At 72.3% G+C, this 57,671-nt stretch carries 41 protein-coding genes, 1 rRNA gene and 1 pseudogene (1 of these 43 running past the window's edge); 21 read left to right on the top strand and 22 right to left on the bottom strand.

Going from position 1 to position 57,671, the window contains the following annotated elements; translation table 11 throughout:
• The first annotated feature begins 273 nt into the window (after positions 1-273).
• The gene (locus tag DK412_RS18660; protein ID WP_109973166.1) at positions 274-1,335 is read left to right on the top strand and encodes an HD domain-containing phosphohydrolase; all 1,062 of its coding nucleotides are present in this window, start codon (positions 274-276) and stop codon (positions 1,333-1,335) included.
• A gap of 14 nt (positions 1,336-1,349) precedes the next feature.
• Here the strand turns inward: DK412_RS18660 and DK412_RS18655 are convergent, their stop codons facing one another.
• On the bottom strand, positions 1,350-4,886 hold the full coding sequence (locus DK412_RS18655; protein ID WP_109973165.1) for an AsmA-like C-terminal region-containing protein: 3,537 nt from the start codon (positions 4,884-4,886) through the stop codon (positions 1,350-1,352).
• A 232-nt stretch (positions 4,887-5,118) separates the two neighbouring features.
• On the opposite strand from DK412_RS18655, the gene DK412_RS18650 reads away from it, so the two are divergent.
• A complete protein-coding gene (locus DK412_RS18650; protein WP_109973164.1) occupies positions 5,119-6,867 on the top strand; it encodes a carbamoyltransferase C-terminal domain-containing protein in 1,749 nt (582 codons plus the stop codon).
• Positions 6,868-6,925: 58 nt separating this feature from the next.
• Here DK412_RS18650 and DK412_RS18645 read toward each other — a convergent pair whose 3' ends face one another.
• From DK412_RS18645 to putA, 3 genes are all read right to left on the bottom strand, one after another.
• Positions 6,926-7,288 (bottom strand): hypothetical protein, encoded by a 363-nt coding sequence (locus DK412_RS18645; RefSeq protein ID WP_109973163.1) that lies wholly within the window; start codon positions 7,286-7,288, stop codon positions 6,926-6,928.
• Positions 7,289-7,611: 323 nt separating this feature from the next.
• Entirely contained in the window at positions 7,612-7,872 is a 261-nt protein-coding gene (locus DK412_RS18640) for a hypothetical protein (RefSeq protein ID WP_109973162.1), read from the bottom strand.
• 582 nt (positions 7,873-8,454) lie between these two features.
• Positions 8,455-11,544, bottom strand: a complete 3,090-nt coding sequence (putA, locus tag DK412_RS18635; RefSeq protein WP_109973161.1) for a bifunctional proline dehydrogenase/L-glutamate gamma-semialdehyde dehydrogenase PutA — start codon at positions 11,542-11,544, stop codon at positions 8,455-8,457.
• A gap of 125 nt (positions 11,545-11,669) precedes the next feature.
• On the opposite strand from putA, the gene DK412_RS18630 reads away from it, so the two are divergent.
• Both DK412_RS18630 and DK412_RS18625 read left to right on the top strand, forming a co-directional pair.
• Entirely contained in the window at positions 11,670-12,134 is a 465-nt protein-coding gene (locus DK412_RS18630; RefSeq protein WP_109973160.1) for an Lrp/AsnC ligand binding domain-containing protein, read from the top strand.
• A gap of 148 nt (positions 12,135-12,282) precedes the next feature.
• A complete protein-coding gene (locus DK412_RS18625) occupies positions 12,283-12,600 on the top strand; it encodes a hypothetical protein (RefSeq protein WP_245447076.1) in 318 nt (105 codons plus the stop codon).
• A 247-nt stretch (positions 12,601-12,847) separates the two neighbouring features.
• Here the strand turns inward: DK412_RS18625 and cysK are convergent, their stop codons facing one another.
• Positions 12,848-13,828 (bottom strand): cysteine synthase A, encoded by a 981-nt coding sequence (cysK, locus tag DK412_RS18620; RefSeq protein WP_109973159.1) that lies wholly within the window; start codon positions 13,826-13,828, stop codon positions 12,848-12,850.
• Positions 13,829-14,143: 315 nt separating this feature from the next.
• On the opposite strand from cysK, the gene DK412_RS18615 reads away from it, so the two are divergent.
• Positions 14,144-15,523 carry an NAD(P)/FAD-dependent oxidoreductase gene (locus DK412_RS18615; protein ID WP_109973158.1) on the top strand — a complete coding sequence of 460 codons (1,380 nt, stop codon included), beginning with the start codon at positions 14,144-14,146 and terminating at the stop codon, positions 15,521-15,523.
• A gap of 243 nt (positions 15,524-15,766) precedes the next feature.
• On the opposite strand, the gene DK412_RS18610 is transcribed toward DK412_RS18615, so the two are convergent.
• Positions 15,767-17,221 (bottom strand): NAD(P)/FAD-dependent oxidoreductase, encoded by a 1,455-nt coding sequence (locus DK412_RS18610; RefSeq protein WP_162596242.1) that lies wholly within the window; start codon positions 17,219-17,221, stop codon positions 15,767-15,769.
• A 24-nt stretch (positions 17,222-17,245) separates the two neighbouring features.
• Between DK412_RS18610 and DK412_RS18605 the strand changes: the two genes are divergently transcribed.
• The 3 genes from DK412_RS18605 to DK412_RS18595 all read left to right on the top strand — a co-directional run bounded on the left by DK412_RS18605 (position 17,246) and on the right by DK412_RS18595 (position 20,174).
• Positions 17,246-17,878 carry a 2-hydroxychromene-2-carboxylate isomerase gene (locus tag DK412_RS18605; RefSeq protein WP_109973156.1) on the top strand — a complete coding sequence of 211 codons (633 nt, stop codon included), beginning with the start codon at positions 17,246-17,248 and terminating at the stop codon, positions 17,876-17,878.
• A gap of 105 nt (positions 17,879-17,983) precedes the next feature.
• Complete coding sequence (locus tag DK412_RS18600; protein ID WP_109973155.1) at positions 17,984-19,399, top strand: M20 family metallopeptidase; 1,416 nt, start codon at positions 17,984-17,986, stop codon at positions 19,397-19,399.
• Between the two features lie 259 nt (positions 19,400-19,658).
• The gene (locus tag DK412_RS18595) at positions 19,659-20,174 is read left to right on the top strand and encodes a hypothetical protein (RefSeq protein WP_162596241.1); all 516 of its coding nucleotides are present in this window, start codon (positions 19,659-19,661) and stop codon (positions 20,172-20,174) included.
• 66 nt (positions 20,175-20,240) lie between these two features.
• Here the strand turns inward: DK412_RS18595 and DK412_RS18590 are convergent, their stop codons facing one another.
• From DK412_RS18590 to DK412_RS18560, 7 genes are all read right to left on the bottom strand, one after another.
• A complete protein-coding gene (locus tag DK412_RS18590; protein WP_109973153.1) occupies positions 20,241-20,507 on the bottom strand; it encodes a GNAT family N-acetyltransferase in 267 nt (88 codons plus the stop codon).
• A 520-nt stretch (positions 20,508-21,027) separates the two neighbouring features.
• Positions 21,028-21,189, bottom strand: coding sequence for a hypothetical protein (locus DK412_RS18585; RefSeq protein WP_245447075.1), 162 nt, complete (start codon positions 21,187-21,189; stop codon positions 21,028-21,030).
• Between the two features lie 44 nt (positions 21,190-21,233).
• Positions 21,234-21,545, bottom strand: a complete 312-nt coding sequence (locus DK412_RS18580; RefSeq protein ID WP_109973151.1) for a DUF1330 domain-containing protein — start codon at positions 21,543-21,545, stop codon at positions 21,234-21,236.
• Positions 21,546-21,576: 31 nt separating this feature from the next.
• On the bottom strand, positions 21,577-22,287 hold the full coding sequence (gene pyrF / locus DK412_RS18575) for an orotidine-5'-phosphate decarboxylase (protein ID WP_109973150.1): 711 nt from the start codon (positions 22,285-22,287) through the stop codon (positions 21,577-21,579).
• 344 nt (positions 22,288-22,631) lie between these two features.
• On the bottom strand, positions 22,632-23,336 hold the full coding sequence (locus DK412_RS18570; protein ID WP_109975359.1) for a uracil-DNA glycosylase family protein: 705 nt from the start codon (positions 23,334-23,336) through the stop codon (positions 22,632-22,634).
• 40 nt (positions 23,337-23,376) lie between these two features.
• Positions 23,377-25,593 (bottom strand): xanthine dehydrogenase family protein molybdopterin-binding subunit, encoded by a 2,217-nt coding sequence (locus DK412_RS18565; protein ID WP_109973149.1) that lies wholly within the window; start codon positions 25,591-25,593, stop codon positions 23,377-23,379.
• A gap of 13 nt (positions 25,594-25,606) precedes the next feature.
• Positions 25,607-26,062 carry a (2Fe-2S)-binding protein gene (locus tag DK412_RS18560; protein WP_109973148.1) on the bottom strand — a complete coding sequence of 152 codons (456 nt, stop codon included), beginning with the start codon at positions 26,060-26,062 and terminating at the stop codon, positions 25,607-25,609.
• A 244-nt stretch (positions 26,063-26,306) separates the two neighbouring features.
• On the opposite strand from DK412_RS18560, the pseudogene DK412_RS18555 reads away from it, so the two are divergent.
• A pseudogene (locus DK412_RS18555) lies at positions 26,307-27,835 on the top strand (HAMP domain-containing sensor histidine kinase).
• A 296-nt stretch (positions 27,836-28,131) separates the two neighbouring features.
• Here DK412_RS18555 and DK412_RS18550 read toward each other — a convergent pair.
• The 3 genes from DK412_RS18550 to DK412_RS18540 all read right to left on the bottom strand — a co-directional run bounded on the left by DK412_RS18550 (position 28,132) and on the right by DK412_RS18540 (position 31,260).
• Positions 28,132-29,367 (bottom strand): histidine kinase dimerization/phosphoacceptor domain -containing protein, encoded by a 1,236-nt coding sequence (locus tag DK412_RS18550; protein WP_109973147.1) that lies wholly within the window; start codon positions 29,365-29,367, stop codon positions 28,132-28,134.
• 132 nt (positions 29,368-29,499) lie between these two features.
• On the bottom strand, positions 29,500-30,360 hold the full coding sequence (locus tag DK412_RS18545) for a phosphoribulokinase (protein ID WP_109973146.1): 861 nt from the start codon (positions 30,358-30,360) through the stop codon (positions 29,500-29,502).
• Positions 30,361-30,366: 6 nt separating this feature from the next.
• Positions 30,367-31,260: a fructose-bisphosphatase gene (locus tag DK412_RS18540; RefSeq protein WP_109973145.1), complete on the bottom strand. Its 894-nt coding sequence runs from the start codon at positions 31,258-31,260 to the stop codon at positions 30,367-30,369.
• 210 nt (positions 31,261-31,470) lie between these two features.
• Here DK412_RS18540 and DK412_RS18535 point away from each other — a divergent pair, with 210 nt between their 5' ends.
• Entirely contained in the window at positions 31,471-32,397 is a 927-nt protein-coding gene (locus tag DK412_RS18535; RefSeq protein ID WP_109975358.1) for a LysR family transcriptional regulator, read from the top strand.
• 290 nt (positions 32,398-32,687) lie between these two features.
• Here the strand turns inward: DK412_RS18535 and DK412_RS18530 are convergent, their stop codons facing one another.
• Both DK412_RS18530 and DK412_RS18525 read right to left on the bottom strand, forming a co-directional pair.
• Positions 32,688-33,821, bottom strand: coding sequence for an HD domain-containing phosphohydrolase (locus DK412_RS18530; protein ID WP_109973144.1), 1,134 nt, complete (start codon positions 33,819-33,821; stop codon positions 32,688-32,690).
• 520 nt (positions 33,822-34,341) lie between these two features.
• Positions 34,342-34,671, bottom strand: a complete 330-nt coding sequence (locus DK412_RS18525; RefSeq protein WP_245447072.1) for a hypothetical protein — start codon at positions 34,669-34,671, stop codon at positions 34,342-34,344.
• Between the two features lie 376 nt (positions 34,672-35,047).
• Here DK412_RS18525 and DK412_RS18520 point away from each other — a divergent pair, with 376 nt between their 5' ends.
• Positions 35,048-35,911 carry a S49 family peptidase gene (locus DK412_RS18520; RefSeq protein ID WP_109973143.1) on the top strand — a complete coding sequence of 288 codons (864 nt, stop codon included), beginning with the start codon at positions 35,048-35,050 and terminating at the stop codon, positions 35,909-35,911.
• Positions 35,912-35,915: 4 nt separating this feature from the next.
• Here DK412_RS18520 and DK412_RS18515 read toward each other — a convergent pair whose 3' ends face one another.
• The 3 genes from DK412_RS18515 to DK412_RS18505 all read right to left on the bottom strand — a co-directional run bounded on the left by DK412_RS18515 (position 35,916) and on the right by DK412_RS18505 (position 39,218).
• Complete coding sequence (locus DK412_RS18515; RefSeq protein ID WP_109973142.1) at positions 35,916-36,284, bottom strand: hypothetical protein; 369 nt, start codon at positions 36,282-36,284, stop codon at positions 35,916-35,918.
• A 70-nt stretch (positions 36,285-36,354) separates the two neighbouring features.
• Positions 36,355-36,996 carry a L,D-transpeptidase gene (locus tag DK412_RS18510; RefSeq protein ID WP_109973141.1) on the bottom strand — a complete coding sequence of 214 codons (642 nt, stop codon included), beginning with the start codon at positions 36,994-36,996 and terminating at the stop codon, positions 36,355-36,357.
• Between the two features lie 119 nt (positions 36,997-37,115).
• Positions 37,116-39,218 carry a prolyl oligopeptidase family serine peptidase gene (locus DK412_RS18505; RefSeq protein ID WP_109973140.1) on the bottom strand — a complete coding sequence of 701 codons (2,103 nt, stop codon included), beginning with the start codon at positions 39,216-39,218 and terminating at the stop codon, positions 37,116-37,118.
• A 283-nt stretch (positions 39,219-39,501) separates the two neighbouring features.
• On the opposite strand from DK412_RS18505, the gene DK412_RS18500 reads away from it, so the two are divergent.
• Positions 39,502-40,653, top strand: coding sequence for a ceramide glucosyltransferase (locus tag DK412_RS18500; protein WP_109973139.1), 1,152 nt, complete (start codon positions 39,502-39,504; stop codon positions 40,651-40,653).
• 533 nt (positions 40,654-41,186) lie between these two features.
• On the opposite strand, the gene DK412_RS18495 is transcribed toward DK412_RS18500, so the two are convergent.
• Positions 41,187-41,525: a PilZ domain-containing protein gene (locus DK412_RS18495; protein ID WP_162596240.1), complete on the bottom strand. Its 339-nt coding sequence runs from the start codon at positions 41,523-41,525 to the stop codon at positions 41,187-41,189.
• A gap of 246 nt (positions 41,526-41,771) precedes the next feature.
• On the opposite strand from DK412_RS18495, the gene DK412_RS18490 reads away from it, so the two are divergent.
• From DK412_RS18490 to DK412_RS18450, 9 genes are all read left to right on the top strand, one after another.
• Positions 41,772-44,522 carry a PAS domain-containing hybrid sensor histidine kinase/response regulator gene (locus DK412_RS18490; RefSeq protein WP_109973137.1) on the top strand — a complete coding sequence of 917 codons (2,751 nt, stop codon included), beginning with the start codon at positions 41,772-41,774 and terminating at the stop codon, positions 44,520-44,522.
• Between the two features lie 515 nt (positions 44,523-45,037).
• Positions 45,038-45,796, top strand: coding sequence for a cellulose biosynthesis protein BcsS (gene bcsS / locus DK412_RS18485; protein WP_162596239.1), 759 nt, complete (start codon positions 45,038-45,040; stop codon positions 45,794-45,796).
• A complete protein-coding gene (gene bcsA / locus DK412_RS18480; RefSeq protein WP_109973135.1) occupies positions 45,797-48,625 on the top strand; it encodes a UDP-forming cellulose synthase catalytic subunit in 2,829 nt (942 codons plus the stop codon).
• Positions 48,626-48,640: 15 nt separating this feature from the next.
• Positions 48,641-50,854 (top strand): cellulose biosynthesis cyclic di-GMP-binding regulatory protein BcsB, encoded by a 2,214-nt coding sequence (locus tag DK412_RS18475; protein ID WP_109973134.1) that lies wholly within the window; start codon positions 48,641-48,643, stop codon positions 50,852-50,854.
• Positions 50,854-51,924, top strand: a complete 1,071-nt coding sequence (locus DK412_RS18470) for a glycosyl hydrolase family 8 (RefSeq protein ID WP_109973133.1) — start codon at positions 50,854-50,856, stop codon at positions 51,922-51,924. Before DK412_RS18475 ends, DK412_RS18470 begins: the two co-directional genes overlap by 1 nt.
• A complete protein-coding gene (locus tag DK412_RS18465) occupies positions 51,909-53,720 on the top strand; it encodes a hypothetical protein (RefSeq protein ID WP_109973132.1) in 1,812 nt (603 codons plus the stop codon). Before DK412_RS18470 ends, DK412_RS18465 begins: the two co-directional genes overlap by 16 nt.
• The gene (gene bcsN, locus DK412_RS18460; RefSeq protein ID WP_109973131.1) at positions 53,717-54,631 is read left to right on the top strand and encodes a cellulose biosynthesis protein BcsN; all 915 of its coding nucleotides are present in this window, start codon (positions 53,717-53,719) and stop codon (positions 54,629-54,631) included. Before DK412_RS18465 ends, bcsN begins: the two co-directional genes overlap by 4 nt.
• Before the next feature lie 37 nt (positions 54,632-54,668).
• Positions 54,669-55,988 (top strand): response regulator, encoded by a 1,320-nt coding sequence (locus DK412_RS18455; RefSeq protein ID WP_109973130.1) that lies wholly within the window; start codon positions 54,669-54,671, stop codon positions 55,986-55,988.
• A 392-nt stretch (positions 55,989-56,380) separates the two neighbouring features.
• Positions 56,381-57,671, top strand: a 16S ribosomal RNA gene (locus tag DK412_RS18450) (it continues 193 nt past the right edge of the window).

Below are 57,671 nucleotides of genomic sequence, written 5' to 3'. Positions count from 1 at the left end.
GGGTCATCCACGGGTCTGGCGCAAGTGTCGTCAGGTTGTGCCGAACAACTTCCGGCGGTACGGTCCGGATGCACTGGAGCTGGCTGCGCAGGCGGGTCCCGACGATGCGAGGAGGGACGTTCGGCCGGTCGCGAACGCGGACGATGGCTGGTTTTGTTTCCTGCCTGTCGTCACTTCACTCCGGCCGGTGCTCTTCTTCGTAAGCATTTATTCGGGACTAGACGCGTATTCGATAGGCGCAGTGGAGGCCGTGCGGCCGCCGGGAGGGACGCGATGCCCGACGAGAGGACCTTCGTCCTCGTGACCGACAGGCCGGACCGCAGCGCCGCGATCAGCGCGGCCCTGCGGGGAATCGGGATCTGCGACGTCGTCGGACCCGAGGAGACGTGGCGGGACCGGCGGGCGCTGGCAGGGGTCATCTCCGACCTGACGCTGTCGCGGCCGGAGGCCGATTATTGCCTGCGCGCCCTCCAACGCCGTTTCGCCAACCGCCACCTGCCGGTGGTCTGCCTCCTGCGCAAGGCGACCCAGGAAGCCCTGCGCCACGCCAAGACCCTCGGGGCGACGGTGTGCATGCCGGCCTACGTGCCGCCCGAGACGATCGTGGCGGCCCTGGCCAACCAGGTCGGGATCATGGCCGGCCAGGCCGAGCAGGCGGTGAGCCAGGGCGTGGTCCGGGCCGGAGAGGCGCTGACCGGCCTGATGGCCGAGACCCGGGCCGGCCAGCCGGTCCGCATCGGCGCCGTCGAGGCCGGGCTCGGCCCGATCCTCACCGCGGTGCAGGAGGGCGGCCTCGCCCGCTGGCTCGACACGGTCTGGACCCATGACGACGCCACCTACCAGCACTGCCTGCTGGTGGCCGGCCTCGCCGCCCAATTCGCCCTGCATCTCGGCTTCCGCTACGAGGACCAGTTCCACTTCGTGCGCGCCGCGCTGATCCACGACGTCGGCAAGGCCCGCATCCCCCTCGAGATCCTCAACAAGCCCGGCCGTCTGGATCCGGACGAGCTGGCGGTGATGCGCACCCACGCGGCGATCGGCCACGAGGTCCTGTGGGCGGGCGGCGAGCGCGACCCGGTCACCCTCGCGGTGGTGCGCCACCATCACGAGATGCTCGACGGCTCGGGCTATCCCGACGGCCTCGTCGGCGGTGAGATCGGCGACATGGTCCGCCTTCTCACCATCTGCGACATCTACGCCGCCCTGACCGAGCGCCGCCCCTACAAGCCGCCGATGCCGATGGCCGACGCGATGGCGATCCTCGCCGCCATGGACGGCAAGCTGGAGGCGCGGCTGGTGGAGTCCTTCGGCGAGGCGATGAAGGCGGCGGTCTGAGCGCCGGCTGCGCGCTATGGGCTGCCGGTCTCCGGCGGCATTCCGCCGCCATGCCGGCGCGCCTCCTCCTCGGCCTTCAGGCGGGCCGCTTCGGCCGCGCGCGCCGCCTCCGCCGCCGCCCTCGCGGCCTCGGCGGCCCTGGCCGCGTCTTCCGCCCGCTGCTTCTCCTCCGCCCGCTGCCTGGCCTGCCGGGCCTCCTCGGCCGCCCGCGCGCGGTCCATCTCCAGGCGGCTGCGGCGGCGGGCGAGCTCGTTGCGGTCGGCCTCGACGGTCTCGATCTTGTCGAGCTCGCGCTGCAGCACCACGGCGGCCAGGACGTTGCCGAGCGGCACGAGGTCGAGCTCCCGCTGCGGCCGGGCCAGCGGGCCGACGAGGGCGAGGCCGAGGGTGGGCGAGGGCGCCGTCCAGCCCCGGGGCGTCGCGGTGGCGGCGAACGTGCCGCGGGCGTCGAGGCGCATGGCCTTCGCGTCGACCTGCACCAGGCCGGTCCAGGTGGCGGGACCGGGATCGAGGGTGAGGCTCCCGGTGCGCAAGGTGCCGCCGACCATCGAGGCCGGCACCGAGACGGGCCCCGCCAGCTCCAGCGGCCCGCGGTCGAACTCCTCCGTCACCACCCGCTCGACCCGGCCGGTGCGCAGCGGATCCTCCTCGGCGAGGAGCCGGGCGAGCGCGCGCTGCACCGCCGCCGGGTCGAGGTCGCGGAGGGTGAGGCCGGCGAGCTCCAGGGTGCCGCTGCCGGCGAGGTTGCCGACCAGGGCGGCCGGGCTGTCCCCCGCCGCACCGAGGCGGAGCCGCAACGACACCTGCCCCCGCAGGGCGTCGCCGCCGGTGAGCGCCGGGAGCGCGGCCGCCGTCAGGCCGCCCTCCGCCGCGAGCGTCGCCTGGGCGCCCTGGCGGGCCAGGGTGGCGCTGCCGGCGAGCCGCCCGCCCGCGAGGCCGGCGGCGAACTCGCGGAAGGTCACGCCGTCGCGCCCGAGCCCGAGGGCGAACCGCGCCCAGTCCGCCCCGAGGCCGCGGCCGAGATCGAGCCGCCGCACCGTCATGGCGATTTGGCCCGTGACGGGCATGGACGGGGCCGGTCCGAAGCGGGTGGCGGACCAGCCGTCGGGTCCTGCCGGCGCCCCGGGATTCAGCACCAGCGCCCCGACGAGCCAGGGCAGGGAGAGCCGTTCGAGCGAGACGCTGCCGGAGACCTCGCCGCCCTGCGGCCGGGTCAGGGTCGCGTCGACCGCCGAGCCGGCGAGGGTGCCGGTCACGACGAGGCGCGGGGCATCGCCGGCGCGGGAAAAGCCGAGGTTCAGCCGGGCCGGCACCGGGCCCGCCAGGGCCGGGCCGGCACCGAGGAGGCCGGCCACCGGCCCCAGGTCGGGCGTCGCGAGGCTGAGCGCACCGTCCTGGAGCGGGCCGGCCGCCGGCAGCACCAGCGGACGGACGGTGGCGATGGCGGCCCCGGCGATCTCGGCGTCGAGCGTCAGGGCGAGCGGCCCCTCCGCCCCGGTCCCGTTCGTCCCAACCCCGTTCGTCTCCTGTCTGCGCCCGGCGAGGTGCAGGCTCGCGGGCATCGTGAGCGCCGCATCGGCCGGCCGGCCGAGCCAGCGGCCGGAGGCCACGCCGTCGAGGCGGGCGTCGAGGTCGTCGAGGCGCCCGGCCCGGGCCGCCAGCGACAGGCCGAGGCGGCCGCCGGCGGCGCTGCCGCGGGCCTGGCCGCGCAGGCGGCCCGGCTCGGACCCGGAATCGCGTTCGAGCGTCACGTCGAGGGCGACCGGGCCGTCGCGCAGGAAGCCCGGCAGCAGCCGCGCCTCGTCGACGAAGGTGCGCGCGACGAGGTCGATCAGCGGCGCGGCCACCGGGGCGCTCACCCGCCCGGTGATGCGCCCGCCGCCATCGGCGCCGATCCGGCCCGAGAGGCTGGCCCGGGCCCCGGCGAGGTCGCGCACCTCCAGGCTGTCGAGGCGGAGCGCCGCGCCCTCGGATTGCAGGCTGGCGGCGATCTCGCCGGTGCGGGGGCCGGTCGGCCCGTAGCGCAGGTCGCGGGCGAGCAGGGTCAGGCCGACATCGTGGTCCTGGAGCGCCGCGATGGCGCCCCGCATCGGGGGCAGCTCCGCCACGTCGAGCCCGTCGGCGATGATCTGGGCATCGAAGCGCGGGCGGGCTTGGTCCGGCCCGGCCGGGCTGTAGCGGGCGCTGCCGGTGATCTTTGCGGTCCCCAAGGCCACCCGCGCGTTGCGCAGCGAGAGCACCGGCAGGGCCGCCGCCACGTCGGCCTCCGCCGAGAGGGGCCGGCCGTCGAGGAGCCCGGCGAGCGGGCCGTGAAGCCCGAGCCGGTCGAGGAGCCGGGCGAGCCGGTCCGAGGCCGGGGCGTCGACCGCGGCGTGGCCCGAGACACCGCCGCTCGGGGTCACGTCGCCGGACAAAGCGAGCGCCATCCCGCCGGCGGCGGTGCCGGCGAGCCGCCGCAGGGTGACGGCGCCGGAGGGCCGCAGGGTGGCGCTCAGGACGGCCCCGCTCCATTCCTCGCGGGCGAGCGTCAGGCTGTCGGCCGCGACGTCGAGCGCCAGGGTGCCGGGCAGGGAGGCGGGCCCCACGCCGCGCCCGAGCAGGGCCTGACCGGTGGCGCTCATCAGGAAGCCGTCGAGGTCGAGGCGGCGGGCCTCCAGGCTCATCGTCGCCCGGGCGGTCGCGAGGTCGAGGCTGCCGCGACCGGTGAAGCGCAGGGGCGCCTCGCCCGGCACCTCGACGCTCAGGGTCTCGAAGGTGGCGAGCCGGCCCTTCGCCTTGAACCCGCCCTGCACCGAGACCGGCAGCGCGGCGCCCGCGGCCTGGGCCGGCGGTCCCACCACCAGGCGGGCGGTGCCGCTCGCTTCCGGCACCCCGCCGCCCTCCGGGCCGGACGCGACGCTGACCCGGGCATCGAGATCGAGCCGGGGCACCATGTCGCCGCCCGCCCCGAGCTTGACCGGGATCGTCCCGTCCGGGGCCGGCGCCCCGGTGGTGAGGCGGAACGGCACCGCCTCGACGCTGCCCTCCGCCCGCCACGGGCCGGCGAGGCGGGGTGCGGAGAGCCGGACGTTCTCGGCATAGACCTGGTCGGTGCGCCCGGTCGCCGCCACCCGGGTGGTGACGAGGAGCTGAGAGACACGCAGGTCTTCCACTGCGAGGTCGCGTCCCTCGCCGGAGAAAGGCGGCGGCAGGAAGCTGCCGGCCTCGGTCATCGGCAGGGTGACCTCGCCGCGGCCCATCCGGGTCTCGGTGAAGCGGATCTCGCCGGCGAGGAGCGGGGTGAGGGCGATCTCGGCCTTGACGAAGCGCGCGTCGAGGCTCGGCCGGTCCCGCCCGGTCGCGAGCCGCAGGTGGTCGATCCGCAGGCGCGGCGAGGGCAGGAGGCGCACCTCGAGGCGGCCGTCGCTGTGCGCCTCGACCCCGAGCGAGCGGCCGAGCGCCGCGTCGACGGTGCTGCGGTAGGATTCCCACGGGATGAAGGGCGGCGCGACCAGGGCCGCGGCGAGGATCAGGATGACGAGGCCCGCCAGGGCGGTCAGGATGTCGCGCACCGTGCTGTCCGTGCCGCCCCGCGAGGAGAGCGCCGCCCCATGTTCGTCCGACGGCCCGACGGGCCGTACCCCGATGACTGCGCTAGCATATCGGCATCGGAAACGCGGGCGAAATCCGGCGGGATCACGCAGCGAGAGCGGCGTCCCGATGCACCCGCGCAACGCTTGTCCCCCGCCTGACAGGGGAGGCCGACACTGTTAGAGCGGCGGCGTGACCAGATCGACGGATCCGATGCGCTACTATCTCGGCCTCGCCACCACCTTCCACGACCCGGCCCTCGCCCTGGTCGGGCCGGACGGCGCGGTGCTCTTCGCCGAGGCGACGGAGCGCTACCTGCAATACAAGCGCGCCCCGAATTGCGAGCCGGATTCGGCGCCCCGCATGGCCGGCCTGCTCAAGGCCCATCTGCCGCCGGGCGCCGAGCTCGTCGTCGCCACCACCTGGGGGCCGGATTTCAGCCGCTACCTCGCCGACCAGGCGGGCACCGGCGCCTTCGGGCTCGACGCGTTGCGCGGGCATTCCCCGGCGCTCAACCGCTCGCTGGTGCCGGAACGGGCCGAGCGCACCTTCATCGCCGAGCTGGCACTCGCACAGGGACGCGCCGGCTACGGCACCCTGCTCGGCCTCGACCGGGCGCATGGCGGCCGCTCGACCATCGCGGGCCTCAAGCGCTATCCCCACCACCTGACGCACGCGGCCTACGGGTTGTGGGGCTCGCCCTTCCGGGACGCGACCTGCCTCGTCGTCGACGGGATGGGCGAGACCGGCGCCTCGGCGATCTACCGGATGGAGGCGGGGCGGCTCGTCGAGGTGAAGCGCCATCGCGGCCGCGAATCGATCGGCTTCTTCTTCGGCCTCGTCACCGATCTCGCCGGGTTCGACCAGACCAAGGGCGAGGAATGGAAGATCATGGGGCTCGCCCCCTACGGCCGCCAGGACCCGGAGCTGATGGCGCTGTTGCGCCGGCTCTACCGGATCGAGGGCGGCCGCCTGCGCTTCTCCGACGCCGCCACCGTGCAGGCGGTGGCGGACGAGATCCGCGCCCGCCGCCCGGCCGATGCCCACGAGGACGGCTGGGCCGACCTCTCGGCCTGCGGACAGGCGATCTTTTCGGAGTTGATGGACGTGCTCGTCGCCGAGGCGTGGCGGCTCAGCCCGCACGAGAACCTCGTCGTCACCGGCGGCTGCGCCCTCAACTCGTCCTATAACGGCCGGCTGCTGCAACGCTGCGGTTACCGGCGCCTCCACGTCCCGTCCGCGCCCGCCGACGACGGCAACGCGCTCGGCGCCGCCTGGCTCGCCTTCCAGGCGGACAACCCGGACTGGACCGGGCCGGGACACCTCGCCACCCCGTATCTCGGCTCGCGCGTCTCGACCGAGCCCCTGGAGCGGATGGTCGGCTGGGAGCCGCGCCTGCGCCATCTCGGCCATGACGGGGTGACCGAGGCCGCGGCCGACATCCTGGCGGCCGGCGGGCTCGTCGGCTGGGTCCAGGGGCGGGCGGAGTTCGGCCCCCGGGCGCTGGGCAACCGCTCGATCCTGGCCGATCCGCGGCCAGCCGACGCCAAGGCGATCCTGAACGGCAAGGTGAAGTACCGCGAGGCGTTCCGGCCCTTCGCGCCCTCGATCCTGGCCGAGGCCGGGCCGGACTGGTTCGAGGATTATCAGGACAGCCCCTACATGGAGCGCACCCTGGTCTGGCGGCCCGAGAGGCGCGATCTGGTGCCGGCGGTGGTGCACGAGGACGGCACCGGCCGCCTCCAGAGCGTGACGGAGGAGCGCAACCCGGCCTACGCCGCCCTGATCCGGGCCTTCGCGGCGCGGACTGGCGTGCCGATCCTGCTCAACACCAGCTTCAACGTGATGGGCAAGCCGATCCTCCACACCGCCGAGGACGCGATCCTGATGTTCGCGACCACCGGCCTCGACGCCGTGGTGATCGAGGACTGGATCCTGGTGAAGGACGGGGTGAAGACGTGAGAAGGGCCGGCCCCGTCCCCGTGTGCCGGCCCCTGATCGTATCCGACGCTTGCGAGGCCTATTCGCAGACCTCGACGCGCTTGTAGGTGAAGGACTCGTCGTCGAGCCACACCTTGCGGCGCTCGAAGTGGCAGATCGGGCCGCGGCGCGGGCGCACGATCACGGTCTCGGGCTCCTCGACGTAGACCCGGCGCGGCGGGGGAACGGCGTAGGCCGGGGGCGGCGGGGGCGGGGGCTGCATGCCGTTCATGATGGCGCCGGCCGCGACGCCGCCGAGCACGCCGGCCGCCGCGCCGCCGATGATCGCCGCGCCGACATTGTCGCGGGCCTGGGCCTGGGGCGCGGCGGTGACGAAGAGGGCGGCGACGAGCGCCGCGCCCGCGCCGAGGCGCGGAAGGCCGTATGAGGTCGGAGCGCGCACGCTGAGGATCTCCCGAAGGTGTTGGCGCGAGAATGCGAGTGACTGCTTAACGAAGTGCCAAGCTTGCCGCCCGGCCACGAAAGTCGAGCGGCACGGCCCGGGGCCGACGAAAGCCTCGCGCCGTCGGGATCGAGGTGTGGTGCCGGTTTGCGGCGATTTCCGGGTACGCCCACGGTTCGGCGGAGGGTGTGTATTTCGGGTGACGGTGCCGCCCCTCGACGCGAAACGGGCCGCCCTGCGGGCGGCCCGTCATCAGCGTTACGTGATGGTCGAGGTGCTGGGGAGCGGCGAGGGCGCCGGTCGGAAGAGTCCGGCGACCGGGCTCAGCAGCGATAGCCGCCAGAGGTCTGGCCGTACTGCTTGACCGGGAAGTTCTGCTGCTTGGCGTTGCCCTCCGACGCCGAGCTCATCGGGCAGGCGCCGTAGAACGGCACGCTGGAGTTGGCGCGTCCACCGATCGAGCCGGTGGTCTCGACGCTGTTGGCCCAGGCCGGGGCGGGAGCGTTCGGGAAGGCCATGGCGGTCGAGAGCGGGGCGGCGCCGAGGACGATAGAGGCGGCGAGGGTGGCGATGCGGGTCCTCATATGATCCAATCTCCGTCTTCTGCCGATCGACCCGGGAGTGATCGGCGTTCCGTTGCGATGATTGGAATATAGACGGCCATGACATGCCGGGACGTGCTTCCACGCACGCAGCGGAAGGGATTAAAGATCCCCTGTCCCAAGGTTCTGGTACACAGTATCAGTTGTTTACCGGCTTCGCCGTCCTTCGCGGACGAAACGAGGCCGCGGCTGTCTGTCCCCGTTGCCGCCGTCGAAGACAGTTCTCGATCTGGCGCGGGTTCTCCCCTCTCCCCGCGGGCGGGGAGAGGGCTGAGCCGCCGTCCAGGGGGCTCGGCAAGCCCGCAGGGCGAGGGTGAGGGGGAGGTGCCGGATGTGGCTCCTCCGGAAGCACCCCCTCACCCTCGCTCCGGCTTCGCCTGCGCTTGCTGCATCCCCTGGACGGGGACGCAGCCCTCTCCCCGCCCGCGGGGAGAGGGGGGTCCCGCGCTCAAAATTTGACTGTAGAATTAGCTGCTTGAGATCTGTTTCTATTTATTCAATGAAACTATGCTATTCCCCAGGGTGAGTGGATCTCTCGCCCGATGTGCAGTCCCGCGGCCGCGCTCACCCCTCCATGGCGATCAGCGCCGCATCACCCCCCGCCGCCGCGGTGTTGACCGTCACGGTCTGCTCGGTGGCGAAGCGGGTGAGGTAGTGCGGTCCGCCGGCCTTCGGGCCGGTGCCGGAGAGGCCGTGGCCGCCGAAGGGCTGCACCCCGACCACCGCGCCGATCATGTTGCGGTTGACGTAGACGTTGCCGGTGGAGAGTCGCGCGACCACCCGCTCCACCGTGGCGTCGATGCGCGAATGCACGCCCAGCGTCAGGCCGTAGCCGCTGGCCTCGATCGCGTCGAGCACCCGGTCGAGATCGGCGGCCTTGTAGCGGGCGACGTGCAGGATCGGCCCGAACACCTCTTCCGTCAGCGCCTCGGGGCCGGCGACCTCGTAGATCTGCGGCGCCACGAAGTGGCCCTCGCCCGGCACCTCGCCGACGTAATGCGCCTTGGTGGCGCGGCGCATCGCGGCGCCGTGGCGGTCGAGGCGCGTGCGGGCCTCGGCGTCGATCACCGGGCCGACATGGGTGGCCGGATCGCGCGGATCGCCGAGGCGCAGTTCCCGGGCGGCGCCCGCCACCATCCCGATCACCTTGTCGGCCACGTCCTCCTGCACCAGGAGCAGGCGCAGGGCCGAGCAGCGCTGGCCGGCGGAGCGGAAGGCGGAGGTCACCACGTCGTCGGCGACCTGCTCGGGGAGCGCCGTGGCGTCGACCAGCATCGCGTTGATGCCGCCGGTCTCGGCGATCAGCGGCACGATCGGCCCGTCCTTGGCGGCGAGCGCCCGGTTGATGTGGCGCGCCACCTCGGTCGAGCCGGTGAAGACGACGCCGGCCACGTCCTTATGCGCCACCAAAGCCGCCCCGACCGCGCCGTCGCCCGGTACGAGGTGGAGGGCGGAAGGAGCGATGCCGGCCCGGTGCAGCAGGCGCACGGCTTCCGCCGCGACGAGCGGGGTCTGCTCGGCGGGCTTGGCCACCACCGCGTTGCCGGCCATGAGTGCCGCGGCGACCTGCCCGACGAAGATCGCGAGCGGGAAGTTCCACGGCGAGATCGCCACGAACACGCCGCGGTTGCGCAAGGTGAGACGGTTGCTCTCGCCGGTCGGGCCCGGGAGGGCTTGGGGGCCGACGAAGAGCTTGCGCCCTTGCGCCGCGTAATAGCGGCAGAAATCCACTGCCTCGCGCAGTTCGGCCACCGCGTCGTCGAGGGTCTTGCCGGCCTCGGCCTGGAGCAGGTGGATCAGCCGGCCGGTCGCGGCCTCCATCGCGTCGGCGGCCCGCTCGAGCGCAGCGGCGCGCTGCTCCGCCGGAACGCGGCCCCAGGCGAGCGCGCCCTTGCGGGCGGCCTGCATCGCGGCGGCCGCAGTCTCGGGCGAGGCCTCCGTCACGGTGCCGACGACCGTGCGGGCGTCGCTCGGGCTCACCACGTCGCGCGGCGTGCCGGCTTGCGCCGCGCCGTCGATCACCGGTGCCGCCTCGGCGGGACCGCGTGCGGCGGACACGCCGTCCGTCAGGCGCTCCAGCGCCGCCCGGTCGCCGAACTCGACGCCGGCGGAGTTGATCCGCTCCGGGGCGAACATCTCGGCGGGGCGGCGGAGCTTGGCGTGCCGGGCGCGGTCCGGGTTGCCGACGCTCTCGGCCGGGCGGCGCAGCAGGGTCTCGACCGGCACCGCCGGGTCGGCGGCCTGCGAGACGAAGGAGGAATTGGCGCCGTTCTCGAGGAGCCTGCGCACGAGGTAGGCCAGGAGGTCGCGGTGGCCGCCGACCGGCGCGTAGGTGCGGCAGGCCGCCCCCGGCACGCTCGCCAGCAGGCGGGCGTAGAGCGCCTCGCCCATGCCGTGCAGGCGCTGGAACTCGTAGGTGCCGGCCTCCGGCCCGGCCCGCTCGACGATCGCCGCGACGGTGAGCGCGTTGTGGGTGGCGAATTGCGGAAAGAGCCGGGGGCGATGGGCAAGCATCCGCTCGGCCGCCGCCAGGTAGCTGAGATCCGTCATGCTCTTGCGGGTGAAGACGGGGTAGTCGGGCAGGCCGCGCTCCTGGGCCCGCTTCACCTCGGTGTCCCAGTACGCGCCCTTGACGAGGCGCACCATCAGCCGCCGGTCGAGGCGGGCGGCGAGGTCGGCGACGTGGTCGATCACCTGGAGGCAGCGCTTCTGGTAGGCCTGGACCGCGAGGCCGAACCCGTCCCAGCCAGCGAGCGCGGGGTCGCCGAGCACCGCCGCGATGACGTCGAGGGAGAGTTCGAGCCGGTCGGCCTCCTCGGCATCGACCGTGAAGTTGAGGTCGTAAGCCTTCGCCGCCTTCGCGAGGTCGAGGAGCACCGGCACCAGCTCGGCCATCACCCGCTCGCGGCCGACCGCCTCGTAGCGCGGATGCAGCGCCGAGAGCTTGACCGAGATGCCCGGGCGGTCGGGCAGCGGCTTGTTGCCGGCGGCCCGGCCGATCGCCTCGATGGCGGCGGCGTAGGACGCCGCGTAGGCCCGTGCGTCCTCGGCGGTGCGGGCGCCCTCGCCGAGCATGTCGAAGGAGTAGCGGTAGAGCCGGCCCTGTCCGCTCGCCGAGCGCTTCAACGCCGCCTCGATCGTCTCGCCGAGGACGAAATGCCCACCCATCACCCGCATCGCCTGGCGGGCGGCCTGGCGCACCGCCGGCAGGCCGAGGCGCTTGGCGAGGCCGGCGAGAATCCCCTCCGGGGTGTCGCCGGGCTGGATGATCCGCGCCGAGAGGCCGAGAGCCCAGGCCGAGGAGCGCACCAGCAGGGCGTCCGAGCGTGTCGCATGCTGCTCGAAGCCGCCGAAGCGCAGCTTGTCCTCGATCAGCCGGTCGGCGGTGGCGGCGTCGGGCACCCGCAGCAGGGCCTCGGCCAGCACCATCAGCGCCAGGCCCTCCTTGGTCGAGAGCGAGTACTCGCGCAGCATCGCCTCGACGCCGCCGAGACCCCCGCTCTCCTGCCGGATGGCGCCGACGAGGTCGCGGGCGAGCGCATCGACCCGAGCCTCGCGCTCCGGCGGCAGGGCGCCCCGCTCCAGGAAGAGGCGGGCGAGGACGGCGTCGTCGGCCGCGTAGGGCGCGTGGAAGACGGGGAGCGGGGCGGGCATCGGGGCAGGTCCGGGCAATGCGCTTATGACGATCCGCAGGATATTCGGCCTTTCGCCGCGCTTCGATGGCGCTTATCGCGAATTTGCCGCAGGATCGGCGGCGAAACCGGGGTTTGGGAGAGAGAATGACGGACGGGCTCGACCGGGTCGACCGGCAGATCCTGAAGATCCTCCAGCGGGAGGGGCGCATCCCGAACGTGGAACTCGCCGAGCGGGTCGGGCTGTCGCCGACCGCCACCGGCGAGCGGCTGCGCCGGCTGCAGAAGGACGGGGTGATCATAGGGTTCGGGGCGCGGCTCGACCCGCAGCGTCTCGGCCTGAGCCTGCTCGTCTTCGTCGAGGTCTCGCTCGACAAGACCACGCCCGACGCCTTCGCGCGCTTCGCCTCCGCGGTACGGCGCGCCCCGGAGGTGCTGGAATGCCACATGGTGGGAGGCGGGTTCGACTACCTGGTCAAGGCCCGGGTCGCCGACATGCCGGCCTACCGGCGCTTCCTCGGCGAGGGGCTTCTGTCGCTGCCGGGGGTCAACAACACCCGCACCTACGCGGTGATGGAGGAGGTGAAGAGCGACGGGGTGCTGCCGCTCTAATCCCGTGTTCCATGCGCCCCGCGCATGATTTCCCTGCGACATAACGGAGCTTTGCAGCAGCTGCGGAGTTGGCAGAGGGAGCAGCTTGTCGCAGTCTCACCTTCACCAAGCCGCCGGAGAGCGGCCTGACGAGAACGGAGGTACGCCGATGGTCAACCCGAACCGCCTCGTGAAATCCGCCTGGATCGCCGCGGAAGTGTCCCGCGACAAGTCCGAGAAGGTCCTGGTGGTGGAGGCCTATATCGCCGTCAGCCCGCTGGAGGGCGGCTTCGATGCCGGCCGTTACGGCCGCCTGGTCGAGGATGTGCGCCGTATCCTGGCCGAGAACCCCGACATCGACCGCGCCTCGATCCTGAGCGTCCACCGCGAGTCGCGCTGCGCGGCCCTTTTTCGCCGGGGCGCCTGCGAGGAGGAGCGGCCTCACGAGGCCCGCCACGAGGAGCGACGGCCCGAATTGGTCGCCTGACCGCCCGCTCGCTCCGCGCCACCGATCGCAAGACTCGCAGGGTCATTCCGGGGCCGCGCAGCGGATCCCGGAATCCAGACACTCAGGGTGTTCAGCCAGAAGCGAAGTGCGCTTCGCTTCATCCTGGACCATCCGCGGTTCTGGACCCCGGGCGCCGCTTTCGCAGCCCCGGGATGACGCGGAGTGTGTGTCATCTGTTGCGCGGATGTTCGAGGCGGAGCCCCGGAAGGCCCCGCACCGGCGCGCCTCAGAGGCCCTCGAACAGCGCCGACGAGATGTAGCGCTCGGCGAAGGAGCAGGCGACCGTCACGATCCGCTTGCCCTTGAACTCCGGCCGGCTCGCGACCTCGAGGGCCGCCGCGACGTTGCCGCCGGTCGAGATGCCGCCGGGGATGCCCTCGATCCGGGCGAGCAGGCGGGCGGTGTCGAAGGCGGTCTGGTTGGAGACCGTCACCACCTCGTCGATCACGCCGCGGTCGAGCACGCCCGGCACGAAGCCGGCGCCGATGCCCTGGATCTTGTGCGGGCCGGGCTGGCCGCCGGACAGGACCGGGGAGTCTTCCGGCTCGACCGCGACGACGCGCAGATGCGGCAGGCGCGGCTTGATGACCTGGCCGACGCCCGTGATGGTGCCGCCGGTGCCGACGCCGGCCACGAAGGCGTCGAGCTGGCCCTGCGTGTCGTTCCAGATCTCCTCCGCGGTGGTCTTGCGGTGGATCTCGGGGTTCGCCGGGTTGTTGAACTGCTGGGGCATGATCGCCCCCGGGATCTCCTTCAGGAGCTCCTCGGCCTTGGCGATCGCACCCTTCATGCCCTGCGGGCCGGGGGTGAGGGCGAGCTCGGCCCCGAGATAGGCCAGCATCTTGCGCCGCTCGAGCGACATCGTCTCGGGCATCACCAGGATCAGCCGGTAGCCGCGGGCCGCGGCCACGAAGGCGAGCGCGATGCCGGTATTGCCGGAGGTCGGCTCGACCAGGGTGCCCCCGGGCTTCAGCACGCCCGAGGCCTCCATGGCGTCGATCATGTTGACGCCGATGCGGTCCTTCACCGAGGCGATCGGGTTGAAGAACTCGAGCTTCAGCAGGATCTCGGCGTCGATCCCGCGCTCCTTGGCGAGGCGGTTGAGGCGCACCAGCGGGGTGTTGCCGATGGTCTCGGTGATCGAGTCGTAGACCCGGCCGTGGCCGATCCGGCGGCCGGATTCCGAGGTGGCGGTGGCGTCGGCCATGGTGTGTCTCTCCCTTGAGGGCGCGTCGTCCGCCGCACGGGTAGCGGAAATCCGGACTGCCGTCGAGGTATGCCGATTTATACAGTTTTTGACTGTGAAATAGGCGTCCACCCGGTGTGCCGGGCCTGCCGGAAGGGTGCCGGTGCGGCACCGCCATGGAGCCGTGCCTGAGGGGTTCCGCGGCCCTCGCCAGCATCGTAACCTTGGGTCAGACTGTCGCTTCGGCAAGCCTCGATCGGACGAGTTCCGCGTGGGTAGAGCCCACCGGGACGAACCACCGATCCGGCCGCCCGACACCACCCGAGGGAGAGCCGCATGTCCGAGACCCTGCACCGCACCCCTCTCGAGACCGCACCCCTGGACGGGGTGCCGCGGGCGCCGCTCGCCGCTTCCGGGCCGCACCGGGTGGTAATCGTCGGCGGCGGCTTCGGTGGCCTCACCACGGCCCGGGGCCTCGGCGGCGCCGAGGGCATCGCCGTCACCCTGATCGACCGGCGCAACCACCACCTGTTCCAGCCGCTGCTGTACCAGGTCGCCACCGCGGTGATCGCGCCGGGCGAGATCGCCGAGCCGATCCGGGCGATCCTGCGCTGGGACCGCAATGTCAGCGTGCTGATGGGCGAGGTCGAGGGCGTCGACACCGAGGCGCGCGCGGTGCTTCTCCGCGACGGCACCCGCATTCCCTACGACACGCTGGTCCTCGCGACGGGCGCCACCCACAGCTATTTCGGCCACCCGGAATGGGAGCGCTACGCCCCGGGCCTGAAGACCCTCGACGATGCCCGCCGCATCCGCGCCCGGGTGCTCCTCGCCTTCGAGGCGGCGGAGCGCGAGGACGACCCGACCGCCCGCGAGCGGCTGATGACCTTCGCGGTGATCGGCGGCGGGCCGACCGGGGTCGAGATGGCAGGTGCCATCGCGGGCCTCGCCCACCACGCCCTGTCGAAGGATTTCCGCCGCATCGACCCGAAGCAGGCCCGGATCCTCCTGATCGAGGCCGCGCCCCGGGTGCTCGGCACCTTCACCGAAGACCTGTCGGCCTATGCGCGCCGCTCGCTGGAACGCCTCGGCGTCACGGTGCTGACCGAGCACGCGGTCGAGGACGTCTCGGAGGAGGGGGTCACGGTCGCCGGCAAGCTGATCCCGGCGGCCACGATCGTCTGGGGTGCCGGCGTGCGCGCCTCGCCGGCGGGGGAGTGGCTCGGGGTCGAGACGACGCGCACGGGCCACGTGCCGGTCGGGCCCGACCTCGCGGTCATCGGGCGCCTGGGCATCTACGCCCTCGGCGACGTCGCCATGGCGAAAGCCGAGGACGGCAAGCCCCTGCCGGGCCTCGCCCAGGTGGCCGACCAGCAGGGCCGCTATCTCGGCAAAGTTCTGCGCGACCGCATCCTGCACGGCACGATGCCGAAGCCCTTCCGCTTCCGCAGCCGCGGCAACCTGGCGATCATCGGGCACAATTCCGGGGTGGTGCAGTGGGATCACCTCAAGCTGAAGGGCTTCCTCGCCTGGGTGGTGTGGGGCGTGGCCCACGTCTACCTGCTGGTCGGCTTCCACAACCGCCTCGTCGTCACCTTGCGCTGGCTGTGGGCCTATTTGAGCTTCCAGCGCGGGGCCCGGCTGATCTCCGAGCGCGACGAGGCCGTCATGGCGCTGATCCGCGGCACCCCACCGGGGCGGATTCCGCCGCCCTGAACGGGCGTGCGGAGCAGGGCGGCACAGCAGGATTCGCAAGCGTGCCGCTTGTCGTGAGCCGCAGCCCCTTTTCCCGGACGACTGGAGCGTCAGCGGAAGGAGATCCGGGATCCAGCGCAAAAAGTCGCGAAGCGTCCGCTTGCTTGAAACGGTGCAGAAAACAGAGCCGCTTCGCGGCACTTCATCTCCTGGATCCCGGATCTCCTTCCGCTTCGCTGCAGTCGTCCGGGAAAGGGCGGCTGCTTAACTCCGCTCCCCCCGCGCGACGAAGAACGGCGTCGGCTCCAGTTCCGCATCCTCGTGCGCCACCATGCGGGGGAAATGCGCGTCGGCCTGCGAGACGAAGAGGTCGCGCACCAGCGCTTGCGCCAGCCGCGTCGCCGCGATGCCGAGGCCCGGGATGTCGCCGGCGAGCGCACCGTGGCTGAGGGTGACGCCCCAGTTGAAGACGTGCAGCAACCCGAGATCCGGCAACTGACCGGGCACCCGCTCCAGCATCTGCATGCCGTCGCCGAGATAGGGGAAGCGCGCGGCCTCCGGGTTCGCCGCGGCCTCCGCCGGGGAGACCCGCTCGCCCCAGGTCAGCACCGCATCGCGAAACGCCTCCAGCTCCGGCCGCCGGGTCAGGTCGATGTCGAAGCCGACCGCCACCACGGCGGCGTCGACCGGATAGCGGCCCTTCGCGGTCTCGATCTCAAGGCCGTCCGGCCGCTCCGCGATCCCGCTCCAGCCCTCGCCGAACCGCACTGAAAAATTCGGGTGGCGGGTGCAGCGCAGGACCGATTCGTGCGGAGGCGGCGTGCCCTCGCTCATCATGTAGGCGGTGAAGGCCCAGCGCCGCGCGTCGTCGAGGGCGGCGTAGCCGCGCAGGAAGCCCGGGAAGGCGGCCCATTTCGACTTGTTGACCTGTGGAAAGCGCGAGCGGCGCACGAACAGCGTCACCTCCGCCGCGCCGGCCTCGAGCGCCGTGGCGGCGTTGTCGATCGCCGAGGCCGAGGCGCCGAGCACCGCGACCCGGCCGCCGCGGAAACGCGAGAAGTCGATCGGGTCGGAGGAATGGAACAGGCGCCCCTCGGCCCCCGCCGCGAAGGGCGGCATCCGCCGCCCGCCCGAGCCGTCGCGGCCGCAGGCCAGCACCACCTTGCGGGCGTAGACCGTCTCGGGGCCGGCAGGTCCCTCGATCGCCGCCCCGATCAGCCCGCCGGCCGGCCACAGCCGAGCCAGCCGCGTGTCGTTCTCCACCGGCACGCCGACGGTGTCGCGCACGAACAGCAGGTAGCGCAGCCAGTCGAGGCGCGGGATCTTGTAGAGGTCGCGCCAGCCCTCTTCCCCGGCTTGCGCCTCCCACCAGGCCCGGAAGGTGAGGGAGGGGATGCCGAGATCCGGTCCCGTGAGGTGCTTGGGCGAGCGCAGGGTCTCCATCCGGGCGAAGGTGCCCCATGGCCCCTCCGCGCCGCGGGGCGCCTGGTCGATCACCCGGATATTCGACACGCCCTCGCGCAGGAGCGCGAAGGCCGCGGTCTGGCCGCACATGCCGGCGCCGACCACCAGCACGTCGAGGGCCGGGCGCCCGTCCGGGCCCTCGACCGGCAGGGTCCAGGGGGCCGGCGGGTGGTTCAGGCGGGCGAGATCGCGCCGCACCTCGGCGGCCAGAGCCGTCAGGCCCTTCACGGCCGCGCTCTCCTGGTGGATATCCATGCCCATCTCGTCTGGAGGTCCCCGATGGTCGAACTGTCCTGCTTCTACAGCCTGTCCTCGCCCTGGTCCTATCTCGGCGGGCCCAAGCTCCAGGACATCGTGCGCCGCCACCGCGCCCGGCTGGTGCTGAAGCCCTTCGACTTCCAGGAGGTGGTGCCGAAGACCGGCGGCGTGCCGATCCGGACCCGGCCGCAACCGCGACGCGATTACCATGCCGTCGAGCTCGCCCGCTGGAGCGAGTATCTCGGCCTGCCGCTGAACGTCACGCCGCGATACTACCCGATGCAGAACCCGGCGCCGAACTGGAACAAGCATGCCGGCTGGACCGTCATCGCCGCCCAACAAGCCGGGCTCGACGCCTTCCCGCTCTCGCACGCGATCCTGCGGGCGCTCTGGGCCGAGGAGCGCGACATCTCGGATGCCGAGGTGCGCCGCGCCATCGCCGACGAGAACGGCTACGACGGCGCCGCCCTGGTGGCGGCGGAGCAGAGCGAGCCGGTCCAGGCCGAGTACCGCCGCTTCGGCGAGGAGGCGGAACGGCTCGGGGTGTTCGGTTCGCCGACCATCGTGCTCGACGGCGAGTTGTTCTGGGGCCAGGACCGGCTCGATTTCGTCGACCGGGCCCTCGCGAAGCGCCAAGCCCGAGCCGAGGTCTAACCCGGCGCAAGCCTGAGCTGAGCCGGACGCATGGCACTTAGGCTCCATCGTGCGACAAGGGGCGGGGGCCTAAGCGCGAACAAGGCCCCGGATGTGCGAGGAACCATGCACAACAGCGAGGCGATCTGGCGGCACGTCGAGGAGCATGCGGCGGCGTTCGTCGCCCTCTCCGACCGGGTGTGGGAGATGCCGGAGCTCAACTTCCAGGAGGTGCGCTCGGCCGCCGAGCACACCGCGATGCTCCGCGCCCAGGGCTTCCGGGTGACCGAAGGCACCGGCGGCATCCCGACCGCCATGATGGGCGAGGCGGGGGAGGGCGGCCCGGTCATCGCGATCCTGGGCGAGTACGACGCCCTGCCGGGCCTGAGCCAGGAGGCGGGTGTCGCCGCCCACCGTCCCCGTCCCGGCGAGGGCGCCGGCCATGGCTGCGGCCACAACCTGCTGGGCGCGGGCGCGCTGCTCGCCGCCACCGCGGTCAAGGACTGGCTCGCAGCGCAAGGTCTTCCGGGGCGCGTGCGCTACTATGGCTGCCCGGCGGAAGAAGGCGGGGCGGCCAAGACCTTCATGGTGCGCGACGGCGTCTTCTCCGACGTCGACGTGGCGATCACCTGGCATCCGGGCCCGTTCGTGGCGATCTGGGAGCCGGTCTCGCTGGCGATCCAGCTTCTCGACTTCACCTTCGCCGGCAAGGCCTCGCATGCGGCGGCAGCCCCCCATCTCGGCCGCTCGGCCCTCGACGCGGTCGAGCTGATGAATGTCGGCGTCAACTACCTGCGCGAGCACATGCCGAGCGACGCGCGGGTGCATTACGCCTATCTGGATGCCGGCGGCATCGCCCCGAACGTCGTCCAGGCCGGCGCCACCGTGCGCTACCTCGTGCGCGCCGCCGACCTGCCGAGCCTCCTCGACCTCGCGGCCCGGGTGGAGAAGATCGCGCAGGGCGCCGCCCTGATGACCGAGACCACGGTCACGAGCCGGGTGGTGAGTGCGATGTCGAACCTCTTGGCGAACCCACCGCTGGAGCAGGCGCTGCACGCCAACCTGATGCGCCTCGGGCCCCCGCCCTTCGACGCCGAGGACCGCGCCTTCGCGGAAGAGATCCGGGCGACGCTGACAGCTGAGGACATCGTCTCGGCCCATCGCCGCTTCGGCGTGCCGGTCACCGACGCGCCGCTCTGCGACACGATCGTGCCCCTCGGCGCGGTGGGAGAGCGGATGATGGGCTCGACCGATGTCGGCGACGTGAGCTGGGCGGTCCCGACGGTGCAGGCTCGCGGCGCCACCTACGCCATCGGCACGCCGGGCCATTCCTGGCAGATGACCGCCCAGGGCAAGACCCCGGCGGCGCACAAGGGCATGGTCCACGTCGCCAAGGCGATGGCCGGCACCGCCGTGGATGTGCTGCGCGATCCAGACCTGCTCGCCCGCGCCAAGGCCGACCATGCGGAGCGGCTCGCCCGCACGCCGTATGTCAGCCCGCTGCCGGCGGGGCTCGCGCCGCCGCTCGACATGGTGGGGTGAGGCTTGGCGGGAAGTGCCTTGGCGGGGAGTGCCTTGGCGGGGAGTGACTGGGCGGAAGTGACTTGGCGGGAGGTCGCTCGGCGGAGAGAGGACGCCCGCCCCTTCCCTTGGTGCACCGGGCCGCAGGATCGCGGGCCCGGCGGCTGCACCCGCCGATGCCCGGAATTTTGCTGATTGCATCAAATTCTACGGATTCGCATCACCGTGAGACCAGATCTCCTCTCGTACTGATGTCCCTGATGGACGCGACCGCCCCCACTTGGCGGCAACCGGCTCGAAGGCTGCGTCGCTCGTCGGAACGGAGCAGGTCATGATTGTCACGGGCTCGTCCCTCCTCGGGCAGCTTCTTGCGAACTGGACATCGCCGGGTCTCGTACCCGCCAAAGCCGCCCCCGCCCCGGCCGAGGCGTCGATCCCGACCCAGCCTCGGCCGACGCTAGCGTCCGTGGCGGTGTCGCTATCGACACTCGATGCGCTGTTCGCGTTGCGAATATCGTCGCGAGGCGCCAGCGCAGCCGAGGCGACGAGCGACGCCGGGGCTCCTGAGGCCATTCCCGCGCGGCCGGTCGCCCCGTCCTCGGACTACGCCACAGGTTCGCAACGGAACGTCAAGACACTGATGGGCGGCCAGACCGTCGTGGATCCCGACCTGGTGCGTGAGATCACGGCGGCCCTCGAAAGCCAGAAGAGCCGGAGTGGCGGCGCAAGCCTCACGGTCGTGACCCATCGCTCGACCGGCTCGCTGGACACTTCGTATCCCGCCGGAATACCCTGAGGCATGATCCCGACGGTCATTCCCAATGACCGTCGGGATCACATCTCCACAACGGTCGATGGTTCGTCAGCCCACCAAGTCGCTATTCTCGCGGTGGCGCCGCAGCCATGCCGCTGCATAGCCGCAGAGCGGGCGGATGCGTGCGCCCTCCGCCCGGGCGGCCTCGGCCACGCCCTGCATCAGCCGGTCGGCGGTGCCGGTGCCCCGCAGGGCCGGGGGTGCGTAGACGTAGGAGATGACGAGGGTGCCGGACTGGCGGCGGTAATCGGCGTAGGCGACCTCGCCGTGCACCTCGAGTTCGAACCGGCTCCGCTCCGGGTTGTCGCGCATCATGGGCTCGTCCGGTGTTTCGGGCTGTGAGGGGAAAGGGGGAGGGGCTGGGGTGGTTCCACCCGTGGGCTGCGAGCGCCCTTTCGGCCTCCGCTTCTTCAGCATTCACAAGTAAAGCGCGTCCCCTTCTGCAGGCGATCCCGGGCTTGCCAGAGATCCTTGCCCGGTATCGCTCAAGGTGTGGGAGAGGGGCCGTGGGGATCGAAGATCCCGCGTGAGGGTGGCTCGGGTTCCGCAACGACCCTGAAGCGTCGAGCTGAGCAGCGAGTCGGTCGGAGCCTAAGTGTCTCTCACAAAACTCCCGATCGCCGTTGTCGCTGGCTGTGGCGGCGTCGGCGCCGCGGGAGTTTTGTGAGGTGCACTAAATCAGCACCGTCTCCACCCTGCGCGATCTTCGATCGCCCTTAACCCCTCTCCCACACCTTGCGGCGAGACCGGGCAAGGATCTCTGGCAAGCCCGGCATCGCCTGGAGAGGGGATCCCGCGTCATTCCTGTACCGACGCGCGCCACACGAGAGCTGCCTCACCCCTCCGGCACCAGCCGCCCAGCGGCTGTCAGGCACAGGCAGACCGCTCCGAGCACGAACTCCCAGCGGCGGATGTCGCCGCCGATCGACGCCACCACCGCCTGCCCGATCAGGAAGACCCCGACGAGGGGCGGCACGACCGTGAGGGCGAGGCGCAAGGATCTGCGCCAGCCCCAACCTGAGGATTCGCCCGCCGCCACTCTCAGGCCTCGCCCGGCTGCGGCCCGTCATAGCCCTCGATCACGATGAGATCGATCTCGGCGCCGCCCTCCTGCTTGGCGCGGGCGGCCTGGTACTCGGGCGAGTTCCAGCAGGCGAGGGCCTGATCGTAGCTCGGGAACTCGATCACCACGTTGCGGGCGCGGCTCGATCCGCTCACCGCCTCGAAGCTCCCGCCGCGCACCAGGAAGCGTCCGCCGAATTGGGCGAAAGCGACGCCGTTGGCCGCGACGTAGTTCTTGTAGGCCTCCGGGTTCGAGACGTCGACGCGGCCGATCCAGTATCCCTTCGCCATTGAAGTCCTCCCGTTGTTGTCAGCGCCCGATCTAGAGCGCGGCGGCCATCTCGTCGACGATGCGGCGGGCGACGTCGCGCGGGTCGGCGGCGCCGGTGATCGGCCGGCCGACGACGATGTGGTCGACGCCGGCGCGCATCGCCTCGGCGGGGGTCACGACGCGCTTCTGGTCGCCGATCGCGGCGCCGGCCGGCCGGATGCCCGGCGTGACGATCAGCCGGCCGGGCCCGAGGATCTCCCGCACCTGCGGCGCCTCCGCCGCCGAGCAGACGATGCCGTCGATGCCGATCGCCTTGGCGGCGGCGGCCCGCACCGCGACGAGGTCGGCGACCGTCAGCGCGTAGCCGGCCTCGCGCGCATCCGCGTCGTCGTAGGAGGTGAGCACCGTCACGCCGAGGATCTTCAGGCCGCTTCCCGCCCGGTCGCGCCCGCCGGCCGCCGCCCGCATGGTCTGCGGGTAGGCGTGCACGGTGAGGAAGGTGGCGCCGATCCCGGCGAGCGACTGCACGCCCTCCTCGACGGTGTTGCCGATGTCGTGGAGCTTGAGGTCGAGGAAGACCTTGTGGCCGCCCCGCACCAGCCGCTCGGCGAGGTTGAGGCCGCCGGCATAGCCGAGGCGGTAGCCGATCTTGTAGAAGCTCGCGGCGTCGCCGATCCGCGCGATCAGGCGCTCGGCCTCGTCGGTGCTCGCCATGTCGAGGGCGACGATCAGGCGGTCGCGGGGGCTGATGGGCTCGGGCACGGGACCTCCAGAAATGTCGTCGGGCGCACCCATCACGGAGTGCGTCCGCGGAATCAAGCCCAGGCCATGACGTCGGATCGCTAGCGGCGTCAGCCGGTGCCGGCCTCTTCATCGTCATCGCGAGCCGGCTTGAGATTTTCCCACCCTTTCCCGGACGACTGGAACGAAGTGGAAGGAGATCCGGGATCCAGCCGTAAGACTCGCCGCGAAGCGGCTCTGAATGTTGCACCGTTGCAGATCCACGGACGCTTCGCGACTTCCTGTGCTGGATCCCGGATCTCCTTCCGCTTCGCTACAGTCGTCCGGGAAAGGGGCGAGATTTAATCAGAGACCGGACCGGCCAATCAGCGCGACGGCTCCCGTCTCACCTCCTCCGCCAAGCGCGCCACCTCCGCCCGCAAGACCGGCAACAGCTCCGCCTCGAACCACGGATGCTTCTTGAGCCACGGCGTGTTGCGCCAGGACGGGTGGGGCAGCGGCAGCAGGCGGGGGCGCTGAGACCCCGAAACAATCTCGCGCCAGCGGGCCACCGTGCCGGTGAGGCCGCCGGGCTGGCGGCCGAGATGCCAGGCTTGCGCGTACTGGCCGATCAGGAGGATCAGCTCCAGGTCGGGCAGGCCGGCGAGGAGCGGCGCGCGCCAGGTCTCGGCGCATTCGCGCCGCGGCGGCAGGTCGCCGCCCTTGGTGTCGTGGCCCGGGAAGCAGGCGCCCATCGGCACGATCGCGATCAGGTCGGGGTCGTAGAAGGCCGGCTCGTCGAGGCCGAGCCACGCGCGCAGGCGCTTGCCCGACGGGTCCTGGAACGGCACCCCGCTCTGGAACGCCCTGTTGCCCGGCGCCTGGCTGGCGATGCAGATCCGGGCGCGGGACGTGCCCTGGACGATCGGCCGCGGCTCGACCGGGAGCGGCGGCCCGTGGCGCGGCGCGTCGCGGCAGAGTCGGCAGGCGCGCACCCGCTCGGCCGTCCCGGCGAAGTCGGGTGCGGATGAAAAAAGGGTGCGGCTCTCGCCGCACCCTGAAGTCGTCTCGGGTCCAAAACTGGAAGTCATGCCCTTCATATAGGGCAGGGGTTAAGGGTGTGGTGCGCGATCACACGCCGCGGAGCGCCGTGAGGTCGAGGGGGAGCGAGCGCAGGCGCTGGCCGGTGGCGGCGAAGACCGCGTTCGCGATCGCCGGAGCCAGCACCGGCACGCCGGGCTCGCCGATGCCGGTCGGGGCGGCGGCCGAGGGCACGATGTGGACCTCGACCTTCGGCATCTCGCTCATCCGGGTCGGCTCGTAGGCGTCGAAGTTCTTCTCCTGCACCTCGCCGTCCTTGAAGGTGATCTTGTTGCGCAGGACCGCCGAGAGGGCGAAGCCGACCGCGCCCTCGACCTGGGCCCGGATGACGTCCGGGTTCACCGCCACGCCGACATCCACCGCCGCGACGATGCGGTTCACCTTCACCTTGCCGGCCTCCGCCGTCACGTCGGCCACCATCGCCACGTAGGAGCCGAAGGATTCGTGCGCGGCGACGCCGTAGCCGCGGCCGGGCTTCGCCTCGCGGGCGCTCCAGCCCGCCTTCTCGGCGGCCAGCGTCAGCGCGGCGGAGAGGCGCGGCGCCTGTTTCAGGAGGCCGAGGCGGTAGGCCACCGGGTCCTGGCCGGCGGCGTGGGCGAGCTCGTCGATGAATACCTCCATCGCCTGCGCGGTGTGCGAGTGCCCGACCGAGCGCCACCACAGGACCGGCACGCCCTCGCGGGCGTTGTGGACCTCGAACCGGTAGGCCGGCAGGGCGTAGGGGGTGTCGGACGCGCCCTCGACGGTGGTGGCGTCGACGCCGTCCTTGACCATCATAGCCTCGAGGGGCGTGCCGATGATGATCGACTTGCCGACGATGCGGTGCTCCCAGCCGGTGATCGCCCCCTTGGCGTCGAGGCCGGCGCGGATGCGGTGATAGGCGGCCGGGCGATAGTAGCCGCCGGTGATGTCGTCCTCGCGGGTCCAGACCAGGTGGATCGGGGCCTTCTCGCCGGTGGCCTTCAGGATCGCGGCGGCCTCGGCGATGTAGTCGGCCGAGGCCGTGGCGCGCCGGCCGAAGGAGCCGCCGGCCCACAGGGTGGTGATGCGGATCTTGTCGGCGGTGGTGCCGAGGATGCCGGCGGCCACCGCCTGCTCGATGGTCTGGAACTGCGAGCCGGCATAGATCTCGTAGCCGCCGTCGGCCGCGCGCTCGATCGTGGCGTTGAGCGGCTCCATCGGGGCGTGCGCGAGGTAGGGGAAGCTGAACTCCGCCTCCAGCACCTTGGCCGCGCCCTTGATGGCGCCGGCGGCGTCGCCCCGCTGCGAGGCGAGGAGACCGGGCTTCTCGGCCATCGCCTTGTAGGCGGCGGCTTGCGACTCGGTGGATTGCCGCTCGGCGCCGGCATCGTCCCAGGTGATTTTGAGGGCCTCGCGGCCCCTCATCGCCGACCAGGTGTCCTTCGCCACCACGGCGACGCCGCTCGGGATCCGCACCACCTGGACGACGCCCGGCACCGCCTTGGCGGCGCTGTCATCCACCGATTTCAGCGTCGCGCCGAAGCGCGGGGCGCGGGCGACGAGGGCCGTGAGCTGGCCCGGCCGGCGCACGTCGAGGGCGTATTGCGCGCTGCCGTCGGTCTTCGCCTTCGAATCGAGCCGCGGCAGCCTGGTGCCGATCAGCCGGAAGGCGGACGGATCCTTGAGGGTCGGATTCTCGGGGACCGGCTGCACGGCCGCCTTGGCGGCGAAGGCGCCGAAGCGGGCCTCCTTGCCGCTGGCGTGGCGCAGCACGCCCTTCTCGATTCCGATCTCGCCGGCCGGCACCTTCCACTCTTGCGCCGCGGCCGCGACCAGCATCGCGCGGGCGGCGGCGCCGGCCTTGCGCAGCTGGATCCAGGAATTCGCCACCGCGGTCGAGCCGCCGGTGCCCTGGATCGGCCCGAAGGCGAGGTTGTTGTAGAGGCTGGCATCGGCCGGAGCGAAGACCGCGCGCATCTGCGCCCAGTCGGCGTCGAGCTCCTCGGCCACGATGGTGGCCAGGCCCGTCGTGTTGCCCTGGCCCATGTCGAGGTGCTTGATCACCACCGTCACGGTGTCGTCGGCGGCGATGCGCACGAAGGCGTTGGGCTTCGCCGGGGCCTTCGACAGGTCGGGGCCGCCATTGGCCCGCGCGCCCTTCGGGTCGAGGTGGAGCCCGATCACCAGGGCACCGCCGGCGGCGGCAGTGCCACGCAGGAAGGCGCGGCGGGAAGGAACGGATGACTCGACGGCGCTGTCGTGCGTCTTGAGGCTGTGGTTCAGCATGGCGGCGTCCCGGTCAGGCGAGGGAGCGGGCGGCGTCGTGGATCGCCGCGCGGATGCGCTGGTAGGTGCCGCAGCGGCAGACGTTGCCGTCCATGGCGGCGTCGATGTCGGCGTCGCTCGGCGTCTTGTTCTCCGAGAGGAGGCCGATCGCCGACATCATCTGGCCCGACTGGCAGTAGCCGCACTGCACCACGTCGAGGCTGCGCCAGGCGGTGCGGACCGCCTCGGCCACCGGGCCGGAAATGCCCTCGATGGTGGTGATCTTCCCCTCGCCGACATCGCCGAGGCGGGTCTGGCACGAGCGCACCGGCTGCCCGTCGATGTGGACCGTGCAGGCGCCGCACTGCGCGATGCCGCAGCCGTACTTCGTGCCGGTGAGGTTGAGGTGGTCGCGGATCGCCCAGAGGAGCGGCATCTCGGGATCGGCCTCGACCTCGTAGGTCCGGCCGTTGAGGGTGAGCTTCGTCATCGTGCGCTTCCGACGAGAGGCTGGAACGGTTCCAGGGCTTCTTGTGTGCGGCTGCTCCTGGACCCTCGGCAAGCGGGACCGATGTGCGCCAGCGCACCCCTCCGCGCGTGTCGCAGCGGCAGGGCGGGACGGGCGATCCGTCGCATTCGTGGGGTTCCGGCAGGAGGACCTTAACGAAGTTCGGTCAGCCTCTCCCGGACCGGCCGACGGTCCCACGCGGCGAGGAGCGGCAGACCCGATCGCGATGTCCGAAGTCACGGCGGAAATGGTCCAGCGCGGGCGCGGCCCGACGGCGGAGGAGGCGGCCCGGCGGCGCAAGGTCGCGCGGGACGTGCGCTCCGCCCGCGAGCGGCTGACCTCGTCGATCGGGCTCGAGCGGGCCTTCGATTACGAGTTGCTGCGCGTCTACGCCCAGTACCGCATCGGCGCCTTCCTGCCGCTGGTGGTGCTGGCCTGCTGCATCGCCGCCGCCGCGATGTTCTGGGCGCCGGTGCTCCTCAGCGGCACCTGGTGCGCCGGCGTCCTGGCGGTGATCGCCGGCAACACCGCGCTCGCCCGCTCCTTCCTGCGCCAGGATCCGGACGCGCTGTCGCTGCCGGCCTCGCGTCGGCGGGTGATCGTCGGCGAGGTGGTCCAGAGCGTCGCCTGGGCGCTGCTCGTGCTGATGCTGCTCCAGGTCGAGGCGGCGAACGCCCGCACCTTCGTGATGTTCGTCCTCGTCATCGTGGCCGCCGTGACCACGATGCTCGCCGCCACGGTGCCGCTCGGCGCCTATGCGGGCCTCCTGCCGCTCAGCGCCGCCACCGCGGCGCTCCTGTGCCTGTCGCGGGAGGCGGAATCGGTCCTGCTCGTCGGCATGGCGGTCTGCGCGCAGCTGTTCTTCCTGTTCCTGTCGAATCACCTGCACGCCTCGACGGTCTCGGCGCTGCAATCGCGGGCCGAGAAGGACGCGATCTTCGGCGAACTGGAGCAGGCCAAGGCCAATTCCGACGAAGCGCGCCGGCGCGCCGAGGAGGCCAACCTCGCCAAATCCCGCTTCCTCGCCACCATGAGCCACGAGCTGCGCACGCCGCTCAACGCCATCCTGGGCTTCTCGGAGGTGATGAAGAACGAGGTGTTCGGCCCGCATTCCTCGGGCTCCTACCGAGAGTACTCGACCGACATCCACGACAGCGGCCTGCACCTGCTCAACCTCATCAACGAGATCCTCGACCTCTCGCGCATCGAGGCCGGGCGCTACGAGCTCAACGAGGAGGCCCTCCAGCTCGCCTACGTGGTCGAGGAGAGCCGGCACATGATGGGCTTGCGCGCGCGGGCCAAGAACCAGACCTTCCACGAGCTCATCGACCCCACCTTGCCGCGGCTCTGGGCCGACGAGCGGGCGTTGCGCCAGATCGTGCTCAACGTCCTGTCGAACGCGATCAAGTTCACGCCGCCGGGGGCGAGATCACCATCAAGGTCGGCTGGACCTCGTCGGGCGGGCAATATGTCAGCGTGAAGGATACTGGACCCGGCATCCCCGAGGACGAGATCCCGACGGTGATGTCGTCCTTCGGCCGCGGCTCGCTGGCGATCAAGACCGCCGAGCAGGGGTCGGGCCTGGGGTTGCCCATCGTGAAGGGTCTCGTCGACCTGCATGGCGGCGGCTTCCAGCTGAAGTCGCGCCCGCGCGAGGGCACCGAGGTCATCGTCACCTTCCCGGCGACCCGGGTGATGGACGCGCTGCCGGCGCTGGCGGAGGAGACGCCGGCGCGGCCGGTTCGGGCGGCGTGAGGGACGGCAGTTTCTCCTGGCACGGCCGTCGTGACATCAGCCGACGGCAATCGTAACGCTCCCCTTTCCCGGACGACTGCAGCGAAGCGGAAGGAGATCCGGGATCCAGCAGAAAAAGTCGCGAAGCGCTTGCTTGTCTGCAACGTTGCAGCATTCGGAGCCGCTTCGCGGCACGTCCTCTGCTGGATCCCGGATCTCCTTCCACTTCGCTGCAGTCGTCCGGGAAAGGGAAGCGGCTCGCGAAAGACAATCCGCAACGGTCATCGCTCCGTTCATGAGCGCCGCGCCGAACACCCTCACCCCAGCGGAATATCCAGCACGAACTGCGCCCCCGGCTTGCCCTCCGCGGTGCTCAGGCGTCCGTCGAGCTGGCGGATCAGGCTGGCGATGATCTTGAGGCCCAGGGAGCGCTGGCGCATCGACACGTCGAAGCCCGGCGGCAGGCCGACGCCCTCGTCGCGGACCGAGAGGCGCAGGCCCTCGTCGCGGACCGAGAGGCTGACTCGCACCGGCCCGGTGCCGTGCGGATAGGCGTGCTTGACCGCGTTGGTCACCAGTTCGTTGACGACGAGGCCGATCGGGATCGCCTGGTCGGCGCTGATCACCTTCGAATCGGCCTCGCAGACGAGGTCGTGGCCCGGCGCCTCTTCCCGGAGCTTCGTCACCAGCTCGCGCAGGAAGTCGGCCAGTTCGACCATGCCGAGCTGGTGGATGCCGCGCCAGAGGTGGTCATGCACCTCGGCCACGGTGGCGATGCGCGCGCCCGCATCCTCGAGGGCGTGGCGCACCTCCTCGGACTGAGCGTCCCGCGCCTGGAGCCGCAGCAGGCCCGCCACCACGCCGAGGCTGTTCTTGACCCGGTGGCTCATCTCCCGGGTGAGCTGCACCTGGTGGTCGAGGGCGTCGCGCAGGCGCGCATCGCCCTGATGGCGCTCGACCGCGATGCCGATCAGGCCGGCGAAGCCCGCGAGGAATTCCTGGTCGGCGCGGTCGAAGCCGTGGCCCTCGGTGCCCCAGGCCTCGAGCACGCCATAGGCGCGCCGGCTCTCGTCGCCGAGCGCGATCGGCACGTTGACCGCGTGGCAGGGGCCGGCGGGCGCCGGTCCCTCCGACCGGTGCAGCGCCTTCGGCATTAGGCCTTCCGGTACATGGAAGCGTGCGCCGTTATGCTCGGCCCCCGGGCGGATCCCGTTGGCGAGCACGCCGGCACCGGTGCGAAAGGCGTAGGCCGCCGGCGTCGCCTCGTCCCCGGCCGCGAAATCCGTCCCGACCCGGTCGTCGCCGAGACCCGTGCAGGCCCGGATCACGAAGGCGTGATCGCTGGCGCGGTATTCCAGGACCTGGCAGCATGCAGCGCCCAGGGCCTCGGCGCAGAGCTCGCTCGCCCGCCCCAGCAGCGCGTCGAGGTCGCGGGTCTGCAGCGCCATCCGGGCGAAGGCGCCCATCAGCGCCTGCTGCCGCAGCCGGTACGGCAGTTCCGCCCGGCCGTTCCCGGCCTCGTGCGCCTCACGGATCGACCCGTCACTCGCCATCCACCGGGACTCTCGCAAACTCGGGGTGCCTTCCCCTTCGGGGGCCTCGCCCCCGAGGTGCCTTCCCGCAGGTACGTCGACTGGCCGGACTCTTACGCCATCCTGCCCCGAGCACAAGCCGAGCCGATGGGCCTAGAGCAGACGGCGCCGGCGCTCGACCAGGCGCAGGATCATCGGGGTCAGGATCAGCTGCATCGCGAGGTCGAGCTTGCCGCCGGGGATCACCACCGAGTTCGCCCGCGACATGAAGCTGCCGGCGATCATCGAGATCAGGTAGGGGAAATCGATGCCGCGGGGATCGCGGAAGCGGATCACCACCATCGACTCGTCGGCGGTCGGGATCCAGCGGGCGACGAACGGGTTCGAGGTATCGACCGTCGGGATGCGCTGGAAATTGATGTCGGTGTTGGTGAATTGCGGGCAGATGGTGGTGACGTAGTCGGGCATCCGGCGCAGGATCACGTCGGTCACCGCCTCGGTCGAGTAGCCGCGGGCGGCCTTGTCGCGGTGGAGCTTCTGGATCCATTCCAGGTTGATCACCGGCACCACGCCGATCCTGAGATCGGCTTGACCCGCGATGTCGATCCGCTCGGTGGTCAGCGCCCCGTGCAGGCCCTCGTAGAACAGCAGGTCCGACCCCTCCGGAAAATCCTCCCAGGGCGTGAAGGTGCCGGGCTCGGCGTGGAAGCGCGCGGCATCCTCGGCATCGTGCACGTAGTGCCGGGTGCGGCCGCGGCCCGAGGCGGCGTAGTCGCGAAACACCGCCTCCAGCTCGGAGAGCAGGTTCGCCCGCTCGCCGAAATGGCTCAGGGTCGGCTCCCGCGCCTCCGCCTCGCGCATCGCCGCCCGGTCGAGGGCGTGGAAGGCGTCGCCCTCGATGAACACCGCCGCCACGCCCTCGCGGCGAAAAATCTGCTCGAAGGTGTTGCGCACCGAGGTGGTGCCGGAGCCCGACGACCCGGTCACCGACACGATGGGATGGAGCGCCGACACCGCGGGTCAGGCCCGCAGCAGCCCGCGCGGGGCGAAGAGCGGCGAGCCGCCGGCGTCGCGGTCCGCCTCGAGGCGGCGGGCGAGGTCCGCCACCGCCCGGGCCGGCCCGATCGCCAGCGGCGTCGTCCGGTCGAGGCCGCCGGCGGCGAGGTCGAGGATCGCGCGCCCGCGCTCGTCGGTGGCCGCCCCGCCGGCAGCCTCGACCGCGAGCGCGATCGGCGCCGCCTCGTGAACGAGCCGGAGCCCTGCCTCCGCGCCAAGATCCGCCACGCGAAGATCCGCAGGGCGCAGATGCAGGCCGCCGCGGGTCAGCACCCGCTGGGCGCAGGCCGCGAGCGAGGCGAGGGGGGCGGTCCGGGCCCCTTGCGCGCCCCGCGCCGCCTCGCCGCCGATGGCCTCCGGCGGCACGCGGAGCACGGCCGGCGGCCGGAAGGTGCCGCTCCGCGGATCGAGGACCCGCGTCGTCGTCGCGGCGCCGTCGGTCAGGGTCAGGAGGGTGCGCGGGCCGTAGACGACGAAGCCCGCGGCGACCTGGGTCCGGCCCGGGGCCAGGAACGCCGCCTCGGGATCCGGCCCGGCCGGCCGCAGGGAGAACAGCGTTCCGGCCGGCATCCCACCCTCGAGGTCGTCCGCCCCCTCGAGAGCTGAGAGGGCGAGGACGTAGGCGGCGCCGGCGAGGCGCGGCTCCGGCCGCTCCGCGTCGCGCCAGGCGAGGGCGGCGATCTCGGCCCCGCGCAGGGCCTCGGCGAAGATCCGCCGGGCGGCGGCCCGCGGATCCCCGGGAAGCGTCGCGATCAGCGCGGCGGTCGCCGCCGCCGCCGCCGCGAGGGCGGCGAGCACCGGCCCGGCGGCCGGCTGGCGCCGCGGCGGCGGCATGTCGGTGCGGGCGCTCAGAAGCATGTGCGACTCCGGAAGATGCCCCAGATGGAACGGATGCCCCAGATGGACCTGCCCGTGGTCTCGGTCGCAGCTTAGGCGCGGGCCCGGATTGCGTCATCCTGTCCCGAAGTACGGGATGCGCCGGGGCGGGCCGCGATGTCGGATCGGACTCTCACCTCACACTCCAAGGGCCGGGACACGGGGCCGAGGAACCGGATGGCGCAGGACCGGATACGCAACCTCTCGCTCAAGCAGCTCCACGCCGTCGCGGCGATCGCGCGGCTCGGCACCATGACGCGCGCGGCGCAGGAGCTGAACGTGACCCCGGCGGCCCTGACCGCGCGGATCAAGGGGCTCGAGGACGAGATCGGCCTGCTCCTGTTCGACCGCACCCATGCGGGGCTGAAGCCGACCGATGCCGGCCGCGAGCTGCTCTGGGCGATCGACAGCATCGGCACCGTGCTGGAGACCTGCACCGAGCGGCTGAGGGCCCTGCGCGGCGGCCAGGGCGGACGGGTCTCGCTCGGCGTGGTCTCGACCGCGAAGTACTTCGCGCCGCGGATCGTCGGCGGCTTCGCCCGCGCCCATCCGGGGATCGAGATCGACCTCGTGGTCGGCAACCGCGGCGCCACCGTCGAGGCCCTGCGCGACTACCGGGTCGACCTCGCCCTGATGGGCCGCGCGCCCCGGGACTTCCCGATCACCGCCGAGACCGTCGGACCCCATCCCCTGGTGGTGATCGCCGCACCCGACCACCGCTTCGCCGGGCGGCGCGGCCTGACCCGGGCGGAACTGGCCGAGGAGCCGTTCCTGGTGCGCGAATACGGCTCGGGCACCCGCACGGTGTTCGAGGAGTTCATGGCCGGCCTCCTGATCCGCCGCGCCCGCATCGGCATCGACAGCGGCTCGAACGAGACCATCAAGCAGACCGTGATGGCGGGTCTCGGGGTCGCGCTGATCTCGGGCCACACGGTGGCGGCGGAGGTGGCCGACGGCCGGCTCGTGCTCCTCGACGTCGAGGGCCTGCCGATCCGCCGCGACTGGTTCTCGGTGCGCCGGGCCGACAAGGTGCTGAGTCCCGCCGGCCAGGCGTTCTGGGATTTTCTGGTCGAGGAGGGCGCCGCCTGGCTGCCGGAGCTGCCGGTTCCGGCCGGCTAGAACAGAATCTTATCGCGCTGCGGCACACGGTTCGCCACTGTCATCGATATGCGCTGCATGAGCGATCCAGGCTCCCCCTTTCCCGGACGATCGAAGCGAAGCGAAAGGAGATCCGGGATCCAGGGGAGAAGCGCCGCGAAGCGGCTCCGAATGCTGCACCGTTGCAGACACAAGGACGCGTCGCGACTTTTTGCGCTGGATCCCGGATCTCCTTCCGCTGACGCTTCCGGCGTCCGGGAAAAGGTGGCGAGGCTGTGTGCGACCGTACCGGAGCGAGGCGTTGCGGAGGGTCAGGCCGCCTCATCCGCGCGCGGCGCGACCTCGACCGGCACCTCCCGGGGGAGGGACGGCACCCGGGCCCAGGGCTCGATCCGGAACGGGACGTCGCGCAGATGCGCAGAGGCACCGGCGCCGACCGCCACGATGTCGTCCCAGCGCGACAGGAAGGCGGCGACGCAGGCCGGATCGAAGTGGTGGCCGCTCTCCGCCGCGATGCAAGCCCGCGCTTCGGACAGCGGCATCGCCGCCTTGTAGGGGCGCTCGGTGGTCAGCGCGTCGAACACGTCGGCGACGGCGACGATCCGGGCGGCGAGGGGAATCGCCTCGCCGGACAGGCCGTTCGGATAGCCGCCGCCGTCCCAGCGCTCGTGGTGGGATTCGGCGATCTCCGACGCGAGTCCGATCAACTCGCAGTTGCTGCCGCCCAGGATGCGCTTGCCGATCGCCGCATGGGTGCGGATCAGGGCGAATTCCTCCTCGTCGAGGCGGCCGGGCTTGAGCAGCACGCCATCGGGGATCGCGACCTTGCCGACGTCGTGGAGCGGGGCCGCGAGATAGACGCGGCGGCAGAAATCCGCGTCGAGCCCGAGGGCCTCGGCCATGATCTGGCTGTAGCGGGCGACGCGCCAGGTGTGGTCGCCGGTGTCGTTGTCCCGGTACTCCACCGCCAGCGAGAGGCGGAAGATGATCTCGGCCTCGCGCTCGCGCAGGGTGCGCACCGCCGTCTCGACCTCGCCGGCGAGCCAGGAGGCCTGGTCGTCGAGGCGGCGCACGGCGGTGGCCAGCCGCACCAGATTGCGCAGCCGGACCTGGAGCTCGACGCGGCCGGTGCGCTTGTCGAGGAAGTCGGTGGCGCCCGCATCCAGGGCGGCGAGGCGCACTGCGTCGCTCACCTCGCTGGTGATCATCACGATCGGCACCTGGGCGTAGTGCGCGATGCCCCGCAACTGCCGGATGACGTCGATGCCGTCCATCTCGGGCATGTTGTAATCGACGAGCACGAGGTCGAAGGCGCGCATGCGCGCCTCGTCGAGTGCCAGCAGCGGATTCCGGAAGATGGAGGTGACGGCCTGCCGGTCCTGCTCCAGCAGCCGCTTCATCTGAGCCAGCACCGCCTGGCTGTCGTCGATGACGAGTACGTCCATCTGCCATCCCCCGCGGCGCACGACCACCGGCCTTGGGCCGGGTCCCGCGGCATGGGAAGCCGGACGGCTTCCCGCATTCGAAGCCAGGGTTCGATCCCTGGCTCGGGAGAGGATGGGGTTTCCGAGCTTAACTGAGAGTAAATAATCGATCGGGAGTCGAGGATTCAGGCTGGAGGCCGCGATCTCACGGCTATCGGGTTCCCGGGCCTTGATCTAACGGTGATCTACGCACCGTCCTGATGGATCGCAGGCGGCAGAGCCGGAGGCCGGTCACGGCCGAAAACGATCCCGGCTTCCGCAACCGATATCGGGAATACTCCGCGCCGGATCGACAGGATTGTCTTCGGAGTATCGACAGCACCGGAGAGTGTCGTCGAGACGAACGCCCGAGTCTGCATTCCGATGTCGGGGGATACGGCCGGATCTGTTCGAGCGGCGGCTGCCGCGCCGTCGATCGTCGCGGGCCGCAACCGGCGGGGTGCGGAGCGGCCGGACGGCCGCTCGCGCGGGAGCCTGGCGCTCAGAAGAAAAAGCGCGGGCCGTAGACCCGGCGATACGGCCGGTAATAGGGCCGGTAGTACCGGCGGTAGTACGGGCGATAGGCGCGCCGGTAGTACGGACGGTAATAGTAGCGGCGATAGGGCCGGTAGCCGTAATACCGGCGGTAGGGCCGGTAGCGGTAGTAGCGGCGGTAATAGTAGGCCTTGTCGACCAGCGGCGCGGCGGCGCTGGCCTCGGCCGCGAGGGCGCCGGCGCTCGGCAGGGCGGCGGCGGAGCTGCGGCTGGTGCCGAGCCCGAGCCCGGCGACGAGCAGGGTCAGGACCAGGCTGATCCATCGAAGGGCACGCATGGTGTCGGTCTCCCTCGGGCGGCGCGGCGCTCAAGGCCGGCGCCCCGGCTGTAGGGTAACAACGAGGCTCGGTTCCCGCCCCGTACGGAAGGGCGGGACGCCCGCCGGAGGTCCGAGGGGCGGTGGGGGTCATCTAGACGCCCCCGGCCCCGCTTCAATCGACGGTGGCGAAAAACTTGCGGTGAACTTGATCCGTCGGGCAGGTCTTGTTCCGGCAGGTCTTGTTCGAGGATGCCTGGCTCGCGCAGGTCTTGTTCGAGCAGTTCCTTGCAGGCAGGTCTCGCGGCGCGGTCCCGGCCTGCGGCCCCTGGCTCGCTTGCCGGGAGGTGGCGCGCCGCCTACCTGTCGGATCCGTCATCGGAGACCCCGCCCCGCCATGCCGTTCCGGCCTCTCGCCGCCCTGCGCGCCCTCCTGCCCGAACGATGGGCCCGCCGTCACCCGGTGGTGCCGGTCGTGCGCCTGAGCGGCGCCATCGGGGCGGTCTCGCCCCTGCGGGCCGGGCTCTCCCTCGGCGCCTGCGCCCCGGCCCTCGAGCGGGCCTTCGGCATGAAGGGGATCCGGGCGGTGGCGCTCGTCATCAACTCCCCCGGCGGCTCGGCGGCGCAGTCGCACCTGATCTTCCGCCGCATCCGGGCGCTCGCCGCCGAGGCCGGGGTGCCGGTCCTCGCCTTCGTGGAGGACGTCGCGGCCTCCGGCGGCTACATGATCGCCTGCGCGGGCGACGAGATCTTCTGCGATCCGTCCTCCCTCGTCGGCTCGATCGGGGTGGTCTCGGCGGGGTTCGGCTTCACCGGGCTGATCGAGCGCCTCGGCGTCGAGCGCCGGGTCCACACCGCCGGCAAGGCCAAGGCGATGCTCGACCCGTTCCGGCCCGAGAACCCGGACGACGTCGCGCGCCTCAAGGACATCCAGGCCGACGTGCAGGCGATGTTCACCGACCTCGTCCGCAGCCGCCGGCCCACCCTCAAGGGCGATCCCGACGAGCTGTTCTCCGGCGCGGTCTGGACCGGCCGCCAGGGCCTGGCGCTCGGCCTCGTCGACGGCCACGGCGACGTCCGCTCGGTGCTGCGCGCCCGGTTCGGCGACACGGTGAAGCTGCCGGTCGTGGAGCAGGCCCGCGGCGGCCTGCCGTCGCGGCTCTTGCGCCGGCGCGAGCCGGGGGCGGTCGGCCTCGCGGCGATCGAAGGAGCGCTCGCCGCCCTCGACGAGCGCGCGGCCTTCTCGCGCTACGGGTTGTAGGGCGTTACGGCTCGCGCAGGCTCGCCGGCAGCTGCGTCAGGCACAGGATCTGGTCCTGGCGCTCGTAGGTCTCGCGCTCGCGGATCGCCCGCTCGACCTCCTCGGTGCCGGCGGTGGAGTAGCGCAGGCCGAACGGGATCGAGCCGTCCTTGGGGTAGGTGGCGAGCTTGCGCCGGGTCTCGGCCCGGCAATAGGCGGCCCAGTCCTGCGACAGACCGAGCCGGCGGGCGTACTCCGCCACCGCGACGCCGACCCGCCTCTGCGCCTCCCGCTCGCTGCGGGCGAGCGCCCGGTCGTCGAGGCCGTTGATCAGCCCGCTGACCACGAAGCTGAGGGCGACCGCGATCGACATCAGGACGAACAGGCTGCGCATTCCGGGGCCTGCTCCCTCGCGGCGTGGGGCCTAGGTGTCGCGCGGATCCCGTTCGGCAAGCCAGTCGGGATCAGTACGACGGGCCGTAGGAATAGTACGTCGCGCCGTAGGGCGACGGGTAGGTCGCGCCGACAGGCTGCCAGCCGTCGTTGCCCCACGGATCGGAGGCGCGGCGGCGCGACACGCGGGTGGTCTGCGTGAAGCCGTCCTCGTCGAGGCGCTCCCGACGCACCCTCGCCTCCCGGCGCGGGGACGTGCGGCCGGCGAGGACGGTCTCGTCGCCGCCGATCACCACCCGGGTGTTGCCCATCCCCTCGGCCTTGACGAGTGCGTAGAGCGTTGCGGCCTTGCCCGGCGCCAGGCGCACGCAGCCGTGGGAGGCGGGGGTGCCGAGGCGACTGGTGTGATTGCTGCCGTGGATGGCGTGGCCGCGGCCGGTGAAGAAGATCGCGTGCGGCATCGGCGCGTCGTCCCACTCGCGCGAGCGGTAATCGACCACCATGCGCGAGGGTGAGAAGGCGCCCCGCGGCGTGCTGTAGCCTTCCATGCCGGTCGAGACCGGCCAGTCGTAGAGCGTCTGCCCGTCGCGGGTCACCGTCATCCGCTGGGTGGTCTTGTCGACCCGGATCAGGATTCCGGCCCGCGCCTCGGTAGCCCCGACACCGGCCCCTGCCACGCAGAGGGTGACGAGGAGAGCTGCTGCGGCGCGCATCGTGAAGAATCCCTTATCCGGCGGAAGGCGGAGGCGATATGCCACGCTTGGGCACCGGAATGACGTGCGCGCCGCGTTGGAGTTCCCGGATCTTCCCGGGATTTACTGCGCAGAAACCATTATGTGCCGGCCACTTCCGGCTCCCAGCCGATCGCCCGGCGCAGGAAGGCGGCGCCGAGCGCCGCGAAGGCGGCGGTCTCCGCGCTGGTCTTGCCGTGCGAATGGCCGCCGGCCTCGGGCTCGTAGAAGCGGGCGGGGTAGCCGAGCGACTGGAGCTTCGCCGCCATCTTGCGGGCGTGACCCGGATGCACCCGGTCGTCGCGCCGCGTCGTGGCGATCAGGATCGGCGGGTAGGCCTTGCCGGCTTCCGCGACGTGGTAGGCCGAGATGTGCTGCAGGAAGGCCCAGTCCGCCGGGTCGTCGGGGTCGCCGTACTCGGCGATCCAGCTCGCGCCGGCCAGAAGCTTGGTGTAGCGCCGCATGTCGATCAGCGGCACGGTGCAGAACAGCGCGCCGAAGCGCTCGGGGTAGCGCGTCAGCATGTTGGCGATGAGGAGCCCGCCGTTGGAGCCGCCCTCGGCCGCGATGCGGCCGGGCCGAGTCACGCCGCGGCGCACCAAGTCGGCGGCCACCGCCGCGAAATCGTCGTGGGTGAGCGCCTTGCCTTCGCGCCGGCCGGCCTCGTGCCAGCGGGTGCCGAACTCGCCGCCGCCGCGGATATTGGCCACGACCCGCGTGCCGCCCTTGGCGAGCCAGAGCCGGCCGAGCACCGCCGAGTAGCCCGCGAGGTTCGTGACCTGGAAGCCGCCGTAGCCAGAGAGGTGCACCGGCGCCTCGCCGGACTCCCCCGGCGGGCCGGCCTGGACGTAGGGGATGCGCTCGCCGTCGCTCGACACCGCCTCGTGCCGGGTCACCACCAGGCCGTCGGCCTCGAACAGGGCAGGGGCCTGCTTCAGGAGCGTCGGGGCGGCGAGGTCGGGGCGGGTGGTCAGCAGGGTCGAGGGCGTGACGGGGTCGTTGGCCGCCACCATCAGGTCGCCGTTCGATTCCTCCTCCTCGCCGTCCATCGACCACACGCTGACGACGCCGAGTTCCGGCAGGCCGGCGACGCGGCTCTCGGCCCAGCCGCCCGCCGCGGGGGTGAAGACCGGAAACACGGCCTTCAGGTCGTCGAGGACCGAGATCACCAGGTGCCCGCCGGTCCAGAAGAAGCCCTGCAGCGCCCGGCGCGGGCCGGGGGTGAACAGAACCTGGAAATGCCTGTCCCCATCAAGAAACGCGTCGAGCCCGATGCCGAGGACGCTGTCGGCCGGGTGGGTCGTGCCGCCCACCGCCCACGGCGTGCGGGTGCGGATGGCGAGGTGGCCGCGATGCCAGTGCGCGTCGGCATCGGTCGGGATGTCGAGGCGGGTCTTCGGCCCGGTGCGGTCGCCGAGGTCGATCGTGCCGTCGAAGAAGCCGGTGCGCTCGGCGAAGACGAGTCGCTCCGGCTTCGCTTCCCGGTCCGGATAGCCGTAGGCGACCATGCTGGTCGGGCCGGCGGAAAAAATCACCGGGGCGCTCAGCGGGTCGGTGCCCCGCCGCCACAGCCGCACGGTGCGGGCATAGCCCGCCTGCGTCGCGTGCTCGGGGCCGCCCAGCGGGCTCGCCAGCAGCAGCGTGTCGGGATCGAGCCAGACCGGGATGCTCTTGGCCTCGGGCAGCGTGAAGCCGTCCTGCACGAAGCGGCGCCCGGTCAAGTCGAACTCGCGCACCACGGTCGCGTCGCCGCCGCCGCGGGAGAGCTGGATCAGCGCCCGCGCGTGGCTCTCCGGCAGGCTCGCGGCGCCGCTCCATACCCAGTCCTCGCCCTCGTCGCGGGCGAGGGCGTCGAGGTCGAGGAGCACGTCCCAGGCCGGCTCGGGCTTGGCGTATTCGCCTTCCGTCGTGCGCCGCCACAGGCCGCGGGGATGCTCGGCATCCTGCCACAGGTTGTAGAGGAGGCCGCCGCGCCGGGTGACGCCCGGGATCTTGTCCGGCCGGTCGAGGGCGGCCTTCAGGCCGTCGCGGTCGGCGGCGTAGCGGCCATCCGCGAGGCCTGCGAGCGTGTCGGCGTTCTGCGCCTCGACCCAGGCGAGTGCCCGCTCCCCGTCGATCTCCTCGAGCCAGAGATGCGGATCGTCGTCGGGAGCCTGGAGGGTCGGGCGGGGATCGGGGGTCAGCGAAGTGGAGGGCGGAGACATGCCTGGCTCGCTCGTCGGTGGGCGGTTTCGCGAAAAATCTAGAGCATTTTCGGACGAAGTGGATACCGGTTCGTCGAAGAAAATGCGGCAAAATCAAAAACTTAGAGCGCCGAACGATCACAGCGTGATCGGGCGGTCTCCAAGCGGGCCGGAGGCCGGGTCCAGGGTGGTGCGGGGCGGGGACACCGGAGCCCCGGCGTGCGGCACCGTCATACGGTTGCAACAGCCCGTCTGTTTGAGGGGAAGACAGGGCGCGGGTCGGCACCGGCCCGGGAGGACCCGCATGACCGGTACCGGCATCGCCGCCATCATCTGCCTCGCCCTCACGGTGATCAACCTCGCGAGCCTCGCGATCGCCCTGCGCCGCCTCGGCCGGGCCGATCCGGACCGGGCCGGGACCGTGGACGTCCCCGTCACGGTGGTGCGGCCGGTCTGCGGCCTGGAGACCTACAGCGAGGAGACGCTGGGCTCGGGGTTCCGCCTCGCCTACCCGCGCTACGAGCTGATCTTCTGCGTCGCCCGGGCGACCGACCCGATCGTGCCCTTGGTCGAGCGGCTGATCGCCGCTCACCCCGGCGTGCCGGCGCGGCTGATCGTCGGCGACGAGCGGGTGAGCGACAACCCGAAGCTCAACAACTGCATCCGCGGCTGGGACGAGGCGCGCCACGACTGGATCGTCCTGGCCGATTCGAACGTGCTGATGCCGGCCGACTACATCCAGCGCCTGCGCGCCGCCTGGCGCCCCGATACCGGCCTCGTCTGCTCGACGCCGGTCGGCACCCGGCCCGGCAGCTTCTGGGCCGAGGTCGAGTGCGCCTTCCTCAACACCCTGCAGGCGCGCTGGCAATATGTCGGCGAGGCGCTCGGCCTCGGCTTCGCGCAGGGCAAGAGCATGCTCTGGTACCGTCCCCTGCTCGAAGCGCGGGGCGGCATCCGGGCGCTCGGCGCCGAGATCGCCGAGGACGCCGCCGCCACCAAGCTGGTGCGGGCGATGGGCCGCAAGGTCCACCTCGTCGCCGCGCCCTTCGCCCAGCCCCTCGGGCCGCGCCGCGCCGGCGAGGTGTGGTCGCGCCAGCTGCGCTGGGCCCGCCTGCGCCGCGTCACTTTCCCGCTCTTCTTCGCCCCCGAGATCGGCACCGGCGCGGTGATCCCGATGCTCGCGGCCTTTCCCGCGGCGGGCGGGGGCCTGTCCGGCGTCGCGGCGATGCTCGGCACGGCGGCGGCCTGGTACGGCGCCGAGTGGCGGCTCGCCGCCCGCAACGGCTGGCCGCGCTCCTGGCGCTGGCCGCTCGCCTGCCTCGCCCGCGACCTGTTGTTCGTCCCGATCTGGCTCGCCGCCTGGGTCGCGCGCGACATCGTCTGGCGCGGCAACGCCATGGACATCCGCACCAAGCCGGCGCGCCTCGGTGCCGACGCCCCGGCGACGGCTCCATGACCGGACGGTTCCATAACGCTTGACGATCGCCCCGGACGGGATCACGCTCCCGTCCGGCTCTCCCGCCCGAGGCGGGGAGGGCGAAACCGATGGAGGGGGGCATGACGCCACCCATGAGACGGGCCGCGACGATCGCCCTGGCAGCACTTCGGGCCGGGACGTAGCGGCAGATCCCGCGGATGACGGGGCGGAGGCGGCCCCATGGGGCGGTGAAGCCGCGCGACGCGCGCCTTCCGGTGACCGATGAGCCCCGACCTCGGCCGCTTCCGTTCTGCTTTATACATGACGAGCCCGTTCGGTGGGCTCCCAGAGATGTCATACCCGCCGAGTCATTCCGGGGCCGCGCAGCGGAGCCCGGAATCCAGAACCGCAGATGGTTCAGGATCAAGCGGACAGCTCATCGGCCCATTCTGATCGACCTGAGGTTCTGGATTCCGGGCTCCGCTTTCGCGGCCCCGGAATGACCCTGAGGCCTTCAGTCCCGTTGCGGGTCTCCCAAAAAGCGATCTCCCGTTGCCGATGACAGTGCTTGCTCACGCCTCCGGCACCATCCAGATCCGGGTCAGTCGCGCCAGATGCACCAGGGCGTTCTCGAAGCGCTCGGGCGTGTCCTCGACCCGCGCGTGGATGCCGAGCGGGCTCAGGCTGACGACGCGGGCCTCGACCTCGCCGATCGTCGCCGCCGCGACCTGGATCGGGGTGCCGGGAGCCAGCTCGGCCGTCGCCACCGGGGCCAGAAGCAGGCCGCCGCGGCTCAGGTTCAGGATCTCGGTGCGGTAGCTCCGACCGCCATGCCGCAGGCGCGCCGACAGGGTGACGGGAAAGCGCCGGTCGCGCCGCCGCTCGCTGCCGAATTGCGTGTCGGCTGCCATCGCCGCCGACGCTGGGGAAGACGAACCGATCTGTGGCGTGTGGGACGTAGGGTTCATGCCGGTTCTGGTCGCAGAGACAGGTTAAGTCTCGTTTAATGAATTCATGGTTAACTATCTTCTGACAAGTTTTCGCTCTTTCACCGAGACCGCTCCCGCCATGACGATGGGACCCGAGGCAGGCCCGCACCCGGTGGTTTTCCGGGCGCGGAGGACGGCGCGCGGCGCGACGCACTGGGGCATCGCGGCGTGAGCCGTGGCACGGATCATGACGGGTGCGCCGCCGGCTGGCGCGCCGTCTTTGCGCGCCTGTTCGGCCGTGGGGCGGCGGGGCGGCTCGTCGACGGCTGCCCGGACCTCGTCGCCGAGATCGACGGTGCGGGCCGGCTCGTCCGCGCCTCGCCGGCGAGCCGGGCGCTGACGGGCCGCGCCCCCGACACCCTCGCCGGCCTTCCCCTGGCCGATTGGGTCCACCCCGAGGACCGCGCCGGCGTGGCGGCCCTGCTCGCCGGCGGCGGCGGCGCCCTGTTGCACCGCCTGTCCCACGCCGACGGGCGCTGGATCTGGGTCGAGACCCGCCTGTCGTCCGGGGGGCCTCCCTTCGTCGCGGCGATCCGCGACGCGGCCGCGCGCCAGGACACGGAGGCGTCGCTCCGCGCGAGCCGGGCGCATTACCGCGCGCTCGCCGACACGCTGCCCCAGCTCGTCTGGATGGAGCGCACCGATACCGGCGAGACCGTCTACGCCAATCCGGCCTTCGAGCGCTATTTCGGCGCGATCGGGCCGGGCCGAGCGGCGCGGCAGGAGCGCTACCACCCGGACGACCGGGCGCGGATCGCCGCGGCTTTGGTGCAAGGGGCTCTCGCACAGGACGGCAGCGGCGAGGGGAAAGGCCGCCTGCGCGACCGCGACGGCGCCTATCGCTGGCACCAGCTCTCCTTCCAGCCCCTGCGCAAGGACGACGCGCTCCTCGGCTGGCTCGGCTCGGCCCTCGACATCGACGACATCCTGGCCGCCCGCAAGGCGCTGGAGGAGACCGGCGACCTCCTGCGCCTCGCCCAGGACGCCGCCGGCGCGGGCCTGTTCGACCTCGACCTCGTCACCCGCGAGGTGACCCTGGCGCCCGAGAGCGCGCGGCTGCACGGGCTTCCCGCCGACCGGCCGGCGGTGATCGGGCTCGGCGCCTGGCTGCGGCGGCTGGTGCCGCCGGACCGCAAGCCGGCCCTCGCCGCCTACCGCGGCGCGGTGGCGGGCGGGGGCACCTTCGACATCGCCTTCCGGGTCCAGGTGCCCGGCGGCCAGCGCTGGATCCAGGCGATCGGCCGGCTCTGCCGCGACCGGGACGGCCGCGCCCTGCGGGTGACCGGCCTCAACCTCGACATCTCGGCCCGCAAGGACGCCGAGGCCGGGCTCGTCGCCGCCAAGGCGGCCGCCGAGGCGGCGAAGGCCGCCGCCGAGCGGGCGAACGCCGCCAAGACCGATTTCCTCTCGGCGATGAGCCACGAGATCCGCACGCCGCTCAACGCGGTGATCGGCTTCACCGACCTCCTGGCGCAGGCCGAGGGCCTCGCGCCGGAGCAGCGCCGCCATGCCGGCCTCGCCCGCGCCTCCGCCGGGGGACTGCTGACCCTCGTCAACGACATCCTCGACTTCTCCTCGGTCGAGGCCGGGGCGGTGGCGCTGAGGCCCGAGCCGTTCGCGATCGAGGCCCTGGCGGAGGGTTGCCTCGGGATGGTCGGCGCGGCGGCGGCCGAGAAGAGCCTCGCGGTGACGAGCACCATCGACGCGAGCCTGCCGCGCCACCTCCTCGGCGACGAGGCCCGGCTGCGCCAGATCCTCCTCAACCTCCTCAACAACGCGGTGAAGTTCACCCCCCGCGGCAGCGTCGCCCTCTCCCTGCGCCACGAGGGCAGCGGTGGGTCCGGGGAGCGGATCCGCTTCTCCGTTTCCGACACCGGCATCGGCATCGCGCCCGAGAAGCAGGGCCGGCTGTTCGAGCGCTTCTCGCAGGTCGACAGCTCAATCCGCCGCGATTACGGCGGCACCGGCCTCGGGCTCGCCATCAGCCGCCGCCTCGTCGAGGCGATGGGCGGCGAGATCGGGCTGATCTCGGCGTCCGGCCGCGGTGCGACCTTCTGGTTCACCCTGACACTGCCCCGGGCGGAGGACCGCGCGCCGCCGGAGACCCGCGCCGCCGCGTCGCCCGGCCGCGCCGGCCGCCTCCTCCTCGTCGAGGATATCGAGGTGAACCGCGAGCTCGCCTGCCTGATGCTGCGCAAGGCCGGCCACAGCGTCGACGTCGCCACCGACGGGTTCCAGGCGGTGCGGGCCGCCGAGGCCGGAACCTACGACCTCGTGCTCATGGACGTGCAGATGCCGGGCCTCGACGGCACCATGGCGACGCGGCTGATCCGCTGCCTGCCCGGGGCGGCCGGGCGGGTGCCGGTGGTCGCCATGACCGCCAACGTGCTGCCGGACCAGGTCCAGTCGTTCCGCGCGGCCGGGATGGACGACCATCTCGGCAAGCCCTTCACCCCGGCCGAGCTCACCGCGCTCCTCGCCCGCTGGCTCGACCGCGCCCCCGGCCCGGACGCCGGGACTCCGGAGGACGAGCCCGCCCTCGACCGGGCGCTCTACGACGGCGTCTGCGCCACCCTGCCGCCCGAGGCGGTGCGCCGCCTCCTCGGCCATCTCGCCGAGCAGGTCACCGGGGCGCTCGCCGGGGAGGGGGCGGATGCCGAGGGGCGCGGGCGGCTGCGCTTCGAGGCGCACGGCCTCGTCTCGGCAGCGGGCATGCTCGGCTTCGCGGCCCTCTCCCGGGCCTGCGCCGAGTTCGAATCCTGCACTGAGGACGCGGTTGCCCGCGATCCCGCCGCCTTCGCGATGGCGCTCGCCCGGGCCCGCGTCCGCTGCACGGCGGCGGCGTTCGAGACCCGCCGCCTGATCGCCGGCCTGGAGGCGGGGCCGTCGGCGTCGGCCGGTCTCGGCCGGACGGCTTAAGGCGCGTCCGGGGGAGGGGGTTGCTGCGCTGGTTCCTGGGTCTGGAGCCTCCGACCGGGTCTCATCGGATCCACTCGGCCGTTGACGCAAGGGTCATGAAGTCGAGCGCTCCCCCCTCTTCCGTGTGGGAGAGGGGTCGGGGGTGAAGGGCGGCAATGGTGCCGCAATGATCCTGAACTGTCGTGCTGGCAGCACGACACCTAAAGCCTGACTCAGGACCGTAGCACCCTCACCCCTACCCCTCTCCCATACGGGAGAGGGGATCCGGCGATTTTTCCGGATGAGGCGAAGGGAGGCGGAAGCCGCCCGTGCAGGCCCTTTCGCCTATCCCGGCGCACTTGTGGACGCCCTGCGACGGCCGGCTTGACGCTCCCCGGGGGATTATCCTTTTCCACCCGAAATCATCCTGAAGGATGTAAGACTTAATCGCACGGGATGCCGCCCGTCCCGGCAAGGTCCGCTTAATGATGCGGGCGCGATCTTGGCCCCGTTGCAGGGTCAGGTGGCGTTTCGACATGCACCGCAATCTCACCCGCGTCGTAGTCCGGCGCGGCCCGTCCTCGCGCGTCCTGTCCGGATGCGCCCTCGCTCTCACGGCGGCCTGCGGCCGGCCGGCGCTCGCGGCCGACTGGTATACCGGCGCCGAGGCGCCGGGCGCGCAGGAGGCCTGGATCGTCTCGGTCGACACCTCGGCGACCGTGAGCTCGCAAGGCTCGCAATTCGCCGGCGCCACCGCGACCGCCGCGCCCTCCGGCTCCCTCCTCGCCAGCGGCCTGCGCCTGCGGGCGGACACGGTGATCGGCTCGTACCGGTCCGGCACCGGGCTTGGGCAGCAGGCGGAGGTCGCGGCGCTCGTCGGCTACGGCTGGGTCTGGCCGGAGGCGGTGCTGTCGGCCTTCGTCGGCCTCAACCTGCGCCGCAACGAGGTGCCGGGGCTGGATACGGGCGCCCGCAATGCCGGCGGCTTCAAGGCGGCGGTCGACCTCTACGCCCGGCCGACCCCCGGCACGATGGTGCACGCCACCGGCACCTATTCCAGTACCTTCAACGCCTATTACGGCCGGCTGCGCGGCGGCGTCGCGGTGATGGGGGGCTTCCTCGGGCCCGAGGCCGCGCTGCTCGGCGACGACGATTACCGGCAGTGGCGGATCGGCGCCCATTGGAGCGGCTTCCAGTTCGGCGCGCTGCAGGTCGGAGTCGCCGCCGGCTACCTGCATGACCAGACCCGCAAGGGTGGCCTCTACACCACCGTCGACATGCGGGCGGGCTTCTAGATGGCCGCCGCTCTCCGCTGGACGGCCTGGGCCGTCTCGGCCCTCCTCACCGTCGGGCTCCTCGTCCAGCCGGTCGGCCCGGATGCGCAGATCGGGCTCTGCGCCGCCGCTTGCGCCGGCATGGCCGCCCTGTGGCTGCTGGCGCCGCGGCGCGGCCTGCCCCGGCTCGCCTTCCTGGCGCTCGGCTCCCTGGTGGTGATCCGCTACGTCTACTGGCGCCTCACCGACACGCTGCCCTCCCTCGACGATCCGGTCGGCCTCGGCTTCGGCCTGATGCTGCTCGGCGCCGAGCTCTACTGCGTGCTGATCCTGGCGGTGAGCCTCGTCGTCAACGCCGATCCCCTGGTGCGTGCGCCCGTCGCGCTGCCGGCGGAGGCGGAGCTGCCCGCCGTCGACGTGCTGATCCCGAGCTACAACGAGCCGACGGAGCTCCTCGCCGTCACCCTCGCGGCGGCGCTCAACCTCGATTATCCGGCCGACAAGCTGACCGTCTGGCTCCTCGACGACGGCGGCACCGACCAGAAATGCGCCGACCCGAACCCCGGCAAGGCCGAAGCCGCCAAGGTCCGGAGGGCCGAGTTGCAGGCGCTCTGCCGCGAGCTCGGCGCCCGCTACCTGACGCGCGCCCGCAACGAGCACGCCAAGGCCGGCAACCTCAACAACGGGCTGTCCGCCTCGCGCGCCGAGATCGTGCTGGTGCTCGATGCCGACCACGCGCCCTTCCGCTCGTTCCTCGCCGAGACCGTCGGGCTGTTCGCGCAGGACCCGAACCTGTTCCTGGTCCAGACCCCGCACGTCTTCCTCAATCCCGATCCGGTCGAGCGGAACCTGCGCACCTTCGCCCGCATGCCGTCCGAGAACGAGATGTTCTACGGCGTGACCCAGACCGGGCTCGACAAGTGGAACGGCTCGTTCTTCTGCGGCTCGGCGGCGCTCCTGCGCCGGCAGGCCCTCGATACGGTCGGAGGGTTCTCCGGCATCACCATCACGGAGGATTGCGAGACCGCCCTCGACCTGCACGGCAGGGGCTGGACCAGCGCCTATGTCGGCCAACCCTTGATCGCCGGGCTCCAGCCCGGGAGCCTGGCCGACTTCATCGTCCAGCGCGGCCGCTGGTGCCAGGGCATGATCCAGATCCTGATGCTCAAGAACCCGCTGACGAAGCGGGGCCTGAGGCCGATCCAGAAGCTCGCCTACCTGTCGAGCATGACGTTCTGGTTCTTCCCGCTGCCGCGGCTGATCTTCATGCTCGCGCCTCTCCTGCACATCTTCTTCGACGTCAAGATCTTCGTCTCGTCGCTCGACGAGGCCCTGGCCTACACGGCGACTTACATCGTCGCCAACCTGATGATCCAGAACTACCTCTACGGCCACGTGCGCTGGCCGTTCGTGTCCGAGCTCTACGAGTACGTCCAGGGCGTCTTCCTGGTCCGCTCGATCGTCGCGGTGATCGCCTCGCCCCGGCGCCCGGGCTTCTCGGTCACCGCCAAGGGGGTGGGCCTCGACCATGACCACCTCTCGGCCCTGGCCTGGCCGTTCTTCGCGATCTTCCTCGCGCTGGCGGCCGGCTGCGGCATGGCGGCGTGGCGCTACCTCTACGAGCCCGGCGTCACCAGCCTGATGCTCGTCGTCGGCCTGTGGTGCGGGTTCAATCTTGTCATCGCCGGCGTGGGCCTCGGCGTCGTGGCCGAGCGGCGCCAGGACGAGCGCAGCCCGAGCCTGCCGGTCGGCCGGCCGGCCCTGGCGGTGATCGGGTCCGAGCAGGTGCCGGTCGTCGTCGAGCGGATGAGCACGGACGCCGCGACCCTGCGCCGGAGCGACGGCGCGCCCTGGCCGACGACGCCAGGGGACGGGCTCCAGGGCGGCGTCCTCCAGGCCGCTGCCGGACCGCCCCTGCGCTTCTCGGTGCGCGCGGCGCCGACGCCGGATCGGCGCGTCGTCGCCTTCGCGGCCCTCGCGCCCGCCGAGTACCGCACTCTGGCCGGGCTGATGTACGGCGATGCCGGCGCCCTGCGCGCCTTCCTGAACGCGCGCCGGCGCCACCGCGACCTACTCACCGGCACCTTGCGCTTCCTCGCCTGGGGCGTCGCCGAGCCGGTGCGGGCGGTGTCGTATCTCGGCAAGCCGGCACCGGTTCAGTCTGCACCGGCTCCGTCGGCGCCCGCGGCGCCGGCAGCGCAGCGAGCGGTCGCCGCGGGCGCCGATGTCGCGTCCGATAGGGTCCCGGATGTCGCAGTGCCACTGCTCGCCCCCGTCGCCGCGCCGGTCCCGCAGATGATCCTCGCAGACGAGATCGCCAGTGAGCGCTCGAGCCCCGTGCCCGCTCCGGTCGCCGCGATGCCCCTGCCGGCGATCCACGCCGCGGCGCGCCCGGTAGAGATCCCCGCCGTGGTTCGGCCCGAGGGGCGTCCTGCCACCGGGAATCCGGTCGTCGCCCACCCCGCCGCCCGACCGGCCCCGGCGGCCGCCCCGGTCGCGGCGGAGCGTCTCCCGGGCGATCTTCCTTCGGCGGCCGCTTGCCTGGACGAGACTTGCCTGGACGAGACTTGCCTGGACGAGACTTGCCTGGACGAGACTTGCCTGGACGAGGCCGTCTGGCGAAAAGCCATCGCCGATCTCCTCGCCGCCGTGCCCGATCCCGGCGGAGCCCCGCGCCCCGACGCGGGTGCGCTCGACGCGACCGTCTGGGCCGCGAGCATCCGGGCCCTCGCCGGCGCGGCTCCGGTTCCGATCGCGCCGCCGCACCTCGACGCCGCCCCGGCCGCGCCCGCCCGCGACGGCCTCGCGGCCTTGCGCGACGCGGTCGCGGCCTCCCGCAACGCCGCCTGAGAGGAGCCATTCCGGATGCGCCGCCTCCTCGTCTGCACCCTCGTCCCGGCCTTCGGCGCTGCTTTATGCAGCGCGCCCGCCCCGGCCCAGACCTTCTCGGGCTTCGGGCCGACCCCCACCATGGTGCTGCCGGGCGCGCCTCTCCCGGCCCCGGCCCTCTCGCCCCCGCCCGCCGCGACGGGCCCGGCCCTGCGCCGGCTCCCCGCCGTCGCGGGCCCCTTGCGGCTCTGGGGCGAGACCGGCACCGTGACCTGGCCGCTCTTCGTCACCGCCGCCGAGGCGCGGGCGGGCGGCGTGTTCCAGCTCGGCTACCTGTCGGCGGTCTCGGTCCTGCCGGAGGCCTCGACCCTGCGCGTCGGCCTCAACGGCGCCGAGATCGGCCGCGCGGCGATCGACGGCGTCCACGGCCTCAGGCGCGAGAGCGTGACGATCCCGCCGGGCGCCCTGCGCCCCGGCTTCAACGCCGTGACAGTGGCGGTCGACCAGCGCCACCGCGTCGATTGCACGGTCGCGGCGACCTACGAGCTCTGGACCCAGATCGATCCCGACACGACCGGCCTCGTCGCGGCGGGAGAGGGCGTCGCCGACCTCGCCGATCTCGCGGCGATCCGGCCGGGGCCGGAGGGCGCCGTGCCGATCCGCCTGATCCAGACCGGCGAGCGCCTGTCGGAGCGCCGCGTCGAGGGGTTGCTCGCCGGTGCCCAGGCCCTGGCGCTGGCCGGCCGGTTCGCCCAGCCGCTCGTCTCCTTCGCCCCTGCACCCGAATCCGGCGACGGCCTCGCCCTGGCGGTGGCGCCTGCGGCCGAGCTCGCCCGCAGCCTCGACATCGCGTCCCTCGGCCCCGTCACCGGCCCGCGCCTCGCCCTGCTGCCGGGCCGGCCCGATCGCCGTCCTGTCGTCGTCGTCACCGGGCCCGGCGAGGCGGAGGTGGCGGCGGCGCTCGCGCAGCTCGGCGCGCTGGCCGCGGCCGCACCGCAGGGCACGCCGGAGGGACTCGCCGCCCTGCGCGACCGGGACGGCCGGCGGATCGCCGGCGGCGAGAGCCTGACCCTGGCCGATCTCGGCCTGCTCGACGCGGTGATCGGCGGGCGGACGCATCGGCTCACCCTCGATCTGGCGCTGCCGCACGACTTCCTGGCGGCCGACTATGCCAAGATCGCCCTCGATCTCGACGCGACCTACCCGGCCGGTCTCGCGCCCGGCGCGCAGGTCAGCGTGTCGATCAACGGCGAGGCGGCGGGCAGCGTCCCCCTTGGCAAGGCCGGCGGCGAGACCCTGAGCCGGCGCACGGTCTTCCTGCCCCTGCGGCTGCTGCGCCCCGGGCTCAACCGGATCACCCTGCTCGCCGAGCTGCCGAGGCTCGACGACCGCGCCTGCGCGGCCCCGGCCGGCGAGCGCCTGACCCTGCGCGCCAGCACCCGCCTGACCATTCCCGATCTCGCCCGGATCGCCCGCCAGCCGGAGCTGGCCGCCACCGCGGCGGCGAGCTTCCCGTACCGGGCGGAGGGCCGCGCCCCGACCCTGTCCGTGCCCGCCCCCGACCGCGACACGATGGCGGCTGCCGCCACCCTGACGACGCGCCTCGGCGTAGCGGCGGGCCGGCCGATCCCCTTCGCCGTCGCGGCCGGGCGCAGCGGCGTGGTCGGCCCGACCCTGGTGGTGGCGGCCCTGCGCAGCCTCGACGCCCCGCTCCTGAAGGCCGCCGGCCTCAACCCGCAAGCCCTGCGCGACGCCTGGGTGAAGCGCGATGACTCCGCCGGCTCCCCGGTGGCCGAGCCGAGTTCGGCGATCCGCCGCCGGCTCCTGCGCCGCGGCGGCATCCCCGGCTGCCGCGGCCCCGCGACCCCGGCGCCGGGCCTGCCGGAAGCGGCCCTCGTCCTCGCCCAGGGCGTGACCGGACCGGCGCCGGACGACGTCTTGACGCTCGTCACCGCCCCGACCCCTGGCACCTTGAGCGAGGCGACCGCCTGCCTCGTCCAGCCGTCGGTCTGGAGCCGGCCCCGCGGCGGCGTCACCCTGCTCGCCGCCGACGGCACGGTGGCCGCGCGGGATCCCGAGACCGGCCGCTATGTCGCCACCGCCCCGGCCTCGTTCGGCAACCTGCGCCGCATTGCCGCCGGCTGGCTCTCCCTCAACCGCGAGGTCTACGCCCTGATGGCGCTCGCCTGCGCCGGGCTGCTGGCCGCCTCGACCCACCAGCTGGTGCGCAATCTCGGCAGGAAAACCTGATGACGACCCTCACCGGAGCCGTCGCGATCCTCCTCGCGCTCGTCACTGCCTGCACCGTTGCCGCGGCCGAGACCCCGCCGCTCGCCGATCACGACGGCTGGCGCGCCTACAAGGCCCGCTTCGTCACCGAGGCCGGCCGGGTCGTCGATACCGGCAACGGCGGCATCAGCCACAGCGAGGGCCAGGGCTACGGCATGCTGCTCGCCGCGCTCGCCGGCGACCGCGCGACCTTCGAGCGGATCTGGACCTGGACCCGCGCCAACCTGATGGTGCGCGACGACCAGCTCCTCGCCTGGCGCTGGGAGCCCGACCGGCGCCCCGCCATCGCCGACATGAACGACGCCGCCGACGGCGACCTCCTGGTCGCCTGGGCGCTGGCCGAGGCGGTGGCACTCTGGAACGATCCCTCGCACCGGGTCGCCGGCCGGCGCATCGCGGTCGAGCTCGGCCGCAAGCTGATCCTGCCGCGGGCCGCCCACGGGCCGCTGCTGCTGCCCGGCGTCTCCGGCTTCTCCGCCGAGGACCGGCCCGACGGCCCGGTGGTGAACCTGTCCTACTGGATCTTTCCGGCCTTCGACCGGATGCCGCTCCTCGCCCCGGAATTCGACTGGGCCGGGCTCGACCGCAGCGGCCACCGGCTGATCCGCGCCGCCCGGTTCGGGCCTGCGCGCCTGCCGAGCGAGTGGGTCTCCCTCGCCGAGGCCGCGCCGAAGCCCGCCGACGGCTTCGCGCCCGACTTCGCCTATAACGGCCTGCGCATCCCGCTCTACCTCGCCATGGCGGGCACGACGGATGCCGAGCTCTACGCGCCATTCCTGAGCCTCTGGCCGCGGGCGGAGGCCGGCAACCTCCCCCTCGTCGATACGGTGAGCGGCAAGGTCACCGCCCGCCTGACCGAGGCCGGCTACGGGGCAATACCGGCGCTCGTCGCCTGCGCCGCCCGCGGCACGCCGTTCCCGCCCGCCCTCGCCCGGATGCGGGCCGAGACCGAGCACTATTACCCGGCGACGCTGCAGCTCCTGGCCCTGGCGACTCTCAAGACGAGGTATCCCGCATGCGCCCCGCGCTGATCGTCGCCTTCGCCCTCGCCGGGGCGACACCGGTCGCGGCGGCCGAGACGCGGCCCGACGAGACGGCTTTGCGCTACTACGTCGCCCAACGCCAGCCCGAGCGGGTCGCCGCCGAGGCCGAGCGCCTGGCGCGCCGCTTCCCGGGCTGGACGCCCCCCGCCGACCTCTGGACCGCCGCGCCGGGTGCAGAGGACGAGGAGGGATTCTGGGACCTCCTGAATGCCGGCCGCCTCGACGCGCTGCGCAAGGCACTGGCCGAGCGCGCCAGGACCGAGCCGGGCTGGACGCCGTCGGGCGCGCTCGCCGGCGCCCTCGCGCGCCGGCAGCTGCGCGAGGAGGTGAGGGGGCTCGCCAAGGCCGGCCGCTGGTCCGACCTCGCCGCCCTCGCCGACCAGCGCCGGCCCGAGATCGAGGCCGGCGGGGCGGAGGTGGCCTGGAGCGCGGCGGAAGCGCTCGCCCGCACCGACCGGGCGGCGGAGGCGATCGCGCTGTTTGCCCAGGCCCTCGCCACCCCGGGCGCGAGTGCCGACGACCGCCGGGCCGGTCTCCTGCGGGCGCTGCCGCTGCTGCCGATGGCCGAGATCGACCGGCTCGGCGCACAAATCCCGGCCGACGACCTCGTGCCGATCCGCATCGACCTGATCCGCGCCCGCCTGAGCGCGGTCCTGCACGACGAGGCCGGCCAGGCGGTGGCGCCCGCCGACCTAGCCGCCTTCCAGGCCTATGCCGAGGCGGCACCCGATCCCGACCAGCCGGCGCTGGTCGCCTGGTACGCGTTCAAGCGCAGCGACCTGCCGGAGGCCCTGTCCTGGTTCAAGCGCGCCATCGCGCGGGGCGGCGACGCGATGGTGGCGCACGGCCTCGCCCTCACCCTGCTGCGCCTCGGCCTGCGCCGGGAGGCGGAGGACGTAGCTTACGCCTGGCGCGAGCCGCTGGTGAACAATGCGCTCCTGTTCATCGACATCCTGGAACGAGACCTGACCCAGGCGACGCCCCCGGCGATCGAGCCCGCGCGCCTGCGGCGCTACGCCGAAGTGACGGCCATGACCGCCTCGGGTGAGGGCGCGCAGGCGCTCGCCTGGTACGCCTATAATACCTGCCAGTTCGACGCCGCGCTCGCCTGGTTCCGCCGCGCCGTGGCGTGGTTCCCGAAGGAGGCCACCGTCTACGGCTACGCCCTCGCCCTCCAGCGAGCGGGCCAGCAGCGCGCCTTCGTGGATCTCGTCAACCGCTACGACGGGCTGTTTCCGCGGGTGGTCGGCCTGCTCTTCTCCGCCCGCTCCGAGCGGCCCTCGCCCTGCGACGCGCCCGCGTCCCGCCCGGCGGAGCCGGTTGTCCGCGGCATGTATCTCGACCTCGGAGGCCGGCCCGACGCGGTGAGGGCGGAGAGAGGTGGCCGTGTGCCCCAGCCCGACGCCCTCGATGCGCCGGCCGCCCCGCTCGTGCGCCGCAGCGATTTTCCCGTGGCGGTGACGCCGGAGAACGACCTGCGCGCCGCGCCGACCGGCAATCCGCTCGCCCTCTTCGTCCCGGTGCCGTCCCGCGCTGCCGGACGCCTGCCCACCACCGCGCGGCGCGTCCCCGGCGTCGGGCTGATGCCCTACGAGCGCTACGGCTTCTCGCTCCTGCCCGCCTGGACCGGCGCGACCGGTCCGAGCGTCCCGAGCGCCGCCGAGCGCCCCGCTCCCCTCGGCAGCCTGTGGTCGGCGATGCAGGCGGTCCCTGCCGATCCGCCCGCGTCGCGCGACGTCGTCGCCACCGGCGCCATCCTCAGCCTCGGGAAGCCCCTGCCGTGATCCGCTCCCTCGCCCTCGCCGCCGCACTCGCTCTGGGCGCCTGCACCGCGCAGGAGCGCGCCGCCGCCCCGCCTTTCGCCAGCCTCGACGCCGCGTTGCCGCCCGCCACGGTCCAGCGGCGCTCCACCCCGGTCGTCGTCACCCCGGTCGTCGTCCTGCCGGCCTGGATCGGGCGGCCGGTCGCCTTGCGCGAGCGCGACGGCGCCGGCGGGTTCGAGCAGGCGATCACGCTGCGCCCGCCCGGGGCCCGCAATGGGCACGACGACCTGATCCTGGCTTCCTCGCCGAAGGAGGGCGGGCTCGACGCGATGCTCGGCGGCAAGCCGACCGAAGCCGGCATCCGCGCCGAGCTCGCCGCCGCCTTCCCGGGCATGGCGATGCAGGTCGTCACCCGCCCGTCGGCCAACGCTTACGGCCCCTACGGCCTCGCCATCGGGCGAACCGGCGCGACGCGCTGCCTCTACGCCTGGCAATGGATTCCCGAGGCCCCGTTGCTCGCCGGCGGCGCGCCGGTGCCCCTGTCCTTGCGCCTGCGGCTGTGCCGGGACGACGTCACCGTCGAGGCGATGGCGGCGGCCGTGACGCAGCTGCGTCTGGTGCCGCGCTTCTCCGGCGAGCCGGTCGCGACGCTGGTCCGCGTCGCGTCGCGCTCGGTGCTTCCACCCGCGGGACGTGTCCATCACCTCCGCCCGGCGCCGGTCGCCACCACGCCGGCCCCGGCGCCGTCCGGACCGCGCTACCTCGGCGAGGCGGCCGAGCGTCTCCCGGCCGCGACCGGCTCGAGCGGCGGCGCGATGCGCAGCGTCCTCGCAGGCGCCACCGACGCGCCGTCTCCGGCCCTCGCGAGCCTGCCTCCCGAGGCGGCGATCCTGCCGCCCGAGGCCACGCGCGGTCCGGTGCCACGCCCGTGACAGACTTTTCCCCGAACGCACCCGAGCGGAGTCCCCGATGAGCCTGCGCCTTCTCGTGGTCGAGGACGATCCCGGCTTCCAGGATCTCGTTCGCGCCCTGTGCGAGCGCCGCGGCGACAGCGTCGACGTGGCCTCGGACGGCTTCCTCGGCCTGCGCCTCTTGAGCGAGCGCCGCCACGACGTGGTGATGATCGACTATCACCTGCCCGAGATGGACGGCTACGCCCTCGCCCGGCTGATGCGCGAGATCTCCCGCCCGGAGGACCAGGTCCGGTTGATCGGCGTGACGGCCGACCGGCACGGCCTCGCCTCGCGCCGGGGCGCCGATGCGCGGTTCGACGCCATCCTGGTCAAGCCCCTCGACCCGGAGGCGCTCTACGCCGCCCTCGACCGGCTGACCCGCGTCGAGGCCCCGCCCCCTGAGACCGGCGCCGACGCGGTCTGGCGCCGCTTCGGCCTCGCCGGCCGGCCCCGCGCCCTGATCTGCCCGACCCCGGGCGCCGCCGAGGCGGCGGCCTTCGCCCAGGCCTTCGTGCCGGTGACGCGGGCCGCCGAGGCCGATCTGATCCTCCTGAGCGGCGAGACCGGGCTCCCGGACCTGCGCGCCGCCCGGGCCGCGACGCCGACCCGGCCGGTGCCGAGCGTCGACCTCACCGGTCGCCTCGCAGGAGCCTGCGACGTGACGTTCCGGGTTGGCGATCCCGCCTCCTGGGCGGCTTTGGCCGAGGCCTGCACCGGCTTCGCGGCTCGGCGCGCCGGCCTTGCATCGCATGAGGGGCCAGCCGACCCCGTCCTCCATCTTCTGGCGCTGCTTCACGTCTCCGCCCGCGACTTGCCGCTGGCAGGCGGGGAGGGCGGGCTCGCCTACGAGACCGGCCTGTCGCCCGCATCCCTCATGGCCGCGGTGCTGACGCTCACCGAGGCGGGGGCGCTCGCCTGCGTGGCGACCGGCACCGGAGTGAGCGTGCGCCTGACCGAGACCGGAACCGCGGCTGCCACCGTCGGCCCGCTCCCGGGCGGGCCCCGCCGCGCACCGGATCCCGCGCGCCCGCCGGTGCTCGACGCGCGCAGGACCGCGGAGCTGACGCGCCTGATCGGCGAGGCCGAACTCGGCCGCCTGCGAGACCGGTTGATGGGACAGCTCGCCACCGCCTTCGCGCCGCAGGCGGACCTGCCCACCCTGGCGCACGAGGCCCACGTGATCGTGGCGATGGCCGGAAGCCTCGGCTTCGAAGACCTGTCGGCCGCCTGCCGCGCCCTCGAAACCGCCATCAAGGCCGGCACCAGCCTGCCTGATGCCGTGGCCGAGGTCCGCCGCGCCGTCTCGGATGCGCGCTGCCACTGCGCGGCCGCCTGACTTCAGCGGGGGAGGGGGCCCTTGTCGCGAGAGCTTCACAAAGGAGTTGACGGGGGAAGTTGCGGGGCCTATACGACCACCCATCGGCGCCGGCCGCTCCCGCGGACCGGTCGCTGAAACGTCTTCGTGACAGTCTGGGCCGGCAAGCCTGACCTTGGTCAGGTGCTGGTCCTGTTGTTGCCGACGATCGCCGGTTCGGACCGGCCTGCTCTTTGACAAGTTCATACGAGAAAGAGAAGCGTGGACGGCGTCGTCCCTGCGGGTCGGTTCCTTCGGAACCGGTCGTGAGTAGGATGATGCTGGTCTGACGTTTCGGTGCTCACACGATCAGGCGGAAACGCCGGTCGGTCGTGAGCCTCCGTTTTAGTTGTGATCAGCTTTGATCAGCTCTTCAACTTGAGAGTTTGATCCTGGCTCAGAGCGAACGCTGGCGGCAGGCTTAACACATGCAAGTCGAGCGGGCCCTTCGGGGTCAGCGGCAGACGGGTGAGTAACGCGTGGGAACGTGCCCTTCGGTTCGGAATAACTCAGGGAAACTTGAGCTAATACCGGATACGCCCTTTTGGGGAAAGGCTTGACTGCCGAAGGATCGGCCCGCGTCTGATTAGCTAGTTGGTGAGGTTACGGCTCACCAAGGCGACGATCAGTAGCTGGTCTGAGAGGATGATCAGCCACACTGGGACTGAGACACGGCCCAGACTCCTACGGGAGGCAGCAGTGGGGAATATTGGACAATGGGGGCAACCCTGATCCAGCCATGCCGCGTGAGTGATGACGGCCTTAGGGTTGTAAAGCTCTTTTCTCCGGGACGATAATGACGGTACCGGAGGAATAAGCCCCGGCTAACTTCGTGCCAGCAGCCGCGGTAATACGAAGGGGGCTAGCGTTGCTCGGAATCACTGGGCGTAAAGGGCGCGTAGGCGGCTGATTTAGTCGAGGGTGAAAGCCTGTGGCTCAACCACAGAATTGCCTTCGATACTGGTTGGCTTGAGACCGGAAGAGGACAGCGGAACTGCGAGTGTAGAGGTGAAATTCGTAGATATTCGCAAGAACACCAGTGGCGAAGGCGGCTGTCTGGTCCGGTTCTGACGCTGAGGCGCGAAAGCGTGGGGAGCAAACAGGATTAGATACCCTGGTAGTCCACGCTGTAAACGATGAATGCTAGCCGTTGGTCTGCATGCAGGTCAGTGGCGCCGCTAACGCATTAAGCATTCCGCCTGGGGAGTACGGTCGCAAGATTAAAACTCAAAGGAATTGACGGGGGCCCGCACAAGCGGTGGAGCATGTGGTTTAATTCGAAGCAACGCGCAGAACCTTACCATCCCTTGACATGGCGTGTTATCCGGAGAGATCCGGGGTCCCCTTCGGGGGCGCGCACACAGGTGCTGCATGGCTGTCGTCAGCTCGTGTCGTGAGATGTTGGGTTAAGTCCCGCAACGAGCGCAACCCACGTCCCTAGTTGCCATCATTCAGTTGGGCACTCTGGGGAGACTGCCGGTGATAAGCCGCGAGGAAGGTGTGGATGACGTCAAGTCCTCATGGCCCTTACGGGATGGGCTACACACGTGCTACAATGGCGGTGACAATGGGCAGCGAAGGGGCGACCTGGAGCGAATCCCCAAAAGCCGTCTCAGTTCGGATTGCACTCTGCAACTCGGGTGCATGAAGGCGGAATCGCTAGTA

The organism is Methylobacterium sp. 17Sr1-1, assembly GCF_003173775.1.
In the GTDB taxonomy this organism is placed as follows: domain Bacteria; phylum Pseudomonadota; class Alphaproteobacteria; order Rhizobiales; family Beijerinckiaceae; genus Methylobacterium.
The sequence above is the reverse complement of the archived record's forward strand: the minus strand, read 5'-3'. Positions and strand labels throughout refer to the sequence as shown.

Coding starts and splice junctions, on each gene's coding strand:
- DK412_RS18660 (WP_109973166.1), top strand. CDS start 274: ATGCCCGACGAGAGGACCTTCGTCCTCGTGACCGACAGGCCGGACCGC.
- DK412_RS18650 (WP_109973164.1), top strand. CDS start 5,119: ATGCGCTACTATCTCGGCCTCGCCACCACCTTCCACGACCCGGCCCTC.
- DK412_RS18640 (WP_109973162.1), bottom strand. CDS start 7,872: ATGAGGACCCGCATCGCCACCCTCGCCGCCTCTATCGTCCTCGGCGCC.
- putA (WP_109973161.1), bottom strand. CDS start 11,544: ATGCCCGCCCCGCTCCCCGTCTTCCACGCGCCCTACGCGGCCGACGAC.
- DK412_RS18630 (WP_109973160.1), top strand. CDS start 11,670: ATGACGGACGGGCTCGACCGGGTCGACCGGCAGATCCTGAAGATCCTC.
- DK412_RS18625 (WP_245447076.1), top strand. CDS start 12,283: ATGGTCAACCCGAACCGCCTCGTGAAATCCGCCTGGATCGCCGCGGAA.
- cysK (WP_109973159.1), bottom strand. CDS start 13,828: ATGGCCGACGCCACCGCCACCTCGGAATCCGGCCGCCGGATCGGCCAC.
- DK412_RS18615 (WP_109973158.1), top strand. CDS start 14,144: ATGTCCGAGACCCTGCACCGCACCCCTCTCGAGACCGCACCCCTGGAC.
- DK412_RS18610 (WP_162596242.1), bottom strand. CDS start 17,221: ATGGATATCCACCAGGAGAGCGCGGCCGTGAAGGGCCTGACGGCTCTG.
- DK412_RS18605 (WP_109973156.1), top strand. CDS start 17,246: ATGGTCGAACTGTCCTGCTTCTACAGCCTGTCCTCGCCCTGGTCCTAT.
- DK412_RS18600 (WP_109973155.1), top strand. CDS start 17,984: ATGCACAACAGCGAGGCGATCTGGCGGCACGTCGAGGAGCATGCGGCG.
- DK412_RS18590 (WP_109973153.1), bottom strand. CDS start 20,507: ATGATGCGCGACAACCCGGAGCGGAGCCGGTTCGAACTCGAGGTGCAC.
- DK412_RS18580 (WP_109973151.1), bottom strand. CDS start 21,545: ATGGCGAAGGGATACTGGATCGGCCGCGTCGACGTCTCGAACCCGGAG.
- DK412_RS18570 (WP_109975359.1), bottom strand. CDS start 23,336: ATGACTTCCAGTTTTGGACCCGAGACGACTTCAGGGTGCGGCGAGAGC.
- DK412_RS18565 (WP_109973149.1), bottom strand. CDS start 25,593: ATGCTGAACCACAGCCTCAAGACGCACGACAGCGCCGTCGAGTCATCC.
- DK412_RS18560 (WP_109973148.1), bottom strand. CDS start 26,062: ATGACGAAGCTCACCCTCAACGGCCGGACCTACGAGGTCGAGGCCGAT.
- DK412_RS18550 (WP_109973147.1), bottom strand. CDS start 29,367: ATGGCGAGTGACGGGTCGATCCGTGAGGCGCACGAGGCCGGGAACGGC.
- DK412_RS18540 (WP_109973145.1), bottom strand. CDS start 31,260: ATGCTTCTGAGCGCCCGCACCGACATGCCGCCGCCGCGGCGCCAGCCG.
- DK412_RS18530 (WP_109973144.1), bottom strand. CDS start 33,821: ATGGACGTACTCGTCATCGACGACAGCCAGGCGGTGCTGGCTCAGATG.
- DK412_RS18525 (WP_245447072.1), bottom strand. CDS start 34,671: ATGCGTGCCCTTCGATGGATCAGCCTGGTCCTGACCCTGCTCGTCGCC.
- DK412_RS18520 (WP_109973143.1), top strand. CDS start 35,048: ATGCCGTTCCGGCCTCTCGCCGCCCTGCGCGCCCTCCTGCCCGAACGA.
- DK412_RS18515 (WP_109973142.1), bottom strand. CDS start 36,284: ATGCGCAGCCTGTTCGTCCTGATGTCGATCGCGGTCGCCCTCAGCTTC.
- DK412_RS18510 (WP_109973141.1), bottom strand. CDS start 36,996: ATGCGCGCCGCAGCAGCTCTCCTCGTCACCCTCTGCGTGGCAGGGGCC.
- DK412_RS18505 (WP_109973140.1), bottom strand. CDS start 39,218: ATGTCTCCGCCCTCCACTTCGCTGACCCCCGATCCCCGCCCGACCCTC.
- DK412_RS18500 (WP_109973139.1), top strand. CDS start 39,502: ATGACCGGTACCGGCATCGCCGCCATCATCTGCCTCGCCCTCACGGTG.
- DK412_RS18495 (WP_162596240.1), bottom strand. CDS start 41,525: ATGGCAGCCGACACGCAATTCGGCAGCGAGCGGCGGCGCGACCGGCGC.
- bcsS (WP_162596239.1), top strand. CDS start 45,038: ATGCACCGCAATCTCACCCGCGTCGTAGTCCGGCGCGGCCCGTCCTCG.
- bcsA (WP_109973135.1), top strand. CDS start 45,797: ATGGCCGCCGCTCTCCGCTGGACGGCCTGGGCCGTCTCGGCCCTCCTC.
- DK412_RS18475 (WP_109973134.1), top strand. CDS start 48,641: ATGCGCCGCCTCCTCGTCTGCACCCTCGTCCCGGCCTTCGGCGCTGCT.
- DK412_RS18470 (WP_109973133.1), top strand. CDS start 50,854: ATGACGACCCTCACCGGAGCCGTCGCGATCCTCCTCGCGCTCGTCACT.
- DK412_RS18465 (WP_109973132.1), top strand. CDS start 51,909: ATGCGCCCCGCGCTGATCGTCGCCTTCGCCCTCGCCGGGGCGACACCG.
- DK412_RS18455 (WP_109973130.1), top strand. CDS start 54,669: ATGAGCCTGCGCCTTCTCGTGGTCGAGGACGATCCCGGCTTCCAGGAT.